Below are 43,774 nucleotides of genomic sequence, written 5' to 3' on the forward strand. Positions count from 1 at the left end.
GAAAACTCACGCACGAAGCCGACCCGCCAGATGCACCGCCACGTCCACCCCGCTGCGCTCCAGCGAAATGGTTTCCCCTTCCCACGCAGCCTGACGCGTCAGGCAGGTCCATATGCCGCCGGGCGGCATTTCAATCGCCAGCCGCGCTTCGCGTTCGTTAGCGGAAATCATCGCCTCCTGCCAGCGCACGGTTCGCGCCATGTTCATCGCCAGATCGTCGGCAATCTTTTCCGGCTGCCAGAGCACGCGGCCTGTACTGCCGCTCAGGTAGGCGCAGCGTGGACGAGCCAGCGTAACGGGCTCAAACGCCGACGCCAGCTTTTTCGCCGGTTCCGCCAACAGCGCGCAGTGCGACGGCACGCTAACCGCCAGCCGCCTGGCCTTGCTCGCCCCTTTTGCCAGCGCGCGTTCTGCCACCTGCGCCATCCCCTCATCGGTTCCGGCGATGACGATCTGCGTTTCGGCATTCAGGTTAGCAATATACGTTCCGGTACCCTCGATAAGCTGCTCCACCTGCGGCAGGGTCAGCCCCATAATCGCCGTCAGGCCGTAGCCGTGCGGGTACGCCTGCTCCATCAGGTCACCACGCAGCGCCACCAGCCTCAGCGCGTCCGAAAAATCCAGCGCGCCCGCGATAACCGCCGCCGGATAAGCGCCGATGGACAGCCCGCTGACGATATCCGGCGTCACGCCGCGACGCTCCAGCTCGCGCGCCCAGGCCACGCCTGAAATCAGGAGACACAGCTGAACCGCGCGGGTGTGAGTTAGCGAGGCTGCACTGTCCAGCGTATCGACTTCGCTGCCCAGCACCTCGCGTGCCTGTGCAAGCTCCGTTCCCGGCAGGTTTTGCAGCATGCCTTCGTGCTGCGTACCCTGCCCCGGAAAGGTAAACAGTATTTTCATCACTCCTCCCTGCGCCACGGATCCGCCACCAGGCGCGGTCCACATTGAGTTTTTAGCAGCGTTTTGCCGTCGCGCAGCCACTCCGCCAACGCAAAGCCCCCTTCGGGGGTATCGACCTGCGTATCCGCCCGACACAGTGCACGGCTCAGCTGCGACTGCCATGCGCTAAAAGCATCCGGGGAAATCGGCTCAGAGGCGCGGATCAGCAGATCAAGATCGCTGTCGGCATGGATCACCGGAATACCGGTCGCCAGCGCGTAGCCGGTGCTGCCGGCAATGCCCCACGTCCACGGCCACGCCTGCTGAGCCAGCTGCAGCGCCACCTGAACCGGCGGCTGGGTCACAAAGGGCGAGCGCAGCAGATCGGCGGTGGCGCACAGGTCTTCAGGTGTCACCACGCGCTGCACGTTTTCGGGCTTCACCCATCCGGCCGCCCGCTGGTCACGACGCAGGCCGCGCACGCCAACGGGAATACGGCCTTCATTATCAACATCACGCCGCACCACTGCCGGCAGGCCAATATGCCAGGCGGCCTCAACCCAGGATTCGGTGATGCCTTCCAGCGCGTCGCGCGCGGTAAGCCAGATGAGGTCGTGCGGGCGTAATGCTGTGGTCATGATTACATTCCTGAAGTCAGCGAGATAAACAGCGGAAGCGACAGGATACACAGTACGGAGCTTAACAGCAGCACGGCTTCAGCATCCGGCGACTGCACGCCAAAGCGGTTACCGAACACCACGCCGAAGAAGCCCGCGGAGAGCGCAATCATCAGGATAGCGGTAATCGCCACCGAGCCGTGCAGACCGAAGATCAGCACGATACCCCAGGCAATCGCGGGCTGAATCAGCAGCTTGGCGATGGTTGATGTAATCACCATGGTGTTGATCTGCAGCTTGCGGGCAGAGAGGATCACCCCGGTCAGGAACAGCGCCGCAGCGGTGGCGGACAGCCCCAGCGGTTTAATCGCCGCAAGCACCAGTTCCGGCATTTTGATGCCGATGGCGGAGAGAATCACGCCCAGCAGCGGACCCATCACGATCGGTTTTTTAATGGAACGCCACATCAGCACCGGCAGCATGGAGAGCGTCGAGCCGGAATTATTCCCCTCGGCGCGCGCTTTCTCGCGCTCCAGGATCAGCAGGCAGAACGGGGTCATCAGCACCGAACCGCAGGCAATAGAGACCGCAACGGAAAGCGACGTGGAAGATCCTTCACCCAGCACGCTGCCCAGAATCGGCAGGCCAAGCGCCGCGTAGTTCGGCAGGGCAACGGTAAGCGTCAGCACCGCCGCGTCCTGCGGGGATTTCTTAAAGATTTTGGTGGCAAGGAAGTAGATGACCGCATAGGTGATCCACATCGCCAGGGTCAGCACCAGGATCAGCGGCGACTGCGCCACGATGCCGGTCCACGGCGTTTGCACGGTGGCGCTAAACAGCGCGGCAGGCAGTGCAAAATCCATCACGAAGATATTGAGCAGGGAAACGTTTTTGTTATCGACCATCTTTGCCTTACCGGCCCAGAATCCCAGCAGCATGATGACGAAAATCGGTGCAAGAGCATGAACAATTACGTAAGTCATAAATCACCTGTAGTAAAAAAAGTTTTAGCACTGGTGCGATGTTTATTATTTTTCAGGATGCAGGCTCCCACGCGGGCGCAGCGGGCGCGCCCACGGGGGGTTGCATCTCTGGCAGGTCTCTTTTTTACTTACCAGCTGGCTCGCATACGTTCGCGTACGAGCGCCGAGCTGCGGCGGTTGTCAGCACCCAGACGGTTTTTCAAGGTGATATCCTGACGTGCGTCACTGATGGCCTGCTGCAGGGTGGTTTTCACCTGTGCCAGATCGTTATCGGATGGGGCATCCGGGTTGCTGATGTCCAGCAGGTTAGAAAGCAGCCCCAGCGTGGCGTAGTTGCTGATGTCATACGCCATTGGTGGAATGGTTGCCGCCAGTTTTTCCAGCGCCTCCACGGTACGCAGCGTAATGCGCGCCGCAGACTCTTTGCCCATCGCGTGGATCAGCACACCTTTGTCGTTAAAGGCAATCAGGCGGTTGGCCTGGTAGCCGTGCGCCAGAAACGCGCCGGACATCGCCTTGCCGACGATAAGCCCAATCACCGGATGACCGGCCAGGCGCGCGTTCGCATACGCGGCAGCGGCTCCCGCCAGTGCCTGATGGATACCAAAAGCCTCTTCGCGACGGCCATAGGCCTGGCTTGGGACGTCAATCACCGCCACAATTGGGCGTTTGACGGCTTTATCGGCATCCGCCGCGACGGTTTCGCTGACCACTTTCGCCAGCGTCCAGCCTTCCAGCAGACCGACTTCACCCTTCGCGGCGCGCGGGAAGTGGTTATTGGCATCCGGAACCACGGCCACAAAGCGCACCGCTTCGCCGTTAAGCTCGCCGTCTACCGCCTGCACGGACGGGCATAACCCTTCCACACGTTTTGCATTCGGGGCAAGAATGTCCAGCCAGAGTTCGCCACGGCTCATTGAGTTAGTCATCATTTCACCTCCCGGGCAAAAAGCGCGTTAATCTGTTCGGCATCGGCCTGTTTGCGGGTGTCGAAATGGGTCAGACGGTTCAGGTAATCGTCGTAGTTATCGGTGCGGTGTTTCGCCGGTACGCCTTTCGCTATCGCCTCGTTCACCGCCGCTTTCACCGCGTTTACGCCGTCGCCTACCAGCGCATCCACCAGACCGCTTTGATAACGCACTTCGCCGCCGGTCATGCTCCAGATAAACGGACGGTCGCGGGAGTCGTACTCTTCAATCCCCGCCTCCTGCTCGATAACCTGCGGGCCGTTGAGGCCGAGACGCGCTTCACGGGTCACGATCAGGTAGCTGCACAGCGCCGCGGCGATGGACATCCCGCCGAAGCAGCCCACGGTCCCGGCAACAATCCCGACCACCGGGGTATACCGGCGCAGGTCAACAATCGCGGCGTGGATATCGGCAATCGCCGCCAGGCCGAGGTTAGCTTCCTGCAGACGCACGCCGCCGGTTTCGAGGCACAGCACCGCCTGCGTCGGAATGCCGTTGCGGTTATCTTCTGCCGCCAGCTCCAGCGCCGCCGCCATTTTGGCGCCGGACACTTCGCCCATGCTGCCGCCCTGGAACGCGCCTTCAATCGCGACGACGACCGCAGGCTGACCGTTGATGGTGCCTTTTGCGACGACCATGCCGTCATCGGCCTGCGGAACAATCCCCTGCGGCCCAAGCCACGGAGAGATAATGCCTTCAAACGGATCCAGCAGTTCGCGGTAGCTGCCGTCATCCAGCAGCGCCTGCGCGCGCTGGCGTGCTTTTAGTTCGATAAAGCTGCTGTCATTACGCATGGCTCACCCCCTCAAAGACCTGTTCGATGCGAATGCGCGCCACGCCCGGCGTCGCGCCGAAGTCGTGGATGGTCAGTTTGCCTGCGGGCAGGCTGCTGACGGTGTGCAGACGGTTGAACAGCGCCTCCCAACGACCACGGCTGTTGTCGACTGAAGTGGTGATATCAACGGTTAAGGTCTGGCCCGGTTCGGCGGCGAACAACACCTCCATATCCCCGGAACCGACGACGCCTGCCAGCGCCCTGCCGCTTACTTCGCGGCTGGCGGGCACGGTCAATGTAATTTTTTCCATAACATCCTCTTAATGCTTTGAATAAGGCGTTTCGACGCGGTCGAGAAACAGCGTGGCGGCAAGCAGGTCGGCAGCGCCGCCCGGTGAAGCGTTGAGCGAGAGCATCTGGCGGTCTAAGCTCGCCAGCGCCTGCTGCCCTGAAAGCGTTGCGCATCCTCCGGCGTTCAGTACCCCACGAGCACCGTTCTGCATGGCGTCCAGTCCCTCCATTCCGGCGCGCGACAGCACGCAGGTGTCGGTGAGTGACGTCATGATCGCCATCAGCGCGTCGAGCCTCGCATGCGTTTCACTGCTGCCGTTGAGACGGCTGAGGCGAAGCTGCGGCAGCGCGCGCTGCATAACGTGCGGGAACGCCTGCTGCGCCTCTTCGCGTGCGCCCGGCACGCGGTAGCGGTGCGTGGCGCGCAGCCCTTTGCTGAACACTTTCGGCGCCGCATCGTCCGGGAGTTTCGCCAGCTGAGCGGCGGTATTCGCGACGGCCTGCGCAGTCGCCTCACCGCCCAGCATCGCCACCGCGCTCACCAGCAATCCCAGCGCCCAGATCGCACCACGGTGGGTATTAACCCCGTCGGTGGCAGCCATCATCTGCTGCTCGCCTTCGCGGCCAAGACGGCCAACGGTTTGCCGAAGCGCAATGTCCGCCGGACGCTGCCAGCTCTGCTGCGCCAGCGCCTGAAACGTGGGGGTCAGGCTGTGCGCGGAGCGCTCCATCAGCGCAAGGGATAAATCGTGGTGCGCGCCGTTCCCCCGACTGTCCACCAGACCGGGTTTCGGGCTTAAACGTGCTTCGTCAATCAGACACTGCGTGGCGGTTCGCGCCAGCCATTCGGCACCGCCTTCAACCTGAATCTGGGGCAGAAGTTTCATTACCAGCTCCGGAATTTCGCAGGTGGGTTATACAGACCGCCGGACCACTCAACGAGGTCAGACACGCTCCCGGCTGCCAGAAGAGAGCGGGTGGCGTCGGTGCGACGAATCCCCATATCTTCCGGATACACCACTTTGCCGCTCTGGCGCAGTTCCGCCACGCGTTTGGCGTCAACGCCCAGGCCGATATCGGTGATCCCCGCGACGGCGGCAACCATGGCACGACGCTCTTCCAGATCTTTCGCCCGGTAGAGGTAGGCAATGCCCTCTTCCGTCAGCACGTGCGTCACGTCGTCGCCGTAAATCATCACCGGTGCCAGCGGCATGCCGGAGGCTTTCGCCACGTCGACGGCATCGAGTTTTTCCACGAAGGTCGGCTTCACGCCTGCCTGGAAGGTTTCCACCATCTGCACGACCAGCTTTTTACCGCGCTGCATCGGATCCGGCTCGGTGATCATGTTCAGCCAGGCCGGGGTCGCATGACGACGACCGTGCGGGTCATGGCCCATGTTTGGCGCACCGCCGAAGCCGGAAAGACGACCGCGGGTCACGGTTGAGGAGTTGGCGTAGCCGTCAACCTGCAGCGTAGAGCCGATGAACATATCCACCGCGTACTGGCCTGCCAGCTGGCAGAAGGCGCGGTTGGAACGCATGGAGCCATCGGCACCGGTAAAGAAGACATCAGGACGGGCGCGGATGTACTCTTCCATCCCCAGCTCGCCGCCGAAGCAGTGCACGCTTTCCACCCAGCCGCTTTCAATGGCGGGGATCAACGTCGGATGCGGGTTCAGCGTCCAGTGTTTACAGATTTTGCCCTTCAGGCCGAGCTGTTCGCCGTAGGTGGGCAGCAGCAGCTCAATCGCCGCGGTGTTAAAGCCGATACCGTGGTTCAGGGACTGCACCTGGTGTTCCGCATAGATGCCTTTGATCGCCATCATCGCCATCAGGATATGTTCCTGTTTGATCAGGCGCGGGTCGCGGGTGAACAGCGGTTCGATAAAGAACGGCTTGTCCGCAACGACCACGTAGTCGATCCAGGAGCCCGGAATATCGACGCGCGGCAGATCGCACTCGTCGTCCACCAGCTCGTTCACCTGCGCGATGACGATGCCATCGTGGAACGCGGCGGCTTCCACCAGCGCCGGGGTATCTTCGGTACTCGCCCCGGTGTAGAGGTTGCCTTTGCGGTCGGCTTTAAAACCGGCAATCAGCGCCACGTTGGGGGACAGGTCGACGTAGAGGCGCGAGTAGAGTTCGATGTAGGTGTGAATTGCACCGATTTCGAGCTGACCGTCTTCCAGCAGCTGCGAGATACGCAGGCTCTGTGTCCCGGAGAAGGAGAAGTCCAGCTTGCGGGCGATGCCTTTTTCAAAGATATCGAGATGCTCGCTGCGGCCAACGCTCGGCATGATCATATGCAGGTCGTGAACGATTTGCGGGTTCACTTCAGCCAGCGAGCGGGAAAGGAAATCCGCCTGCTTCTGGTTGTTGCCTTCCAGCACAACTTTGTCGCCCGGAGCGATCAGTTTTTCCAGCATGGCGACAAGATCGCCGGTTGGCAGTACTTTGCCCTGCACCGGTACGGACGCCAGACGACGCGCTTTCTCGCTGCGTCGTGTGTTCCATTGCCGGGTGGGTGTTTGCCCAGATAACATTATTAACCTCCTGATTCAGCACATCATTCTGATTTGCTTAACGTTGAGTAAAGTCTGCGCTCTGGCGAGAAAGGCATCAATTAAGCGTAGAGCCGAATCATTAGCCTGAGAGTAATAATCAAGGTAAAGATTTGTGATCGGGATCAGTTCATGGTTCGGAAATCCAGGCTAAACGGGGTACAATTCGGAAGGTATAGTAAATTTCTGACAAGAATCAGCATCGCCCTTATGACCCAAATCATTCCATCAGACTTCGACATTGCAGCCGAAGAGAGCGCAGAGTTCGTGCCCATGCGCGGCGTGGCTAACCCCCACCTGCAAACCATGCTGCCGCGCCTGATCCGCCGCAAGGTGCAGTTCACCCCGCACTGGCAGCGTCTGGATTTGCCGGACGGCGACTTTTTAGATCTCGCCTGGAGCGAAGCGCCGGAGCAAGCCCGACACAAACCTCGCCTGGTGGTGTTTCATGGTCTGGAAGGCAGCCTGCACAGTCCCTACGCCCACGGTTTAATCGAGGCGGCGAAAGCCCGCGGCTGGCTGGCGGTGGCGATGCATTTTCGCGGCTGCAGCGGCGAGCCGAATCGCCAGAAGCGCATTTACCATTCCGGCGAAACCGAAGACGGCACCTGGTTCTTACACTGGCTGAGAGATAATTTTGGCACGGTGCCAACGGCGGCGGTGGGCTATTCGCTGGGCGGCAATATGCTGGCCTGCCTGCTGGCGAAAGAAGGTGATGCCGTCCCGCTGGATGCCGCTGTTATTGTCTCCGCTCCCTTTATGCTCGAGCAGTGCAGCTACCATATGGAGAAAGGGTTTTCCCGCGTCTATCAGCGCTACCTGCTCAACCTGCTGAAGGCCAACGCCGCACGCAAGCTGAAGGCCTACCCTGATACCCTGCCGGTTAGCCTGCAGCAGCTCAAGCGCGTGAAGCGTCTGCGCGAGTTTGACGATCTGATTACCTCGAAGATCCACGGTTTTGCCGATGCGATTGACTATTACCGTCAGTGCAGCGCCATGCCGTTGTTGAATCAAATCACCACGCCGACGCTGATTATCCACGCCAAAGACGATCCGTTTATGGATCATCACTCCATTCCGGCGCCGGAGCATTTACCGGCTAACGTGCAGTATCAGCTCACCGAGTACGGCGGGCACGTCGGCTTTGTTGGCGGCACGCTACGCAGGCCGAAAATGTGGCTGGAAACCCGCATCCCTGACTGGCTCACCTCTTTTCTGGACGGTAAAAAATGATTATCCCCTGGCAGGATCTCGCTCCCGAAACGCTCGATAATCTGATTGAAAGCTTTGTATTACGTGAAGGCACCGATTATGGTGAACAAGAACGTTCGCTCGAACAAAAGGTCAGCGATGTTAAGCGCCAGCTGAAAAGTGGCGACGTGGTGCTGGTGTGGTCCGAACTGCATGAGACGGTCAATATCATGCACCGCAACGCGTTTCACGGCTGATCTGTAAACCTTTCCAGTCAGGGAGTTGCTATGTCTGCCAGACATCCGGTTATTGCCGTAACGGGCTCAAGTGGTGCGGGTACCACCACCACCAGCCTCGCCTTTCGCAAGATTTTCGCACAGCTGAATCTCCGGGCGGCAGAAGTGGAGGGCGATAGCTTTCACCGCTATACGCGCCCGGAAATGGACATGGCCATCCGCAAGGCGCGCGATCTGGGCAAACACATCAGCTATTTCGGGCCGGAAGCCAACGATTTCAGCCTGCTGGAACAAACCTTCCGCGAATACGGGCAGAGCGGGACCGGGCAGTCCCGCAAATACCTGCACACCTACGACGAAGCGGTTCCCTGGAATCAGGTGCCGGGGACGTTCACCCCGTGGCAGCCGCTGCCGGAGCCGACCGACGTGCTGTTTTACGAAGGGCTACACGGCGGCGTGGTCACGCCTCAACACGACGTCGCGCGTCACGTGGATCTGCTGGTCGGCGTGGTGCCGATTGTTAACCTTGAATGGATCCAGAAGCTGACGCGTGACATGAGCGAGCGCGGGCATTCTCGCGAAGCGGTGATGGATTCCGTCGTGCGCTCCATGGAGGATTACATCAACTTCCTGACGCCGCAGTTCTCCCGCACCCACATCAACTTCCAGCGCGTGCCGACGGTGGATACCTCCAACCCGTTTGCGGCGAAAACGATCCCTTCGCTGGATGAGAGCTTTGTCGTCATCCATTTCCGCAATCTCGAAGGCATTGATTACCCCTGGCTGCTGGCGATGCTGCAGGGCTCGTTTATTTCGCACATGAATACGTTGGTGGTGCCGGGCGGAAAAATGGGGCTGGCGATGGAGTTAATTATGACGCCGCTGGTCCAGCGACTGATGGAAGGGAAGCAGATCGCGTGAACATGTTCCCTCTCCCTGTGGGAGAGGGTTAGGGTGAGGGCATCAACACGCACGATGCCCCAATAATTAAGCCTCGATCACTTCATACGAATGCGTGATTTTTACCGCTTTCTCCAGCATTAACGCCACAGAGCAGTATTTCTCCGCAGAAAGGTCTACGGCGCGTGATACTGCGGCATCTTTCAGTTCTTTACCGGTCACGATAAAGTGCAGATTAATGTGCGTGAACAGGCGTGGCGCCTCTTCGCGACGTTCGGAAGTAAGCTTCACTTCGCAATCGGTCACATCATGACGACCTTTTTGCAAAATCGACACCACGTCAATTGCGCTGCATCCGCCCGCCGCCATCAGCACCATCTCCATCGGGCTTGGGGCTTTGTCGCCGGAGTTACCGTCCATCAAAATCTGATGTCCAGAAGCGGATTCGCCCAGGAACGTTAAACCTTCAACCCATTTCACACGCGCTTGCATATTCATTAACTCCAACGTTGCATTTTTGGTGACAGATTACGCGTGCATTACATTTCTCGCAACGGAAGGCGACCTGCATCATGCTGAAGCGAGACACCAGGAGACACGCGGCAAAAGCTATGCTAAAACACTCTGGATGCTACAGTAATACATTGACGTTACACATGTATGCAGAGGACATCAAACTTTACTGGCTGCGAAACGTTACGACAGCCGACTTCCCAGGGTATGGGTAAGAATTCGATTGCAACCCCAGAGTCCGGATGCATCTTATGACTCTGGTGACAGCTTATAACAGAGGATAACAGCGCATGGTGCTTGGCAAACCGCAAACAGACCCGACTCTCGAATGGTTCTTGTCTCATTGCCACATTCATAAGTACCCATCGAAGAGCACGCTGATTCACCAGGGTGAAAAAGCGGAAACGTTGTATTACATCGTTAAAGGCTCGGTGGCAGTGCTGATCAAAGATGAAGAAGGGAAAGAGATGATCCTTTCTTATCTGAACCAGGGCGATTTCATCGGTGAACTGGGCCTGTTTGAAGAGGGCCAGGAACGTAGCGCCTGGGTTCGTGCAAAGACAGCATGTGAAGTGGCTGAAATTTCTTACAAGAAATTCCGTCAGCTGATTCAGGTTAATCCTGACATCCTGATGCGTCTTTCTTCCCAGATGGCGCGCCGTCTGCAGGTGACGTCTGAGAAAGTGGGTAACCTCGCCTTCCTGGACGTAACCGGCCGTATCGCGCAGACCCTGCTGAACCTGGCAAAACAACCAGACGCCATGACCCACCCTGACGGCATGCAAATTAAAACTACCCGCCAGGAAATTGGTCAGATCGTCGGTTGCTCCCGTGCAACAGTGCGTCGTATCCTGAAAATGCTGGAAGACCAGAACCTGATCTCCGCCCACGGTAAAACCATCGTGGTTTACGGAACGCGTTAATTCCGCTCAAACGGCGTGCCATCGCAAGTTGTCACGCCGTTTTTGTCTCTACTCCTCATGTGGCGCAGGCTGATCTATCACCCGGAAGTTAACTACGCACTGCGACAAACGCTGGTGCTGTGCCTTCCTGTGGCCGTGGGCCTGATCCTCGGACACCTCCAGCAAGGTCTGCTGTTTTCCCTCGTGCCCGCCTGCTGCAACATTGCCGGTCTGGACACGCCGCATAAGCGCTTTTTCAAACGCCTGATTATCGGTGGCTGTCTGTTTGCTGGCTGTAGTCTCGCCGTACAGCTCCTGCTTGCCCGTGATATCCCTCTGCCCCTGATCCTGACCGTGCTGGCGATGACGCTTGGCGTGACGGCGGAAATCAGTTCGCTGCACGCTCGCCTGCTGCCCGCCTCGCTGATTGCGGCTATCTTCACCCTGAGCCTCGCCGGGAATATGCCGGTGTGGGAGCCGCTGCTGATCTACGCCCTTGGCACGCTCTGGTACGGGGTGTTTAACTGGTTCTGGTTTTGGCTCTGGCGGGAACAGCCGCTGCGTGAATCCCTGAGCCTGCTCTATGTGCAGCTTGCGGATTACTGTGAAGCCAAATACACCCTGCTCACCCAACATACCGCCCCGGAGAAATCCCTGCCGCCGCTGCTGACGCGCCAGCAAAAGGTTGTCGACCTGATTAGCCAGTGCTACCAGCAGCTGCACATGCTTGCCGCCAACAAGAACCACGAATACAAACGGCTGCTGCGCACTTTCCAGGTGGGGCTGGACCTGCAGGAGCATATCTCCGTTAGCCTTCACCACCCGCAGGAGGTACAAAAGCTGGTAGAGCGCAGCCATGCAGAAGCAGTGATCCGCTGGAACGCCCAGACCGTCGCCGCGCGGCTTAGGGTACTGGCTGACGATATTCTCTATCACCGCTACCCCACGCGTTTTAACATGGATAAACAGCTCGGCGCGCTGGAGAAAATCGCCCGTCAGCATCCGGATAACCCGGTAGGCCAGTTTGCCGCCTGGCACTTCAGCCGTATCGCCCGCGTGTTACGTACGCAGCGCCCGCTTTATCCCCGCGACCTGATGGCGGATAAGCAGAAACGTCTGCCGCTGCTGCCTGCGCTCAAAAGCTATCTGTCACTGAAATCCGCCGCTCTGCGCAACGCGGCGCGGATAAGCGTGATGCTGAGCATTGCCAGCCTGATGGGCATGGCGCTGCACCTGCCTAAACCCTACTGGATCTTAATGACCGTGCTGTTTGTCACGCAGAACGGCTACGGGGCCACGCGAGTGCGTATCTTCCACCGGGCTGGCGGAACGCTAGCCGGGCTGATTATTGCGGGCGTGACGCTTCACTTCCACGTGCCGGAAGGCTATACGCTGGTCGGGATGCTGGCGATCACCATGGTGAGCTATCTGATTATCCGTAAAAATTACGGCTGGGCGATGGCGGGCTTTACGGTCACGGCGGTGTACACCCTGCAGCTGCTCACGCTCAACGGCGAGCAGTTTATCGTGGCTCGACTGGTCGATACGCTGATTGGCTGCCTGATTGCCTTCGGCGGTATGGTCTGGCTGTGGCCGCAGTGGCAGAGCGGATTGCTCAGGCAGAACGCCCATGACGCGCTGGAAGCTGACCAGCAGGCCATTCGCCTGATCCTCAGCGACGATCCGCAGCCCTCTCCGCTGGCGTATCAGCGGATGAAGGTCAACCAGGCGCACAACGCGCTGTTTAACTCGCTCAATCAGGCGATGCAGGAGCCGGGGTTTAACTCGCACTATCTTGCAGACATGAAGCTGTGGGTGACACACAGCCAGTTTATCGTCGAGCACATTAACGCCATGACCACGCTGGCGCGCGAGCATACGATGCTGACGCCGGATCTGGCGCAGCGCTATTTGCAGTCGTGTGAAATTGCGTTGCAGAGGTGTCAGCAGCGTCTGGAGTATGACTCGCCGGGTGAATCGGGAGATTCGAATATTCTGGAAGCGCCTGAAACGCTGACCCACGGGCCGATGAGCACCCTTGAGCAGCATCTGCAGCGCGTTCTGGGGCATTTGAACACCATGCACACCATTTCATCGGTGGCATGGCGTCAGCGCCCGCATCACGGGATTTGGTTAACGCGCCGGTTAAAGCGAACCGAGTATTAGCCTTTAACGATCTTCGCGACCGCCGCGGCAAAGCGGGTTAATCCATCTTCAATATCTTTATCTTCCACCACCAGCGACGGCGCAAAGCGCATCACGTCAGGTCCGGCATTGAGCACCATCACCCCTTCGTGCGCGGCGGCGTGCAGGAAATCACGCGCGCGGCCTTTGAACTGCGGCTTCAGCTCGGCGCCAATCAGCAGCCCCATGCCGCGGATCTCGCTGAAAACATCATATTCATCGTTAATCTGCTGGAGATGCTTCACGAACAGCTCACGCTTCGCGCTAACGCCGTTCAGCACCTCAGGCGTATTGATAATATCAAACGCGGCACCCGCCACGGCGCTCGCCAGCGGGTTGCCGCCGTAGGTAGAGCCGTGAGAGCCGACGTGGAACGCAGAGGCAATATCCTGCGTCGTCAGTACCGCACTCACCGGGAAACCGCCGCCGAGCGCTTTGGCGCTGGTCAGGATGTCCGGCGTCACGCCGTAGTGCATGTAGGCAAACAGATCCCCGGTGCGCCCCATGCCGCACTGCACTTCATCAAAGACCAGCAGCGCCTGATGCTCGTCACACAGTTCGCGCAGCCCTTTCAGGAATTCCGGCGTCGCTGCGGTCACGCCGCCTTCGCCCTGAATAGGCTCGACCACCACCGCGCAGGTGTGGTCGTCCATTACCGCTTTCACGGCATGCAGATCGTTAAACGGCACGTGGACAATGTCTGCCGGTTTCGGGCCAAAGCCGTCTGAATACTTCGGCTGGCCGCCAACGGAGACGGTAAAGAAGGAGCGTCCGTGGAAGGCATTGTGGAAGGCGATGATTTTGGTTTTGTACGGGCTGTGGCGCGTGGTGGCGTAGTAGCGCGCCAGCTTAAAGGCGGTTTCGTTGGCTTCGGTGCCGGAGTTCATAAACAGCACGCGTTCCGCGAAGGTCGCATCGATGATCTTACGCCCCAGACGCAGCGCCGGTTCGTTGGTGAACACGTTGCTGGTGTGCCACAGGGTTTCGCCCTGGGTTTTCAGCGCCTCCACCAGCGCGGGATGGCAATGGCCCAGCGCCGTCACCGCAATCCCGCCCGCGAAATCAACATACTCTTTGCCCTGCTGATCCCAGACGCGGCTGCCTTTCCCCTTCACAGGGATAAACTCAGCCGGTGCATAAATCGGCAGGATCACTTCATCAAATGTTGCACGGGTAATTGCTGGTTGTTCAGTTGCCATGTCATGACCATCCATTTTTATGTCACAGTGATTGTGAAAATATAATCACAAAATATGCATAAAAAATCACAGCAAGGCAACAGATATTCAGCGATTGAGGAAATTTGCCAGCAGCGCGTGTCCCTGCTCGCTGAGGATGCTTTCCGGATGGAATTGCCCGCCTTCGAGATCCCACTCACGGTGACGGATACCCATGATCTCCTGCGTCTCGCTCCAGGCGGTGACCTCAAAGCAGGCGGGTAGCGTCGGCGGGTCAATGACCAGAGAATGGTAGCGCGTCACGGTTAACGGATTATTTAACCCTGCGAATACGCCCGTGCCGGTGTGGGTGACCGGAGAGGTTTTCCCGTGCATCACTTTCGCAGCGCGCACGATGGTGGCACCAAACGCCTGGGCAATAGCCTGATGGCCCAGGCAGACGCCCAGAATCGGCAGTTTACCTGCATAGTGGCGGATAACATCCAGAGAAATGCCTGATTCCGAGGGCGTACACGGCCCCGGCGAAATCACGATTTTCTGCGGGGCCAGCGTGTCGATATCGGCCAGGGTGAGGTCATCATTACGGCGGCCAACCACCTCTGCACCCAGCTCACAAAAATACTGGTAAAGGTTCCAGGTGAAGGAATCGTAGTTATCAATCAGCAGAATCATGGCGGCTCCCGAAAAAAATGCCGCCCTATTCTACTCAGATTCCCGTGCTTCGCTCACTACTTTGGCAAAGATAGCACTCAGCGCGGTCAAATCGCCCATCGCGCCGCTTCGGTTAGCCGCCACCCACTGCTCGGGATCGATATCCCGCCAGTCCAGCGCGTAACCCGCGTGGAGCGCCAGCTGCTCGAAGAAGACGCGTTGGGCAATGCCGTTGCCGCGCATAAAAGGATGCAGCATATTGATTTCACAGTAGTAATGACTAACTTTGTCAACAAAAGCCGCCTTCTCAAGACCCACAAGATACTTTTCACTTTCAAGCGCCGCCATCAGCTCGTTGCCCATCTTCTCGATGTACTCGAAATGGCAGAAGGGAATGTCACCCTTAAAAATATCGTCGGTACGGAATTCGCCTGCCCGTTTCATCTCGCTGTGATACAGATGGCGGTGAATCAGGCACAGATGGGGCAACCCGGGCGCGGATGGCCCAAGCTCCAGCGTTTCGATGTGGGGCGCTGAAGGACCATGACCTTTTTCAAGGAGACAACTGGCCTGCAAATTGACGCTACGCTGCTGTTCCCAGAGACGGGATTTTTGCTTGTCGGTGAGTTTTTTCACTTAACGCCTCCCTGAATAGTCCGTTTGCCACAAGTATAAGCAGCAAAACGCGCTTTCGCAGGGAGGGCTACATAACGCGGGCAGAAGAAACCCGCGTTCAGAAGCGTTACGGCAGAACTTTTGCGGAAAGGATAACGATCGGTTTTGACGGGACATTCTGATACGGGCCGACGTCGTGAGTAGGCACCTGAGAAATCTTGTCGGCCACGTCCATCCCTTTCACGATTTTACCGAAGACGGCATAGCCAAAGTCGCGCTGGCCGTGGTCAAGGAAGGCGTTATCCGCCACGTTGAGGAAGAACTGGCTGGTCGCGCTGTCTTTATCTGCGGTACGCGCCATGGAGATAGTGCCGCGCTTGTTCAGCAGGCCGTTGTCCGCTTCGTTTTTAATCGGCGGGTTGGGCTGCTTCTGCTGCATCTGCTCGTTGAAACCGCCGCCCTGCACCATAAAGCCCGGGATCACGCGGTGGAAAGTGGTGTTGTTGTAGAACCCACTGTTCACGTAGTCGAGGAAGTTTTTCACAGAAACAGGGGCTTTCTGGCTGTTCAGTTCCAGCTCAATATTCCCGGCAGAGGTGGTCAGCAGGACGTGAGGGTCACCCTTGGCTGCCAGCGCAGCAGGGGAAACGGCAGAAAGAGCAAACACAGCTGCAACAGCCGCCAGTGTTGATTTGAGCATGAGAATTCCTTAACAAAGCGCAGTATAAAAAGCGAATGGCTTGATTCTAAAGAGCAGTATGAACGGAGACCAGCCTTTTACCTAATTTTACGAAATTGAAACAGTTGTTACCGCGCAAACGATTGGTAATGGCGCCATTTTACGTGATCTGCATCACACAAAAATATGCAAATGTGATCAATATTTTCTGAAAAGATTTAATTAGATCACTTTCGAGTCTAAAATCTGCCCGCTCTCAGCGCCTTCCCGGCGCTTTTCTTTTTCTGAACAGGCCAGACATGACTAACAGCAATCGCATCAAGCTCACATGGATCAGCTTCTTCTCCTACGCCCTGACCGGCGCGTTGGTGATCGTCACCGGGATGGTGATGGGAAATATCGCAGACTACTTCCAGCTGCCCGTTTCCAGCATGAGTAACACCTTTACCTTCCTCAACGCGGGGATCCTGATCTCTATCTTCCTGAATGCCTGGCTGATGGAAATTGTGCCACTGAAAACCCAGCTGCGCTTTGGTTTTGTGCTGATGGTCGCCGCCGTGGCGGGCCTGATGCTGAGCCACAGCATCGCGCTGTTCTCCGCCGCCATGTTCGTGCTCGGTCTGGTCAGCGGGATCACCATGTCGATCGGTACGTTCCTGATTACCCATATGTATGAAGGCCGCCAGCGCGGCGCGCGCCTGCTGTTTACCGACTCCTTCTTCAGCATGGCCGGTATGATCTTCCCGATGGTGGCTGCCGTTCTGCTGGCACGCAGCATCGAGTGGTACTGGGTTTATGCCTGCATCGGTCTGGTCTACGTGGCGATCTTTATCCTGACCTTCGGCTGTGAGTTCCCGGTACTGGGCAAGAAAGCGCAAACTACCGCAGAGCCCGTTGTGAAAGAAAAGTGGGGCATCGGCGTGCTGTTCCTCTCCGTTGCCGCCCTGTGCTACATCCTGGGCCAGTTGGGCTTTATCTCCTGGGTACCGGAATACGCAAAAGGGCTGGGCATGAGCCTGAACGACGCGGGTAAACTGGTGAGCGATTTCTGGATGTCTTACATGTTCGGCATGTGGGCGTTTAGCTTCATCCTGCGCTTCTTCGACCTGCAGCGTATTCTGACCGTGCTGGCGGGCATGGCGACCGTGCTGATGTATCTGTTCATCAATGGTTCGCCGGAACATATGCCGTGGTTCATTCTGACCCTGGGCTTCTTCTCCAGCGCCATTTATACCTCGATCATCACCCTGGGTTCCCTGCAGACCAAAGTGGCCTCGCCGAAGCTGGTTAACTTCGTCCTGACCTGCGGCACCATCGGCACCATGCTGACCTTCGTGGTGACGGGTCCGATTGTCGCCCACAGCGGTCCGCTGGCGGCGCTGCACACCGCGAACGGTCTGTATGCCGTGGTGTTCATCATGTGCTTCATCCTGGGCTTCGTGACCCGCCACCGCCAGCACAACGTCGCAGCGGCGTCTCACTAACGTCTACGCCCCTTTGCGCTCGGCAGAGGGGCTGTTTCTGGCAAAGCTCACCTCTTCTCCCCCGACATCCATCTGGATCCACGTCTGCGCCAGCTGCGTCGTGGCAATCACGCGTCCCTGACGAATCGACCAGCGCACCGGCACCTGACAGCGTACCGCTTCAAACCCGCTCTCCGCAGGCAGAATAATCAGATTCGCCGGGTTTCCTGTTTCAATGCCGTAATCGCTCAGGCCAAAGGTCCGGGCGCTGTTATGGGTAATCAGGTTCAGGCCGTTGTCGATTTGCGGATAGCCCATCACCTGACAGACGTGCAGTCCCATATGCAGTACCTGCAGCATATTGCCAGTCCCGAGCGGATACCACGGGTCAAACACATCATCGTGACCAAAGCAGACGTTAACGCCCGCGTCCTGCAGCTCTTTCACTCGGGTGATGCCGCGGCGTTTCGGGTAGTCATCAAAGCGCCCCTGCAGGTGGATGTTCACCAGCGGGTTAGCGACGAAGTTAATCCCTGACATTTTCAGCAGGCGGAACAGCCGCGAGGTGTACGCGCCGTTGTAGGAGTGCATGGCGGTAGTATGGCTGGCCGTCACGCGCGGACCGATGCCTGCTTCATATGCCAGCGTCGCCACCGTCTCGACAAACCGCGACTGTTCGTCGTCAATTTCGTCGCAGTGAATATCCAGCGGGCGGTCATATTTCTTCGCCAGATCAAAAGCGATATGCAGCGACTGGACGCCATACTCACGGGTGAACTCGAAGTGCGGGATCGCCCCCACCACGTCGGCCCCCAGCGTTAACGCCTCTTCCAGCAGCGCCGCGCCGTTCGGATAGGAGAGGATCCCCTCCTGCGGGAATGCGACGATTTGCAGCGTCACCCACGGCGCGACCTCCTGCTTCACCTCCAGCATCGCCTTCAGGGCGGTGAGCGTCGGATCAGAGACATCCACATGGGTGCGGACAAACTGGATGCCGTTGGCGATTTGCCACTTCAGCGTTTTCCAGGCGCGCGCTTTCACATCCTCATGGCTGAGCAGCGCCTTGCGCTCGGCCCAGCGCTCGATACCTTCGAACAGAGTGCCGGACTGGTTCCAGTTTGGCTCCCCCGCCGTCTGGGTGGTATCGAGATGAATATGCGGCTCGATAAACGGCGGGATCGCAAGCCCGCCGCGCGCATTCAGGATTTCGTAACTTTCGGCATGGGTATCATCCATTGGTGTGATATCACCAAAACGACCGTTCTCGATGGCGATTTGCCACAGCCCTTCCCGACCCGGTAAGCGAACATTCTGGACAAGCCAAAGCGGTGTTGTAGACATACCTTTCTCCCGAAAAACACGGCTGATATTTAGGAGTACGCATTTTCAAAAAACGCACTCTATTTTGTACACAAAATAAACGAATACGAAAAGCCAGCAAATTCCATAACTTATAAAAATCCTGACAAATCAGTCATATACCACCTTGTGGGTAGGTGAAGGCGTATTTGATTTGCATCAATAAGTGCCCCTGCTGAATCGTTAAGGTAGGCAGTAATAGAAAAGAAATCGAGGCAAAAATGAGCAAAGTCAGACTCGCTATCATCGGTAACGGCATGGTCGGCCACCGCTTTATTGAGGATCTTCTCGATAAAGCCGACGCCGACCGTTTCGATATTACCGTGTTCTGTGAAGAACCCCGCAAGGCGTACGACCGCGTGCACTTGTCTTCCTACTTCTCCCATCATACCGCCGAAGAGCTCTCTCTGGTGCGTGAAGGTTTCTACGAGAAGCATGGCGTAAAAGTGCTGGTGGGCGAACGCGCTATCACCATCAACCGTCAGGAAAAAGTGATCCACTCCAGCGCCGGGCGTCCGGTTTTTTACGACAAGCTGATCATGGCGACGGGCTCCTATCCGTGGATCCCGCCTATCAAAGGCTCGGAAACGCAGGATTGCTTCGTTTATCGTACCATTGAAGACCTCAACGCCATTGAATCCTGCGCCCGTCGAAGCAAGCGCGGCGCGGTGGTCGGCGGCGGACTGCTGGGTCTGGAAGCGGCTGGCGCGCTCAAAAACCTCGGCGTTGAAACCCACGTTATCGAATTTGCCCCGATGCTGATGGCCGAACAGCTGGACCACATGGGTGGTGACCAGTTGCGCCGTAAAATCGAAAGCATGGGCGTGAAGGTTCACACCAGCAAGAACACCAAAGAGATCGTGCAGGAAGGCACAGAAGCGCGCAAAACCATGCGCTTTGCCGACGGCAGCGAGCTGGAAGTGGACTTTATCGTCTTTTCCACCGGTATTCGTCCGCGCGACAAGCTGGCGACCCAGTGCGGCCTTGCCGTGGCGCAGCGCGGCGGGATCATGATTAACGATGCCTGCCAAACCTCCGATCCGGATATCTACGCCATCGGCGAATGCGCCAGCTGGAACAACCGCGTTTACGGTCTGGTCGCGCCGGGTTACAAAATGGCGCAGGTCGCCGTTGACCACATTCTCGGCACCGAAAACGCGTTTACCGGCGCAGACATGAGCGCCAAGCTGAAGCTGCTGGGTGTGGACGTAGGCGGTATTGGCGATGCGCACGGTCGTACCCCGAATTCCCGCAGCTACGTCTACCTCGACGAAAGCAAAGAAGTCTACAAACGCCTCATCGTCAGCCAGGACAACAAAACCCTGCTCGGTGCGGTACTGGTGGGCGATACCAGCGACTTCGGCAACCTGCTCCAGCTGGTGCTGAACGCCATCGAGCTGCCGGAGAACCCGGACGCGCTGATCCTCCCGGCGCATGCCTCCAGCGGCAAGCCGTCTATCGGGGTGGATAAACTGCCCGACAGCGCGCAGATTTGCTCCTGCTTCGACGTCACCAAAGGCATGCTGATTTCCGCCATCAACAAGGGCTGCCACACCGTGGCGGCGCTGAAAGCGGAAACCAAAGCCGGTACCGGCTGCGGCGGCTGTATTCCGCTGGTCACTCAGGTGCTGAACGCCGAGCTGGCGAAACAGGGAATCGAAGTGAACAACAACCTGTGCGAGCACTTCGCGTATTCTCGCCAGGAGCTGTACCACCTGATCCGCGTGGAAGGCATCAAGTCCTTCGACGAACTGCTGGCGAAGCATGGCCAGGGCTACGGCTGTGAAGTGTGTAAACCGACCGTCGGCTCCCTGCTGGCCTCCTGCTGGAACGAATACGTGCTCAAGCCGGAACACACGCCGCTGCAGGACACTAACGACAACTTCCTGGCGAACATTCAGAAAGACGGGACCTATTCCGTTATCCCACGTTCCGCCGGTGGCGAAATCACGCCAGAAGGGCTGGTGGCCGTGGGCCGTATCGCCCGTGAATTTAACCTGTACACCAAAATCACCGGCTCCCAGCGTATCGGCCTGTTTGGCGCTCAGAAGGACGACCTGCCGGAAATCTGGCGTCAGCTGATTGAAGCGGGCTTTGAAACTGGCCACGCGTATGCCAAAGCGCTGCGTATGGCGAAAACCTGCGTGGGCACCACCTGGTGCCGCTACGGCGTGGGCGACAGCGTGGGCTTCGGCGTGGAGCTGGAGAACCGCTACAAAGGCATACGCACCCCGCACAAAATGAAGTTTGGCGTCTCCGGCTGTACCCGTGAATGTGCGGAAGCGCAGGGTAAAGACGTGGGGATCATCGCCACCGAGAAAGGCTGGAACCTGTACGTCTGCGGCAACGGCGGGATGAAGCCACGCCACGCAGACCTGCTGGCCGCGGATCTTGACCGCGACACGCTGATTCAGTATCTCGACCGCTTCATGATGTTCTACATCCGCACCGCCGATAAGCTGACCCGTACCGCTTCCTGGCTGGATAACCTGGAAGGCGGCATCGACTACCTGAAGTCCGTCATCATCGACGATAAGCTGGGCCTGAACGAACAGCTGGAAGCCGAAATGGCTCGCCTGCGAGAGGCGGTGATCTGCGAGTGGACTGAAACCGTGAACACGCCTGCGGCACAGACGCGCTTCAAACACTTTATCAACAGCACCCAGCGCGACCCGAACGTGCAGGTAGTGCCGGAGCGTGAACAGCATCGCCCGGCAACGCCGTATGAACGCATCCCAGTGACGCTGGTGGAGGAAAACGCATGAGCCAGTGGATAAACATTTGCGATATTAACGACATTATCCCCGCCACCGGCGTATGTGCGCTTATGGGCAGCGAGCAGGTCGCGATTTTCCGCCCTCGCCACGATGAACAGGTTTATGCCATCAGCAATATTGACCCTTTCTTCGAGGCCAGCGTGCTCTCCCGCGGATTGATTGCCGAGCATCAGGGTGAACTGTGGGTTGCCAGCCCGCTGAAAAAGCAGCGCTTCAGCTTAACTGACGGACGCTGCATGGAAGATGAAAATGTCTCCGTGAAGCACTACGACGCCCGCGTGAAGGACGGTAAGGTGCAGTTGAAAGGCTAATCCCCCGCCTTTTCAATACGAAAAGCTTATGACCCCTTATGGGTAACGGCAGGAAAAACCGTATGTTCTGTGCGATTCCTGCTGTTATCCTGACGTCAATTATTACCCCCTCCATGAATGCTGCGAGGTAACGTCGTGGATCACCTGCCGATTTTTTGTCAATTACGCAACCGCGACTGCCTGCTCGTGGGCGGCGGCGACGTGGCTGAACGCAAAGCGCGCCTGCTGTTAGAGGCTGGCGCCCGACTCACCGTCAACGCCCTCGACTTCGCCCCACAGTTTGAGGTCTGGGCTCAGGAAGGGATGCTCACGCTGGAACAGGGTGAGTTTAATGAATCCCTGCTGGATACCTGCTGGCTGACCATCGCTGCGACGGATAACGATGAAGTGAACCAGCGCGTCAGTGACGCCTGCGAAGCGCGCCGTATCTTCTGTAACGTGGTGGATGCGCCGAACGAGGCCAGTTTCATCATGCCGTCGATTATCGACCGTTCGCCGCTGATGATCGCAGTGTCGTCCGGCGGTCGCTCGCCGGTTCTCGCCCGCCTGCTGCGGGAAAAGCTGGAGGCCGTGCTGCCCCAGCATCTTGGTCAGATAGCCCATTACGCCGGGCAGCTTCGTACCCGCGTGAAGCAAACTTTCTCCACCGTGGGCGAGCGTCGCCGCTTCTGGGAGAAATTCTTTGTTAACGACAGGCTGGCACAGTCTCTGGCGAATCAGGACGCGAAAGCCGTTGAAGAGACGACCGAACAGCTGCTAAGCGAACCGCTGGATCACCGCGGTGAAGTGGTGCTGGTGGGCGCAGGTCCCGGCGATGCAGGTTTGCTGACGCTGAAAGGGCTGCAGCAGATCCAGCAGGCCGATATCGTGGTTTACGATCGCCTGGTCTCCGATGACATTATGAATCTGGTGCGCCGCGACGCCGACCGCGTGTTCGTCGGCAAACGCGCGGGCTACCACTGCGTGCCCCAGGAGGAGATCAACCAGATCCTGCTGCGTGAAGCGCAAAAAGGTAAGCGTGTGGTGCGCCTTAAGGGCGGCGATCCGTTTATCTTTGGCCGGGGCGGCGAAGAGCTGGAAACCCTGTGCAACGCGGGCATTCCGTTCTCTGTCGTGCCGGGCATTACGGCGGCGTCCGGGTGTTCAGCCTACTCTGGCATTCCGCTGACCCACCGTGATTACGCCCAGAGCGTGCGTCTGGTGACGGGGCACCTGAAAACCGGCAGCGAGCTGGACTGGCACAACCTGGCTGCCGAAAAGCAGACGCTGGTGTTCTATATGGGGCTTAACCAGGCCGCGACTATTCAGGCGAAACTGCTGGAACACGGCATGGAGGCAGATATACCCGTCGCGCTGGTGGAAAACGGTACCGCCATTACGCAGCGCGTGGTGGATGGTGTGTTGACGCAGCTTGGTGAACTGGCGCAGCAGGTAGAGAGTCCGGCGCTGATTATTGTTGGCCGTGTGGTTGAACTGCGCGAAAAACTCAACTGGTTCTCTAATCACTAACGCATATCCGCCCTTCTTCGAGTAGTCCTTAACCGGACTACTCCCCTGTTACCGCTGTCGATAACATACCGCCCTGAAATGGAACTTTTCCATTTATTCCCTCGTGTTACATCCAATTTAAGTTTCAAGACAAGGAATGCGTATGTTCAAACTGGCAAAAGCCGCCGTTCTGGTTGGCCTGTTATCGACTCTGACCGCCTGCACCGGTCACGTGCAAAACACCAAAAATAACTGCAGCTATGATTACCTGCTGCACCCGGCGATCTCCATTTCGAAGATCATCGGTGGCTGCGGCCCGGCGGCGCAGCAGTAAGCGATTTTCAGGCGTAAAAAAACCGGGGATTTCCCGGTTTTTTAGTTTTGGTGGTGCGGCCTGATGCCCTCACCCTGGCCCTCTCCAACAGGGAGAGGGAATAAACCCTAAAAACGGTAACGTGGTTACCGTTTTGCTTTTACCTAAGGTTTCGCGACAAATCCAATTGCTTCGTACACCGCTTTCAGGGTTTCGGACGCGCGCGCGCTGGCTTTTTCCGCGCCGTCTTTCATAACCTTCTGCAGGAAGGCTTCGTCGTTGCGATAGCGGTTATAGCGCTCCTGAAGCTCGGTCAGCATGCCGGAAACGGCGTCTGCCACTTCACCTTTCAGGTGACCGTACATTTTGCCTTCGAAGTGCTGCTCCAGCTCAGGAATGCTCTGGCCGGTGACACCGGAGAGGATATCCAGCAGGTTGGAGACGCCCGCTTTGTTCTGCACGTCGTAGCGCACAACAGGCGGCTCGTCGGAATCGGTCACCGCACGCTTGAGCTTTTTAACCACCGATTTCGGGTCTTCCAGCAGGCCGATAACGTTGTTGCGGTTATCATCTGACTTGGACATCTTCTTGGTCGGCTCCAGCAGCGACATTACGCGCGCACCGGATTTTGGAATGAACGGCTCTGGCACTTTAAACACATCGCCGTAAATCGCGTTGAAGCGCTGGGCGATATCACGGCTCAGCTCAAGGTGCTGCTTCTGGTCTTCACCCACCGGCACCTGGTTGGTTTGATACAGCAGGATGTCAGCCGCCATCAGCACCGGATAGTCAAACAGACCGGCGTTGATGTTTTCAGAGTAGCGCGCGGATTTATCCTTGAACTGGGTCATGCGGCTCAGCTCGCCGAAATAGGTGTAGCAGTTCAGCGCCCAGCCCAGCTGTGCGTGCTCTGGCACATGAGACTGAACGAAGATGGTGCTCTTCTCTGGATCGATACCGCAGGCCAGATATAAAGCCAGGGTATCCAGCGTGGCTTTGCGCAGCTTCTCAGGATCCTGACGCGCGGTAATCGCATGCAGATCGACGATGCAGTAAATGCAATGGTAGTCATCCTGCATGCTGACCCACTGACGTAACGCACCCATGTAGTTACCAATGGTCAATTCACCTGACGGCTGTGCGCCACTAAAAACGATGGGCTTAGTCATTATTCAATTCCTGATGTTCACTGTGCGAAAGCCCGAGTGCGGGCAACAAATCTTTGAAGTGGTCGAACACGACATCCGGCTCACTCAGCGTGATGGCCTCACCGTAGTTGTAGCCATAGGTTAATCCCACGGAAGGACAGCCTGCCGCTCTGGCAGCCAGAATATCATTACGGGAATCACCGACAAAGAGCAGCTCCGCAGGCGTTAAGGATAATTTTCCTGCCACCAGCAGAAGCGGTTCCGGGTGCGGCTTTTTGTTCTGCACGTCGTCGCCGCCCACAATCACGGAGAAATACTTCGCGATATCCAGCGCTTCCAGAAGCGGTTCGACAAACGGCGTCGGCTTGTTCGTCACCAGACCCAGCGGGATGCCTTTGGCGTGAAGTGCGCTCAGCGTTTGTTCAACATCCGGGAACAGGAAGCTGCCCTCTTCAACGGTCTCTTCGTAGAAACGATCGAACAGTTTACGCAGAATACGCAGCTGCTCATCTTTAGGAATGTCGGCGTGATCGACGCTCGGTTTACCCTGCGCAGCACGCTGCGATGCGCGTTCCTGACGAGCCCAGGTCAGGGCGCGATCCATCAGCACATCTGCGCCGTTGCCAATCCACGTTACCACGCGCTCTTCGCCCGCAACGGGTAATTCGAGAGCATACAGCGCCTGATCGACGGCGCTCGTTAAGCCAGGCGCGCTGTCGACCAGCGTGCCGTCGAGGTCAAATGCTATACCCCGGGTTGCCTGCAATTTATCCATGACTTACCTTCGCCAGTTCACGGCGCATTTCATCAATGACTTTTTTGTAATCCGGTTGGTCGAAAATCGCAGAGCCTGCAACGAACATATCCGCGCCCGCAGCCGCAATTTCACCAATGTTATTTACTTTCACGCCGCCATCCACTTCCAGACGAATATCGTAACCTGACTCGTCAATACGACGGCGCACTTCACGCAGTTTATCGAGCGTCTGAGGAATGAACGACTGGCCGCCAAAGCCCGGGTTAACGGACATCAGCAGGATCACGTCCAGCTTATCCATCACGTAGTCGAGATAGCTCAGCGGCGTAGCCGGGTTAAAGACCAGGCCCGCTTTACAGCCGTTCTCTTTGATCAGCTGCAGCGTGCGGTCAACGTGTTCGGAGGCTTCCGGGTGGAAAGTGATGATACTGGCGCCCGCCGCGGCGAAATCAGGCACGATGCGATCAACCGGTTTTACCATCAGGTGCACGTCAATCGGTGCGGTAATGCCGTAGCTACGCAGCGCCTTGAGCACCATAGGACCGATGGTCAGATTGGGAACGTAGTGGTTATCCATAACGTCAAAATGGACGACATCCGCGCCAGCCGCCAGTGCGTTGGCGGTGTCTTCACCCAGGCGGGCAAAATCGGCCGACAGAATTGAGGGAGCAATCAAAAACTGTTTCATCCGCATCTCCTTGAAATGTATTTACCGGCGGGCAAAACGGCTCAGGGGCGATAAAGAGCCAGGAGTTCGTCCACCTTTTTACGTGTGCCGCCGTTGCTGCTAATGCTACGCCGCACCTTGACCTGAAAATGCTTCGCGGCTTTGTACCATTCGCGCGTATCAGGGGTATCGTGATTCGAAATTAACACCGGAATTCTTTTGCTGACCAGCTTTTCCGCCATCTCCGCCAGACGCGCCTGCTCGGCAGGGCTGAAGCTGTTGGTGTGATAAGCGGTAAAATTCGCCGTCGCAGAGAGCGGGGCGTAAGGCGGGTCGCAGTAGACGACCGAGTTTACGCCAGCCAGCTCCATGCACTCCTCATAGGAGAGACAGTGGAATTCTGCATTCTGCGCTTTTTCAGCAAAGTGGTACAACTCATCCTGCGGGAAGTAAGGACGCTTGTAGCGACCAAACGGCACGTTAAATTCACCGCGCAGATTATACCGGCACAGGCCGTTGTAGCCATGGCGGTTGAGGTAGAGGAACAACAGTGCGCGACGGAACGGCTCCTGGCTCTGATTAAACTCAGTGCGGAACTGATAGTAAACGTCAGGATGGTTGTTCTCAGGGGTAAACAGCTTCCGCGCCTCTTCCACATACTCATCGGTACGCAGCTTAACAATGTTATAGAGGCTGATAAGGTCGCTGTTGATATCCGCCAGGATATAACGAGAAAAATCGGTATTCAGGAATACCGATCCAGCGCCCACGAAGGGCTCGATAAGACACTCGCCTTTCGGCAGGTGCTTTTTAATATCGTCGAGCAGGGGGTATTTCCCCCCTGCCCATTTCAGAAAAGCGCGATTTTTTTTCATGCTGACTAACTGATTACACCTTCTCCGGCTGTGGAGAAAGCTCCGACAGCATCCTGCGCTTTAAACATTACTTCAGATCGGCCTGCACCTGATGAATCGGCTTCGCCCACGGGTTCTTCGCCTGGACATCAGCGGGCAGCGTTGCAACGGCGCGTTTCGCTTCATCTTTAGAAGCATAAACACCGCTCACCAGCACATACCACGGCTGCCCGTTGCGGGTCGTCTGATAAACAACGTAGTTTTTCAGATTTGATTTCTTCGCCCAACCGTTGAGGTTGTCATAGTTAGACGAACTGCTCAGCTGCAGGGTGTAATTGCTGGATGGCGCAGATTTCAGAGAACCCACGTTGCCTGCCGTTTTACCTGCTGCTGCGCTGGAAGTGGTTGCCGTTGCAGTTGGTGCTGCCGTCGCTGCAGGTACCGTCGTGGTTGCTGTCGCTTTTGGCGCTGCTGTTGCCGCTGGCGCTTTCACCGGCTCGCTCACTGCAGGTTTGGTCTGCGCTGGCGCTTTCACTTCAGGCGCTTTAGCCACAGTCTGCGGCTTGCTTTCACGCTTCGGCTCAATCACGGCCTGTTTGCGTTCCTGACGCGGTGCAGTCTGCGTCTGGCGCGGTTTGGTTTCCGTTGTCGACGCGGTTGCCGTTGCTTGCGGTTGTGCATTGCTACCGCGAATCGGCGCGACGGTTGCAGGTTCAGTTGGCAGGGTAGAGTTGACCACCACGTTGTTCATCTGATCCTGGTTCTGAGGCTGCGTCAGTGCGTTGTTCAGATCGCCCTGAACCTCTACACGCTGCTGGCCCTCTGGCGTAGCAGTTGCCTGCCCTTCGGTCGGGGTAGAAGAGACTGGCGGCAAAGACACATCCTGCGGAGTCGTTGTATTACCCGCAGTCTGCTCTGCAGACGTGGTACCCGGTGCAGGCTGCGCACCGTTTGCCTGGTCGGTCGCATCGTTACCTGACAGGTTGATGCTCTTCTCGGTAGAAGCCGTCTGATCGGCTGAATTCGTTGAGGGTGCTTTCAGCGCGGAACCAATGCCGACAATCAGCAGCAGCAGTACCAGAACGCCCAGCCCCATCATGATGTACTGGCGGGAAGCCGGTTTCGCCGCTACCGCTTTTTTACGTTTACGCGGGCGACGCTCTACAGGCTCTTCGTCCATTGAATCTTCTTCGGACTCATAATCCTCTTCTTCTCGCTCATCACGCGCGTTACGGCTGCGTGAAGGGCGACGATCGTCTGCATCCAGATCAACATCGTCAAAGTTGATCTGCGGCTCGTTATCACGTTCTGAAGATTGACGAGAACGACCAGTACGACGATCGCTGGGATCGGGTTTCAGCTCGTCTTCTGGTTTGAATTCATCCATTTAACACCCCACTCAAAGGCTTATGCCAACGACTTTGCATTTCACCTGAAGCTAAACGACCACCGGTAACAGTGGCCTGACCTTTCTAGTTGTTACGCCTGCTGACAATCAGCGATAGCGCCAAGAACGACATCGTGCGGCACTCCGCCGCGCATTTCACTCTTCCCTATTGCAAGCGGGAGTACCAAACGCATCTCACCTGCCAATACTTTTTTATCGCGCATCATGTGGGGTAGATACGCCTGCGCAGACATCTCCTGCGGCCCTGTCACTGGTAACCCGGCACGTTCAAGCAGCGCAATAATGCGCGCTGTCTCTTCCGGTTTGAACTGACCCAGGCGCTCAGACGCACGCGCAGCCATGACCATACCGGCCGCGACCGCTTCGCCATGAAGCCAGTTGCCGTAGCCCATTTCCGCTTCGATCGCGTGACCAAACGTATGCCCCAGATTCAGTAAAGCACGTAAGCCCGTTTCGCGCTCGTCTGCTGCAACGACTTCTGCTTTCAGCTCACAACAACGACGAATACAGTACGCCAACGCTGGCCCGTCAAGGCGCAGCAGGGCATCCATATTCTCTTCCAGCCAGGTGAAGAACTCACCGTCAAGAATAATGCCGTATTTGATCACTTCTGCAAGACCAGACGCCAGCTCACGCTCAGGTAAGGTTTTCAGACAGTCGAGATCCACCACCACCGATGCCGGCTGGTAGAATGCGCCAATCATGTTTTTACCGAGCGGATGGTTGACGGCGGTTTTGCCACCAACAGAAGAGTCGACCTGTGACAGCAAGGTCGTTGGGATCTGAATAAAGCGCACGCCACGTTGATAGCTGGCGGCAGCAAAGCCTGTAAGATCGCCTACAACACCGCCGCCGAGGGCGAGCAGTGTCGTATCGCGACCGTGCGGTTTTTGCAGAAGTGCGGTAAAGACGGTATCAAGCACCGTCAGGCTTTTATACTGCTCGCCATCGGGCAGAATCACACTGTCGACCTTCACGCCCGCCTGCTCAAGCAGGTGGCGCACGCGGTCAAGATAAAGCGGAGCCAGTGTCTCATTGGTGACCAGCATCGTCTGATCACCCGCTTTCAGTGGTAAGAAGGAAGCTGGGTCGTTAAACAAACCAGCCGCGATGGTGATAGGGTAACTACGTTCCCCGAGAGTAACTGTAATCCTCTCCATGACGCGACATCCACCTTAAATGCTTTTACCCGCAGGCGAGTGTATATAAAGCCAGAATCAGTTGCTTTCCAGCATATGAATAATCTGGTTTGCAACCACTTTAGCGCTCTGATCGTCAGTACGAATGGTCACATCAGCAATCTCTTCGTACAGAGGATTGCGTTCGCCTGCCAGGGCTTCCAGAACTTCACGTGGTGGCGTTTCAACCTGCAGCAGCGGGCGCTTTTTATCGCGCTGCGTACGTGCCAGTTGTTTTTCGATAGTTGTCTCAAGATAGACCACTACACCACGGGCGGAGAGACGGTTGCGGGTTTCGCGAGATTTAACAGAGCCGCCGCCAGTTGCCAGCACAATGCCCTGTTTTTCCGTGAGTTCGTTGATCACTTTTTCTTCTCGGTCACGGAAACCTTCTTCGCCTTCTACATCGAAGACCCAGCCCACATCCGCTCCGGTTCGTTTCTCAATCTCTTGATCAGAATCGTAAAATTCCATATTGAGTTGTTGAGCTAACTGACGCCCAATAGTGCTTTTGCCGGCACCCATAGGCCCAACCAGAAAGATATTGCGTTTCTCTGCCATTTTTTCGGTACTACTAAGACTATTCGTTAATGGTAATCCCCGCTTCGCAGACACCCAGCGTAGCAGGACATGAACTGAAACCTCATATGCAATAGAGCGAGAGTCAGACTAAAAATTATCTCAATACTCCGGCTTGTTTGGCAACTGATTAAATCACCGCACCAGACGCATAAGGTAATAAGACGTAAGTCCAACTCAAATCGGTACTCCTTGTATGCTAATTCATGCCCCACGTCAAACATCTGCAACAAACTGAATGCAAAATCATTGCGGGGATCGTTACCCGTTAATGAATATCGACCAGGCGTGGCGTAATAAACACCACCAGCTCGCGCCGCTCGTTATCTTTACCGTCGTGACGGAACAGTTGCCCAATCCAGGGGATTTTCCCCAGCCCCGGCACGCTATCACTCCCGGTTTTATTCTTTTGCGAGAAAATGCCGCCCAGCGCCAGCGTTTCTCCGCTTTTTACCTCCACCTGCGTTTCTATCTCTTGCTTATCAATTGCCAGCGTTTCGCCATCGGCCTGCTGAAGCACCTGGCCCGGCATGTTTTCGCTGATGTGAAGCTTCAGACGCACGCGCCCTCCCGGCAGCACCACCGGCGTGACCTCCATCCCAAGCACGGCCTCTTTAAATTCCACGGAGGTCGCGCCGCTCTCGCCGCTGGAGACCTGATACGGAATTTCGCTGCCCTGCTTGATGCTGGCCGGTTGCATATGGGACCCCAACAGCCGTGGACTGGCGATAATATCCACCTGCTGTTTTTGCTCCAGAGCCGACAGTTCCAGATCCAGCAGCCTGCCGTTGATGCGCCCAATGTTAAACCCGACGTGCGTGGTCGCACTGGCGACCGACAGATCTGCCCCGAGCGTCGTGACCTGCCCCACTTTACCGGCCTCTGTCGCCTCTGCGAGATTCCATTTCACCCCCAGTTCACGCAGGCTTTTTTCGTTAATGGTGACGATATGGGCCGAAAGCTCCACTTGCTCAACGGGCAGGTCCATCTGCTCCGCCCAACGCTTTAGCACGTCCACGACGCTCTGATTATCCCGCACCCACAGTCGATTTGTGCGCTTATCGACGGATAAACTGCCCTTCGGGCTCAGGAGCCTTTCGGCGTTTTTTTGCACGTCTCCGGCATCCGCCCAGGTGAACGGAATGCTATGTGAGACGAGCGGTGCCTCAAGCAACCGCCGTGCCTGCTGCTCGCGCTGCCAGGCGGCAGTATGGACATAAAAGATGCCGCCATCTTCCTGAAGGACCAGCCCGGCACTGGTCACCACCGTCTGCAGCGCCTGTCGCCAGGGCACGCGCGTTAAATTCAACGAAAGCGAGCCCGTCACATCCGGCGATACCACCAGATTACGGTTCTCCTGCGCCACCAGCGCCTGCAGCACCTGTACGACAGGGACATCATCCACCACGAGGGTGACGGGTTTTGGCGCGGCGGCCCACAGGGGCTGGCTGATCGCCAGCAGTAACAGCAGTATCCTTAACGTCACTTTTATGCGTTCCTTCTCGTTGCCATGTCCATTGCGTCGGTTCACACAGGTCCCCGACATCCACGGTCAGCTGTTGTTGATCCATCTTGCTCACCCGCCAGCCAGGCGGTAAACGTTCATCCCTTTTCACGCGGTGCCAGCGCTGTTGCCCGTCGCGCAAAATGCCGGTTTCCATGCTGCCACCCACCATTCCCTGATATCGCCACTGGGCGAGCTGCCCAACCGCACAGCTATCCTCCGGAGGCTGGAAGGGATCGCGCATTCCAGTCAGAAACAGCAGCGAAAAGAGAATCAGGTAGCGCACCTTACTGCGCATGATCGCTCTCCAGCTGCAGGCTCAGGCGTAGCGTTGTGCCTTCAGGGGCAAGGTTAAATGCGCTGATGCTCACCGCCTGCTGCGCCAGACGGGAAAACAGCGCAGGGACATCTGACCATAGAGCATCCAGCACCAGTTCCCCGCCGTTCTGCTGCGGTTTCCAGTGCACCAGTGCGGTTCTCTTGTCCTGAAAATCCAGCGGCGAGAAGGGCTGAACGGGCGGCATCTCGCGCCGGGCTGGCGCTACGGGTTGCCGTCCGGCCCCAGGCCACAACGCGGCATTCAATTGCCTGGCGCGAATGGATAACGCCTCGAGTTCTGCACACTTCACCCCAACGGGCCGGACCAGAAGCCCCCATACGGCCATGGCAATAACCCCGGACACCACGCACCAGCAGATCACCCGCACAGAAGAGCGGATTTCTACCCAGCGTTGCAGACGTTGTTCCACGGCCTACCCCCGGCGCTTAAGCTGAAAAGTGAACACCCAGCGCCCCTGGCTATCCTGCTGCAGTTCACCAGCAGACCCGAAGCTAAACCCTGCCACCTGTTTCAGCGCATCCGTCATGGCCGCAAGCGCCGGGAGGGCGGAGGCATACCCGCTCACCGTAAGCACAGGCGGTTGATAACGTAACGCTGAAAGCCAGGCTTGCGCTGGCATCACGGCAGAGAGTGACTCCAGTGCCGGTTGCCATGCGACGGGACGAGATTCCACCCCAGTCGTCGCAGGGAGTGCAGAGGGGCGCTGACGTGTTTTCAGTATTTGCTGCACCGCGTTGATTCCCGCCAGTTCACTCTGTAGCCCACGCAGCTTCACGTCATGATTCATCCGCAGGCCAAGCCCGAGGGTCAGCGTCACCAGCAATGAAGCGATAAACAGCACGCCCCAGAAGCGCAGGCAGCGCATCCGGCGCTGCTGTCGCCACGGTAAAAAATTCGCCGTGCTCATTCAGGCACCTCACTCATGGCCAACGCCAGCGCGACGGTAAAATCAGCACCGCGCTCGGGTAAGGGAGGCTGGCAACTGACCAGCAGTTTCCAGGGGTCACGTGTGGCATCGAACTGAACGATGTCATCAGAAGAGAGCGCAAGCAGGGCCGCCAGCTCGGTGACATCTTTCGCTTCTGTGGCGTAGCGCCGTCCCCACTGGTGGCGCATCGCCCACAGCCACTGGTGCCGATCCCGCCAGGCGACGCACTGAGCAGGGGCAACGGCATGGAGGAGATTCCCTAACGCGCCTGCATCCGGCGTGATAGCCGCTAACCGCAAGCGCAGCGTTTTTGCCAACAACAAAAGGGCATCGACTTCGTTGTTTTGCGCCGCCGTAACATGAAATGTGTTGCTGAACGTGTCCTCCACATAGTCAAAGCACAGCCCGTCTGTGGACATCTCCAGCTCCCGGGACAGCGTGGAACCCACCCAGGAAACCTGCTCGCTGTCACGAAGGGCCATGGACGGGCGCGGCAGCGAGCGTTGTAACGTGCGCGCAGCGGGAAATGAGAGGAATACCCGGTGGTAATGGGGCAACGCCCGCCGCCAGTCGCGTAACGCGGCAACCAGATGTTCTGGCTTGAGAATTTTCCCGTCGCGGATAATCCCGTCTGCCAGGGAAACAGCCCACCAGCGCCGTAAACGCCACCCAGGCTTCTCTTTGGTCAGCGCTACAATGAGCACCCTATCTTGTTGAATATGAATGCCCGTTTGCCAGGTTTTGAAAGCCATACTTCACGATCTCCTTATCGCCCGTCAGAGTGACGGCTATATCAATGAATCAGGCTTGCCTTTATACTACCGCGCGATTGTTTAGAAACTGCCCAAGTGAAACCAGATGGGAAATCTCCGGTGAAGTTCGTAAAGTATTTATTGATCCTTGCAGTCTGTTGCATTCTGCTGGGAGCAGGCTCGATTTATGGTTTGTACAAATATATTGAGCCGCAGCTACCTGATGTCGCCACGCTTCGTGATGTGCGACTCCAGATCCCAATGCAGGTCTATAGCGCCGATGGCGAGCTCATGGCGCAATATGGCGAAAAACGCCGTATCCCGCTGACCTTAAAGCAAATTCCTCCCGTGATGGTGAACGCTTTTATCGCCACCGAGGACAGCCGTTTTTACGAGCACCACGGCGTCGATCCGGTGGGGATTTTCCGCGCCGCCAGCATTGCGTTGTTCTCCGGTCATGCCTCTCAGGGGGCCAGTACCATTACGCAGCAGCTGGCGCGTAACTTCTTCCTCAGCCCTGAAAAGACGCTGACGCGTAAGATCAAAGAGGTGTTCCTCGCGATCCGCATCGAGCAGCTGCTGAGTAAAGACGAGATCCTTGAGCTTTACCTCAACAAAATCTATCTCGGTTACCGCGCCTATGGCGTTGGCGCTGCGGCGCAGGTGTACTTCGGTAAGCCAGTAGAACAACTCACGCTGAGCGAAATGGCGACCATCGCCGGTCTGCCGAAAGCGCCATCCACGTTCAACCCGCTCTACTCCATGGACCGTGCGACTGCGCGTCGTAACGTGGTGCTGTCGCGTATGCTGAGCGAAGGCTACATCAGCCAGACCGAGTACGACCAGGCACGCAGCGATGTTATCGACGCCAACTACCATGCGCCGGAAATCGCCTTCTCCTCACCGTATCTCACCGAGATGGTTCGTCAGGAGATGGTGAGCCGTTATGGCGAGAAGGCCTATGAAGACGGCTATCGCGTATACACCACAGTAACCCGCAAAGTTCAGCAGGCGGCACAGCAGGCCGTGCGTAACAACGTGATGGATTACGACATGCGCCACGGCTACCGCGGCCCGTCGAACGTGTTGTGGAAAGTGGGCGAAAGCGCATGGGACAGCAAGAAAATCCCCGACTCGCTGAAAACACTTCCAACCTATGGCCCGCTGCTGCCAGCCGTTGTCACACCGGCCGATCCGCAGGAGGCCGTCGCACTGCTGGCAGACGGCACCTCCGTCTCGCTGCGAATGGACGGGATCCGCTGGGCCCGTCCGTACCGCTCTGACACGCTGCAAGGCCCAACGCCGCGCAAAGTGACGGACGCGGTGCAGACGGGTCAGCAAATCTGGGTTCGCCAGGTGGGCGATGCGTGGTGGCTGGCACAGGTGCCAGACGTGAACTCCGCGCTCGTCTCCATTAATCCGCAAAACGGTGCGGTGATGGCGCTGGTCGGCGGGTTTGATTTCAACCAGAGCAAATTTAACCGTGCCACTCAGGCGCTGCGTCAGGTTGGCTCTAACATCAAGCCGTTCCTCTACACCGCCGCGATGGATAAAGGGCTGACGCTCGCCAGTATTCTCAACGACGTACCGATTTCCCGCTGGGATGCCGGTGCGGGTTCTGACTGGCAGCCGAAAAACTCTCCACCGCAATATGCGGGCCCAATCCGTCTTCGTCAGGGTCTGGGGCAGTCGAAAAACGTGGTGATGGTTCGCGCCATGCGCGCCATGGGCGTTGACTATGCGGCAGAGTATCTGCAGCGCTTCGGCTTCCCGGCGCAGAATATCGTCCATACCGAATCGCTGGCGCTGGGCTCCGCGTCCTTTACGCCGCTTCAGGTCGCGCGCGGTTATGCGGTAATGACGAACGGCGGGTTCCTGATCGATCCGTACTTCATCAGTAAAATTGAGAACGACCAGGGCGGCGTGCTGTTCGAGGCGAAACCAAAAATCGCCTGTGCAGAGTGCGATATTCCGGTCATTTACGGCGATACTCAGAAGTCTAACGTACTTGAAAACAAAGACATGGAAGATGTCGCCATTTCTCAGGAACAGCAGAACTCAGCGGTACCACAGCCTCAGCTGGAGCAGGCTAACCAGGCCCTGGTTGCCCAGACCGGTGCGCAGGAGTATGCCCCGCACGTGATCAACACACCGCTGTCGTTCCTGATTAAGAGCGCGCTGAATACCAATATCTTTGGTGAACCGGGCTGGCAAGGCACCGGCTGGCGTGCCGGACGTGATCTGCAGCGCCGCGACATCGGCGGGAAAACGGGAACCACCAACAGCTCGAAAGATGCGTGGTTCTCCGGTTACGGGCCGGGTGTGGTCACTTCTGTCTGGATCGGCTTTGACGATCACCGCCGCGATTTGGGTCGTACCACCGCCTCCGGCGCGATTAAAGATCAGATCTCTGGTTACGAAGGCGGCGCGAAGAGTGCGCAACCGGCGTGGGATGCGTACATGAAATCCGTTCTGGAAGGCGTGCCTGAGCAGCCGCTAACGCCTCCGCCGGGCATTGTGACGGTCAACATTGACCGCAACACCGGGCAGCTCGCCAATGGCGGAAATAGCCGTGAAGAGTATTTCATCGAAGGCACGCAGCCAACCAGGCAGGCGGTGCATGAGGTGGGAACAGAAATTATCGATAACGGCGAAACGCACGAGTTGTTTTAAGCATAAAAATGCCCGGTAAAAACCGGGCAAATAATAGTAGGCCGGGTAAGGCGAAGCTGCCACCCGGCTTTTTTATGGCCTACAGTCGCCCCTGGCCTTTCAACCACTCGCGTACCAGGAACAGGGCGCTCACGTTACGCGCTTCGTTAAAGTCCGGATCTTCCAGTAAATCCATCAGATGCGCCAGCGGCCAGCGAACCTGCGGCAGCGGCTCCGGCTCGTCTCCTTCCAGCGATTCTGGATAGAGATCTTCCGCCACCACGATATTCATTTTGCTGGAAAAATAGGACGGTGCCATGCTCAGTTTTTTCAGGAACGACAGCTCATTCGCGCCAAAACCGACCTCTTCTTTCAGTTCACGATTGGCGGCTTCGAAAACCGTCTCGCCAGGATCGATCAGTCCCTTGGAGAATCCAAGTTCGTAAGATTCAGTTCCTACCGCGTATTCACGGATCAAGATTAGGTGATCGTCAACGATGGGGACAATCATCACTGCTTCACGCGAAGAGGGGCGCATACGTTCGTAAACGCGACGCACACCGTTGCTGAACTCCAGGTCCACACTTTCCACATTAAACAGGCGCGATTTAGCGACGGTTTCAACGCTCAGAATGGTGGGTTTTTGTAGTGGTTTGCTCATCTTGACGGGTCTTTGGTGTGTGAACTGGCGTTATTGTGCGATATGCCGCACGGTTTGGGCAATGTCAATTGTACTTTATTTACATTTGTGCAACGTAACTGGAATCAATCCTTAATTCAAAACAAATGTCAAGAGGTTGAAATGTTTCCAGGAATTTGCTGATATCGCGCCATCACAGGCTTTGCTATTATCATCGGTCACTGGGATGCGCTTCAGAATGCTCAAGTTCGACTCCATACTTGCCGATAGCCAACCACAGACTCTCATTCATGTTAAAGGTGCTACTGACTACACCTGTAAGATAAGTAAGATGGGGAAAGCATGAGCACCATTTTGATTGTTCTCACTGCTATGCTGGCCGCCGCGCTGGTTGCAGGGTGGGCGTACAGGCGTCGCGTACAGCGTCGATATCGACTGCCCTTTTTAAACGCTTTTGCGGGTGCGACGACACGTAAGCTCGCGCCTGAAGAACGCAGCGCCATTGAACACTACCTCGATAATCTGAACCGCGCTCAGCAGTCGCCTGGGCCAACGGGTGCCAGTACTGCGCCGGTCTCCCTCAATCTTAACGCACAAAGCGACACCGTGCTCTGCGTGACGCGCTCGATCACCCGTTACGGCATTACGACTGACGACCCTAACAAATGGCGTTATTACCTGGATTCTGTCGAGGTCCATCTCCCGCCATTCTGGGAACAGTACATTAATGATGAAAACAGCGTAGAGCTGATTCATACCGACTCCCTGCCGCTGGTTATCTCGCTAAACGGTCATCACCTCAATGAGTACGTGCATGAAGCGCCGCGCTTCGCGCTGGAACGGGCAAGTTCAACGCAGGCCAGCATTCGCGGTGAAGAGACAGAGCAGATTGAACTGCTGAACATTCGTCAGGAGACGCATGAAGAGTACGCCTTAAGCCGCCCGGATGGTATTCGTGAAGCGGTGCTGATTGTTGCGGCATTTCTGCTCTTTTTCTTCTGTCTGCTCACGCCAGATGTTTTCGTTCCCTGGCTTGCGGGCGGCGCAGTTCTGCTCCTGGCGGCCGGATTGTGGGGTCTGTTTGCCCCTCCGACGAAAACGTCGCTGCGTGAAATTCACTGCCTGCGTGGAACGCCAAAGCGCTGGGGTCTCTTCGGCGAGAACGATCAGGAGCATCTCAATAATATCTCGCTCGGTATTATCGACCTTATCTATCCGCGCCACTGGCAGCCGTGGATCGCCCAGGATTTAGGGCATAAAACCGATATCGATATCTACCTCGACCGCCACGTGGTGCGTCAGGGGCGTTATCTGTCCCTGCACGATGAAGTGAAAAACTTCCCGCTTCAGCACTGGCTTCGCAGCACGGTCATTGCTGGCGGTGCAGCGCTGGTCTTTTTGATGCTGCTACTTTTCGTGCCGCTGGATATGCCCATTAAGTTCACCCTGTCATGGATTAAAGGGGCGCAGACGGTGGAAGCCACCAGCGTGAAGCAACTGGAAGACGCCGGCATACGCGTGGGTGATACGCTGCGTCTGCAAGGGACCGGAATGTGTAACATCCATGCGCCTGGCGCATGGAACACACGTCAGAATTCGCCGTTTATGCCGTTTGATTGTTCGCAAATTATCTGGAACGATGCGCCTCCGCTGCCGCTGCCTGAATCCGATGTCGTGAATAAAGCTACGGCGCTCACCGAAACGGTCAGCCGCCAGTTGCATCCGAAACCGGATGACGATTCCCGCGTTAGCCCTGCCCTGCGTTCGGCAATTCAGAAATCGGGCATGGTACTGCTGGATGACTTTGGTGAAATCGTCCTGAAAACAGAGGATCTCTGTTCTGCCCAGGACGAGTGCGTGCGGCTTAAAAATGCACTGGTGAATCTCGGGAACAGCAAGGACTGGGATGCACTGGTGAAACGCGCGGAAGCAGGACGCCTGGACGGCGTCAACGTGCTGCTGCGTCCGGTCAGCGCTGAATCTCTGGATAACCTGGTCGCCACCTCCACCGCGCCGTTTGTGATGCGCGAAACCACCCGAGCAGCCCAGGCGTTAAACAGCCCGGCTCCGGGCGGCTTTGTGATTGTCAGCGATGAGGGGAGCGATCTGGTTGATCAGCCTTATCCGCAAGTTGCGTTATATGACTACCCGGCTCAGGAGCAGTGGGGAGAGTTCCAGCGGCTTGCTCAAATGCTGATGCAAACGCCGTTCAGCGCGGAAGGGATCGTCACACGTATCTTCACAGACGCCAATGGCACGCGCCATGTCGACCTGCACCGAATGCCGGATAGCGCAGGATTGTGGCGTTATATCGGCACATCCCTGCTGATGATCGCGATGCTGGCATGCATTTTCTGGAACGGCTTTATGGCCTTGCGCCGCTATCAGCGTTCGCGCACCCGGCTTGCTGAGATTCAGCAGTATTACGAAAATTGCCTCAATCCTAAACTCATCTCATCCTCTGAGAGCCTGATCGGATAACGTCACTGCGCGGCAAGTTGTGCTACCCTGTCGCGCACGTTTCTTCTGGCTGGAGTTCCCCTAAATGCATCTTGATATTGCCTGGCAGGAGGTCGATACCGTCCTGCTGGATATGGACGGCACGCTGCTTGATCTCGCCTCTGATAACTTTTTCTGGCAACAACTGGTGCCCGAAACATACGGTAAACAGCAGGGTATCTCTCCGGCAGAAGCGCAGGAATTCATTCGTTCGCAATATAGCGCCGTGCAGCATACGCTAAACTGGTACTGTCTGGACTACTGGAGCGAGCGCCTCGGTTTGGATATTTGTGCCATGACCACCGCCCAAGGGCCACGCGCGGTACTGCGCGACGATACGGTGCCGTTCCTGGATGCCCTGCAAGCCAGCGGTAAGCGCCGCATTTTGCTGACTAACGCGCATCCTCATAATCTGGCCGTGAAGCTGGAACATACGGGTCTGGCGTCACACCTTGATTTATTACTTTCCACCCACACATTTGGTTATCCGAAAGAGGATCAGCGGTTGTGGCATGCGGTGGCGGAAGAGACCGGTTTGCAGCCGGAACGTACGCTGTTTATTGACGACAGCGAGCCGATTCTGGATGCCGCCGCGACGTTTGGCATTCGCTATTGTCTGGGCGTGACCAATCCTGATTCCGGACTGGCTGAAAAAAGCTACCTGCGGCATCCGGGGCTGAACGACTATCGCCGGATGATCCCCTCACTCACCGTGAAGGAGACGCCATGAAAGAAAAAGCCTCTGATGGGGTAAGACTGGATAAATGGCTATGGGCGGCCCGGTTTTATAAAACGCGCGCCCTTGCCCGCGAAATGGTTGATGGTGGCAAAGTGCATTACAACGGTCAGCGCAGCAAGCCGAGCAAGATGGTTGAGCTGAATGCCACCTTAACGCTGCGCCAGGGTAATGATGAAAAAACGGTAGTGATTAAAGCCATTACCGAACAGCGACGTCCCGCAACCGAAGCCACACAGCTTTATGAAGAGACAGCTGAAAGCATTGAAAAGCGTGAGAAAACCGCGCTGGCGCGCAAAATGAACGCGCTGACGATGCCTCACCCGGACCGGCGACCGGATAAAAAAGAGCGCCGCGATCTGATGAAATTTAAACACGGTGAGACCGAGTAACCCTCACCTGCACGAGAGATGAAAATGGCCCAACACGACCAATTACACCGCTATCTGTTTGAACAATTCGCCGTGCGCGGCGAGCTGGTCACCGTATCCGAAACCTGGAAACAGATTCTGGAAAACCACAACTACCCGCTGCCGGTGAAAACCCTGTTGGGCGAACTGCTGGTTGCCACCAGCCTGCTGACCGCCACGCTAAAATTCGCTGGTGATATCACCGTGCAGCTGCAGGGTGACGGCCCGATGACGCTGGCGGTGATCAACGGCAACAACCAGCAGCAGATGCGCGGCGTTGCACGCGTTCAGGGCGAAGTCCCTGAAAATGCGGATCTGAAAACGCTGGTTGGCAATGGCTATCTGGTGATCACCATCTCTCCGGAGGAAGGCGAGCGCTATCAGGGCGTGGTCGGGCTGGAAGGCGATACCCTGGCAGCCTGCCTGGAAGACTACTTCATGCGGTCTGAACAGTTGCCAACCCGTCTGTTCATCCGCACCGGTGAAGTTGACGGTCAGCCTGCTGCTGGCGGTATGCTGCTGCAGGTTCTGCCTGCACAGGATGCGCAGACTAATGATTTTGAGCACCTGGCGACGCTGACCGAAACCGTCAAAGCAGAAGAGCTCTTCAACCTGTCGGCGACCGACGTGCTGTGGCGTCTGTACCACGAAGAAGAAGTGACGGTATACGACCCGCAGGCGGTGGAGTTTAAGTGCACCTGCTCCCGCGAGCGCTGCGCGGGCGCCCTGAAAACGCTGCCTGACGAAGAGATCGACAGCATCATGGCGGAAGACGGTGAAATCGACATGCACTGTGACTACTGCGGTACGCACTACGTGTTCAATTCGATGGATATCGCCGAGATCCGCAATAACGCCTCCCCGGCGGATCCGCAGGTCCACTAAACCTCTTTCCCCTCACCCTACCCCTCTCCCCTTTGGGGAGAGGGGTAAAAAAACGCCCCCCAAGCTGAATCGTTTTCCCTATGTAACTCTTACGTAATTTTCTTACGTGTATGCGATTACATTCACATTCCTTCGGTTAAATTCACCAGCCCTTAACCTTTTAGGAACATTTTCCACAACCAAAAAGCGATTCCTGCGATAATCCGCCTGCGCTGTGACTGGAGTCGCAGCGTTTTCCGTTAGTAAGGGTTTTGTCCAGATACGTAAATCTATGAGCCCCGTCGCGGTTAACAACCTCAGAAAAACCCTACAATTTCAGGCAGTACATATTGGCTAAGGAGCAGTGATATGCGTGTTACTGGTTTAACCCCGCAAGATCTCATGGCTTATGGTATTCACGACGTCCAGGAAATCGTCTACAACCCCGATTACGATACGCTGTATCAGGAAGAGCTCAATCCAGCACTGGAAGGATACGAGCGAGGTGCGTTGACAAACCTTGGTGCTATCGCCGTCGATACCGGTATTTTTACCGGTCGTTCGCCGAAAGATAAGTATATCGTCCGAGACGAAACCACCCGCGATACGCTGTGGTGGGCTGATAAGGGCAAAGGGAAGAACGACAACAAACCGCTCTCCCCGGAGACCTGGCAGCATCTGAAAGGGCTCGTCACTCACCAACTCTCCGGCAAGCGCCTGTTCATTATCGACGCTTTCTGCGGCGCTAACGCCGACACCCGACTTTCCGTGCGTTTCATTACCGAAGTGGCCTGGCAGGCGCATTTCGTGAAAAATATGTTTATTCGTCCTACCGACGAAGAGCTACAGGACTTCACCCCAGATTTCATCGTGATGAACGGTGCAAAATGCACGAATCCACAGTGGAAAGAGCAGGGTCTGAACTCCGAGAACTTTGTTGCCTTCAACCTGACCGAGCGTATCCAGCTGATTGGCGGTACCTGGTACGGCGGCGAGATGAAGAAAGGGATGTTCTCGGTCATGAACTACCTGCTGCCGCTGCGCGGTATCGCCTCCATGCACTGCTCGGCGAACGTCGGCGAGAAAGGCGACGTGGCGGTATTCTTCGGCCTGTCCGGCACTGGGAAAACAACCCTCTCTACCGACCCGAAACGCCGCCTGATTGGCGATGACGAACATGGCTGGGACGACGACGGCGTGTTTAACTTCGAAGGCGGCTGCTACGCGAAGACCATTCGCCTGTCTGAAGAGGCCGAACCGGATATCTTCCACGCGATCCGCCGCGACGCGCTGCTCGAAAACGTCACCGTGCGTGCCGACGGCTCCATTGACTTCGACGATGCGTCGAAAACCGAAAACACCCGTGTTTCGTATCCGATTTACCACATCGACAATATCGTGAAGCCGGTGTCAAAAGCGGGTCATGCTACGAAGGCGATTTTCCTGACGGCGGATGCGTTCGGCGTACTGCCTCCGGTATCTCGCCTGACCGCCAGCCAGACGCAGTACCACTTCCTCTCGGGCTTTACCGCCAAGCTGGCGGGTACCGAGCGCGGTGTGACGGAGCCAACTCCGACCTTCTCCGCCTGCTTCGGCGCGGCCTTCCTGTCGCTGCATCCGACGCAGTACGCTGAAGTGCTGGTAAAACGCATGCAGGCATCCGGCGCGCAGGCTTACCTGGTGAACACCGGCTGGAACGGCACCGGCAAGCGTATCTCCATCAAGGATACCCGCGCGATTATCGACGCCATTCTGGATGGTTCTCTGGACGACGCTGAAACCTTCACGCTGCCAATGTTTGACCTGGCGATCCCAACGTCTCTGCCGGGTGTGGATACGCATATCCTCGACCCGCGCAATACGTACGGTTCACCGGAGCAGTGGCGCGAGAAGGCGGAATCGCTGGCGAAGCTGTTTATTGAGAACTTCGAGAAGTATACCGATACCCCGGCAGGCGAAGCGCTGGTGAGCGCGGGTCCGAAGCTGTAATGCCTTCCCCCTCTCCCTGTGGGAGAGGGCCGG

At 57.0% G+C, this 43,774-nt stretch carries 43 protein-coding genes; 16 read left to right on the forward strand and 27 right to left on the reverse strand.

Features of this window, described 5'->3' with window-relative positions:
- Window positions 1-6: 6 nt before the first annotated feature.
- From mdcH to mdcA, 8 genes are all read right to left on the reverse strand, one after another.
- Window positions 7-903: a malonate decarboxylase subunit epsilon gene (gene mdcH / locus ENTMO_RS0122030; protein ID WP_010436316.1), complete on the reverse strand. Its 897-nt coding sequence runs from the start codon at window positions 901-903 to the stop codon at window positions 7-9.
- The gene (locus tag ENTMO_RS0122035) at window positions 903-1,520 is read right to left on the reverse strand and encodes a malonate decarboxylase holo-ACP synthase (RefSeq protein WP_010436317.1); all 618 of its coding nucleotides are present in this window, start codon (window positions 1,518-1,520) and stop codon (window positions 903-905) included. Before ENTMO_RS0122035 ends, mdcH begins: the two co-directional genes overlap by 1 nt.
- Window positions 1,521-1,522: 2 nt before the next feature.
- Window positions 1,523-2,482: an AEC family transporter gene (locus tag ENTMO_RS0122040; protein WP_010436318.1), complete on the reverse strand. Its 960-nt coding sequence runs from the start codon at window positions 2,480-2,482 to the stop codon at window positions 1,523-1,525.
- A 128-nt stretch (window positions 2,483-2,610) separates the two neighbouring features.
- Complete coding sequence (mdcE, locus tag ENTMO_RS0122045; RefSeq protein ID WP_010436319.1) at window positions 2,611-3,411, reverse strand: biotin-independent malonate decarboxylase subunit gamma; 801 nt, start codon at window positions 3,409-3,411, stop codon at window positions 2,611-2,613.
- Window positions 3,411-4,244 (reverse strand): biotin-independent malonate decarboxylase subunit beta, encoded by an 834-nt coding sequence (locus tag ENTMO_RS0122050; protein ID WP_010436320.1) that lies wholly within the window; start codon window positions 4,242-4,244, stop codon window positions 3,411-3,413. Before ENTMO_RS0122050 ends, mdcE begins: the two co-directional genes overlap by 1 nt.
- A complete protein-coding gene (gene mdcC / locus ENTMO_RS0122055; RefSeq protein ID WP_010436321.1) occupies window positions 4,237-4,536 on the reverse strand; it encodes a malonate decarboxylase acyl carrier protein in 300 nt (99 codons plus the stop codon). Before mdcC ends, ENTMO_RS0122050 begins: the two co-directional genes overlap by 8 nt.
- Before the next feature lie 9 nt (window positions 4,537-4,545).
- A complete protein-coding gene (locus ENTMO_RS0122060) occupies window positions 4,546-5,403 on the reverse strand; it encodes a triphosphoribosyl-dephospho-CoA synthase (RefSeq protein WP_010436322.1) in 858 nt (285 codons plus the stop codon).
- Window positions 5,403-7,058 (reverse strand): malonate decarboxylase subunit alpha, encoded by a 1,656-nt coding sequence (mdcA, locus tag ENTMO_RS0122065; RefSeq protein WP_010436323.1) that lies wholly within the window; start codon window positions 7,056-7,058, stop codon window positions 5,403-5,405. The genes ENTMO_RS0122060 and mdcA overlap by 1 nt, the downstream gene beginning before the upstream one ends.
- Before the next feature lie 228 nt (window positions 7,059-7,286).
- On the opposite strand from mdcA, the gene ENTMO_RS0122070 reads away from it, so the two are divergent.
- Genes ENTMO_RS0122070 through ENTMO_RS0122080 form a run of 3 tightly spaced genes read left to right on the forward strand, consistent with a single transcriptional unit; the run spans window position 7,287 to window position 9,424 of the window.
- The gene (locus ENTMO_RS0122070) at window positions 7,287-8,309 is read left to right on the forward strand and encodes a hydrolase (protein ID WP_010436325.1); all 1,023 of its coding nucleotides are present in this window, start codon (window positions 7,287-7,289) and stop codon (window positions 8,307-8,309) included.
- Complete coding sequence (locus ENTMO_RS0122075; RefSeq protein WP_010436326.1) at window positions 8,306-8,524, forward strand: YheU family protein; 219 nt, start codon at window positions 8,306-8,308, stop codon at window positions 8,522-8,524. The genes ENTMO_RS0122070 and ENTMO_RS0122075 overlap by 4 nt, the downstream gene beginning before the upstream one ends.
- A 30-nt stretch (window positions 8,525-8,554) precedes the next feature.
- Window positions 8,555-9,424, forward strand: a complete 870-nt coding sequence (locus ENTMO_RS0122080) for a phosphoribulokinase (protein WP_010436329.1) — start codon at window positions 8,555-8,557, stop codon at window positions 9,422-9,424.
- A gap of 66 nt (window positions 9,425-9,490) precedes the next feature.
- On the opposite strand, the gene ENTMO_RS0122085 is transcribed toward ENTMO_RS0122080, so the two are convergent.
- Window positions 9,491-9,895: an OsmC family protein gene (locus ENTMO_RS0122085; protein WP_010436331.1), complete on the reverse strand. Its 405-nt coding sequence runs from the start codon at window positions 9,893-9,895 to the stop codon at window positions 9,491-9,493.
- 311 nt (window positions 9,896-10,206) lie between these two features.
- Between ENTMO_RS0122085 and crp the strand changes: the two genes are divergently transcribed.
- Both crp and ENTMO_RS0122095 read left to right on the forward strand, forming a co-directional pair.
- Window positions 10,207-10,839, forward strand: a complete 633-nt coding sequence (crp, locus tag ENTMO_RS0122090; RefSeq protein ID WP_010436334.1) for a cAMP-activated global transcriptional regulator CRP — start codon at window positions 10,207-10,209, stop codon at window positions 10,837-10,839.
- Between the two features lie 57 nt (window positions 10,840-10,896).
- Window positions 10,897-12,984 carry a YccS/YhfK family putative transporter gene (locus ENTMO_RS0122095; protein ID WP_010436336.1) on the forward strand — a complete coding sequence of 696 codons (2,088 nt, stop codon included), beginning with the start codon at window positions 10,897-10,899 and terminating at the stop codon, window positions 12,982-12,984.
- On the opposite strand, the gene argD is transcribed toward ENTMO_RS0122095, so the two are convergent.
- From argD to ppiA, 4 genes are all read right to left on the reverse strand, one after another.
- The gene (gene argD, locus ENTMO_RS0122100) at window positions 12,981-14,201 is read right to left on the reverse strand and encodes a bifunctional acetylornithine/succinyldiaminopimelate transaminase (RefSeq protein ID WP_010436339.1); all 1,221 of its coding nucleotides are present in this window, start codon (window positions 14,199-14,201) and stop codon (window positions 12,981-12,983) included. The two genes, ENTMO_RS0122095 and argD, sit on opposite strands and share 4 nt — an antisense overlap.
- Window positions 14,202-14,288: 87 nt before the next feature.
- Window positions 14,289-14,852: an aminodeoxychorismate synthase component 2 gene (gene pabA / locus ENTMO_RS0122105; RefSeq protein ID WP_010436342.1), complete on the reverse strand. Its 564-nt coding sequence runs from the start codon at window positions 14,850-14,852 to the stop codon at window positions 14,289-14,291.
- Between the two features lie 30 nt (window positions 14,853-14,882).
- A complete protein-coding gene (locus tag ENTMO_RS0122110) occupies window positions 14,883-15,467 on the reverse strand; it encodes a putative adenosine monophosphate-protein transferase Fic (protein ID WP_010436345.1) in 585 nt (194 codons plus the stop codon).
- A gap of 106 nt (window positions 15,468-15,573) precedes the next feature.
- A complete protein-coding gene (gene ppiA, locus ENTMO_RS0122115; protein ID WP_010436347.1) occupies window positions 15,574-16,146 on the reverse strand; it encodes a peptidylprolyl isomerase A in 573 nt (190 codons plus the stop codon).
- Window positions 16,147-16,424: 278 nt separating this feature from the next.
- Between ppiA and tsgA the strand changes: the two genes are divergently transcribed.
- Window positions 16,425-17,609, forward strand: a complete 1,185-nt coding sequence (gene tsgA, locus ENTMO_RS0122120) for an MFS transporter TsgA (RefSeq protein WP_010436348.1) — start codon at window positions 16,425-16,427, stop codon at window positions 17,607-17,609.
- Window positions 17,610-17,612: 3 nt separating this feature from the next.
- Here the strand turns inward: tsgA and ENTMO_RS0122125 are convergent, their stop codons facing one another.
- On the reverse strand, window positions 17,613-18,929 hold the full coding sequence (locus tag ENTMO_RS0122125) for a cytosine deaminase (RefSeq protein ID WP_010436350.1): 1,317 nt from the start codon (window positions 18,927-18,929) through the stop codon (window positions 17,613-17,615).
- Window positions 18,930-19,168: 239 nt separating this feature from the next.
- Here ENTMO_RS0122125 and nirB point away from each other — a divergent pair, with 239 nt between their 5' ends.
- From nirB to ENTMO_RS0122145, 4 genes are all read left to right on the forward strand, one after another.
- Window positions 19,169-21,712 (forward strand): nitrite reductase large subunit NirB, encoded by a 2,544-nt coding sequence (nirB, locus tag ENTMO_RS0122130; protein ID WP_010436352.1) that lies wholly within the window; start codon window positions 19,169-19,171, stop codon window positions 21,710-21,712.
- On the forward strand, window positions 21,709-22,035 hold the full coding sequence (gene nirD / locus ENTMO_RS0122135; RefSeq protein ID WP_010436354.1) for a nitrite reductase small subunit NirD: 327 nt from the start codon (window positions 21,709-21,711) through the stop codon (window positions 22,033-22,035). Before nirB ends, nirD begins: the two co-directional genes overlap by 4 nt.
- Window positions 22,036-22,170: 135 nt before the next feature.
- The gene (gene cysG, locus ENTMO_RS0122140) at window positions 22,171-23,544 is read left to right on the forward strand and encodes a siroheme synthase CysG (protein WP_010436355.1); all 1,374 of its coding nucleotides are present in this window, start codon (window positions 22,171-22,173) and stop codon (window positions 23,542-23,544) included.
- A 142-nt stretch (window positions 23,545-23,686) separates the two neighbouring features.
- A complete protein-coding gene (locus tag ENTMO_RS0122145) occupies window positions 23,687-23,857 on the forward strand; it encodes a YhfL family protein (RefSeq protein ID WP_008503029.1) in 171 nt (56 codons plus the stop codon).
- Between the two features lie 143 nt (window positions 23,858-24,000).
- Here ENTMO_RS0122145 and trpS read toward each other — a convergent pair whose 3' ends face one another.
- The 12 genes from trpS to ENTMO_RS0122205 form a co-directional block, all read right to left on the reverse strand.
- Window positions 24,001-25,005, reverse strand: coding sequence for a tryptophan--tRNA ligase (gene trpS / locus ENTMO_RS0122150; protein WP_010436358.1), 1,005 nt, complete (start codon window positions 25,003-25,005; stop codon window positions 24,001-24,003).
- On the reverse strand, window positions 24,998-25,759 hold the full coding sequence (gph, locus tag ENTMO_RS0122155) for a phosphoglycolate phosphatase (protein ID WP_010436360.1): 762 nt from the start codon (window positions 25,757-25,759) through the stop codon (window positions 24,998-25,000). Before gph ends, trpS begins: the two co-directional genes overlap by 8 nt.
- A complete protein-coding gene (gene rpe, locus ENTMO_RS0122160) occupies window positions 25,752-26,429 on the reverse strand; it encodes a ribulose-phosphate 3-epimerase (RefSeq protein WP_010436362.1) in 678 nt (225 codons plus the stop codon). Before rpe ends, gph begins: the two co-directional genes overlap by 8 nt.
- 41 nt (window positions 26,430-26,470) lie before the next feature.
- Entirely contained in the window at window positions 26,471-27,283 is an 813-nt protein-coding gene (gene dam, locus ENTMO_RS0122165; protein WP_010436364.1) for an adenine-specific DNA-methyltransferase, read from the reverse strand.
- 67 nt (window positions 27,284-27,350) lie between these two features.
- Entirely contained in the window at window positions 27,351-28,649 is a 1,299-nt protein-coding gene (gene damX / locus ENTMO_RS0122170; protein ID WP_010436367.1) for a cell division protein DamX, read from the reverse strand.
- A 92-nt stretch (window positions 28,650-28,741) separates the two neighbouring features.
- Window positions 28,742-29,830, reverse strand: a complete 1,089-nt coding sequence (gene aroB / locus ENTMO_RS0122175; RefSeq protein WP_010436371.1) for a 3-dehydroquinate synthase — start codon at window positions 29,828-29,830, stop codon at window positions 28,742-28,744.
- 57 nt (window positions 29,831-29,887) lie between these two features.
- Window positions 29,888-30,409, reverse strand: coding sequence for a shikimate kinase AroK (aroK, locus tag ENTMO_RS0122180; protein WP_010436374.1), 522 nt, complete (start codon window positions 30,407-30,409; stop codon window positions 29,888-29,890).
- Between the two features lie 286 nt (window positions 30,410-30,695).
- Window positions 30,696-31,913: a DNA uptake porin HofQ gene (gene hofQ / locus ENTMO_RS0122185; RefSeq protein ID WP_010436377.1), complete on the reverse strand. Its 1,218-nt coding sequence runs from the start codon at window positions 31,911-31,913 to the stop codon at window positions 30,696-30,698.
- The gene (locus ENTMO_RS0122190; RefSeq protein ID WP_010436380.1) at window positions 31,825-32,229 is read right to left on the reverse strand and encodes a HofP DNA utilization family protein; all 405 of its coding nucleotides are present in this window, start codon (window positions 32,227-32,229) and stop codon (window positions 31,825-31,827) included. Before ENTMO_RS0122190 ends, hofQ begins: the two co-directional genes overlap by 89 nt.
- Window positions 32,219-32,680 (reverse strand): HofO family protein, encoded by a 462-nt coding sequence (locus ENTMO_RS26215; protein ID WP_029485213.1) that lies wholly within the window; start codon window positions 32,678-32,680, stop codon window positions 32,219-32,221. Before ENTMO_RS26215 ends, ENTMO_RS0122190 begins: the two co-directional genes overlap by 11 nt.
- Window positions 32,681-32,683: 3 nt before the next feature.
- Window positions 32,684-33,178, reverse strand: coding sequence for a PilN domain-containing protein (locus ENTMO_RS0122200; protein WP_010436384.1), 495 nt, complete (start codon window positions 33,176-33,178; stop codon window positions 32,684-32,686).
- On the reverse strand, window positions 33,175-33,951 hold the full coding sequence (locus tag ENTMO_RS0122205; RefSeq protein WP_010436386.1) for a type IV pilus biogenesis protein PilM: 777 nt from the start codon (window positions 33,949-33,951) through the stop codon (window positions 33,175-33,177). Before ENTMO_RS0122205 ends, ENTMO_RS0122200 begins: the two co-directional genes overlap by 4 nt.
- A gap of 120 nt (window positions 33,952-34,071) precedes the next feature.
- Here ENTMO_RS0122205 and mrcA point away from each other — a divergent pair, with 120 nt between their 5' ends.
- A complete protein-coding gene (gene mrcA / locus ENTMO_RS0122210; protein ID WP_010436388.1) occupies window positions 34,072-36,624 on the forward strand; it encodes a peptidoglycan glycosyltransferase/peptidoglycan DD-transpeptidase MrcA in 2,553 nt (850 codons plus the stop codon).
- Between the two features lie 79 nt (window positions 36,625-36,703).
- Here mrcA and nudE read toward each other — a convergent pair whose 3' ends face one another.
- On the reverse strand, window positions 36,704-37,264 hold the full coding sequence (nudE, locus tag ENTMO_RS0122215; RefSeq protein ID WP_010436390.1) for an ADP compounds hydrolase NudE: 561 nt from the start codon (window positions 37,262-37,264) through the stop codon (window positions 36,704-36,706).
- Between the two features lie 321 nt (window positions 37,265-37,585).
- Between nudE and ENTMO_RS0122225 the strand changes: the two genes are divergently transcribed.
- The 5 genes from ENTMO_RS0122225 (at window position 37,586) to pckA (ending at window position 43,741) form a co-directional block, all read left to right on the forward strand.
- On the forward strand, window positions 37,586-39,724 hold the full coding sequence (locus tag ENTMO_RS0122225) for an intracellular growth attenuator family protein (protein WP_010436392.1): 2,139 nt from the start codon (window positions 37,586-37,588) through the stop codon (window positions 39,722-39,724).
- A gap of 64 nt (window positions 39,725-39,788) precedes the next feature.
- Complete coding sequence (gene yrfG / locus ENTMO_RS0122230; RefSeq protein ID WP_010436395.1) at window positions 39,789-40,472, forward strand: GMP/IMP nucleotidase; 684 nt, start codon at window positions 39,789-39,791, stop codon at window positions 40,470-40,472.
- A complete protein-coding gene (hslR, locus tag ENTMO_RS0122235; protein WP_010436398.1) occupies window positions 40,469-40,870 on the forward strand; it encodes a ribosome-associated heat shock protein Hsp15 in 402 nt (133 codons plus the stop codon). Before yrfG ends, hslR begins: the two co-directional genes overlap by 4 nt.
- Window positions 40,871-40,894: 24 nt before the next feature.
- A complete protein-coding gene (gene hslO, locus ENTMO_RS0122240; RefSeq protein ID WP_010436401.1) occupies window positions 40,895-41,773 on the forward strand; it encodes an Hsp33 family molecular chaperone HslO in 879 nt (292 codons plus the stop codon).
- Window positions 41,774-42,121: 348 nt separating this feature from the next.
- Window positions 42,122-43,741, forward strand: coding sequence for a phosphoenolpyruvate carboxykinase (ATP) (gene pckA / locus ENTMO_RS0122245; RefSeq protein ID WP_010436405.1), 1,620 nt, complete (start codon window positions 42,122-42,124; stop codon window positions 43,739-43,741).
- Window positions 43,742-43,774 lie beyond the last annotated feature (33 nt).

The organism is Enterobacter mori LMG 25706, from assembly GCF_000211415.1.
Lineage (GTDB): Bacteria > Pseudomonadota > Gammaproteobacteria > Enterobacterales > Enterobacteriaceae > Enterobacter > Enterobacter mori.

Coding starts and splice junctions, on each gene's coding strand:
- mdcH (WP_010436316.1), bottom strand. CDS start 903: ATGAAAATACTGTTTACCTTTCCGGGGCAGGGTACGCAGCACGAAGGC.
- ENTMO_RS0122035 (WP_010436317.1), bottom strand. CDS start 1,520: ATGACCACAGCATTACGCCCGCACGACCTCATCTGGCTTACCGCGCGC.
- ENTMO_RS0122040 (WP_010436318.1), bottom strand. CDS start 2,482: ATGACTTACGTAATTGTTCATGCTCTTGCACCGATTTTCGTCATCATG.
- mdcE (WP_010436319.1), bottom strand. CDS start 3,411: ATGACTAACTCAATGAGCCGTGGCGAACTCTGGCTGGACATTCTTGCC.
- ENTMO_RS0122050 (WP_010436320.1), bottom strand. CDS start 4,244: ATGCGTAATGACAGCAGCTTTATCGAACTAAAAGCACGCCAGCGCGCG.
- mdcC (WP_010436321.1), bottom strand. CDS start 4,536: ATGGAAAAAATTACATTGACCGTGCCCGCCAGCCGCGAAGTAAGCGGC.
- ENTMO_RS0122060 (WP_010436322.1), bottom strand. CDS start 5,403: ATGAAACTTCTGCCCCAGATTCAGGTTGAAGGCGGTGCCGAATGGCTG.
- mdcA (WP_010436323.1), bottom strand. CDS start 7,058: ATGTTATCTGGGCAAACACCCACCCGGCAATGGAACACACGACGCAGC.
- ENTMO_RS0122070 (WP_010436325.1), top strand. CDS start 7,287: ATGACCCAAATCATTCCATCAGACTTCGACATTGCAGCCGAAGAGAGC.
- ENTMO_RS0122075 (WP_010436326.1), top strand. CDS start 8,306: ATGATTATCCCCTGGCAGGATCTCGCTCCCGAAACGCTCGATAATCTG.
- ENTMO_RS0122080 (WP_010436329.1), top strand. CDS start 8,555: ATGTCTGCCAGACATCCGGTTATTGCCGTAACGGGCTCAAGTGGTGCG.
- ENTMO_RS0122085 (WP_010436331.1), bottom strand. CDS start 9,895: ATGCAAGCGCGTGTGAAATGGGTTGAAGGTTTAACGTTCCTGGGCGAA.
- crp (WP_010436334.1), top strand. CDS start 10,207: ATGGTGCTTGGCAAACCGCAAACAGACCCGACTCTCGAATGGTTCTTG.
- ENTMO_RS0122095 (WP_010436336.1), top strand. CDS start 10,897: ATGTGGCGCAGGCTGATCTATCACCCGGAAGTTAACTACGCACTGCGA.
- argD (WP_010436339.1), bottom strand. CDS start 14,201: ATGGCAACTGAACAACCAGCAATTACCCGTGCAACATTTGATGAAGTG.
- pabA (WP_010436342.1), bottom strand. CDS start 14,852: ATGATTCTGCTGATTGATAACTACGATTCCTTCACCTGGAACCTTTAC.
- ppiA (WP_010436347.1), bottom strand. CDS start 16,146: ATGCTCAAATCAACACTGGCGGCTGTTGCAGCTGTGTTTGCTCTTTCT.
- tsgA (WP_010436348.1), top strand. CDS start 16,425: ATGACTAACAGCAATCGCATCAAGCTCACATGGATCAGCTTCTTCTCC.
- ENTMO_RS0122125 (WP_010436350.1), bottom strand. CDS start 18,929: ATGTCTACAACACCGCTTTGGCTTGTCCAGAATGTTCGCTTACCGGGT.
- nirB (WP_010436352.1), top strand. CDS start 19,169: ATGAGCAAAGTCAGACTCGCTATCATCGGTAACGGCATGGTCGGCCAC.
- nirD (WP_010436354.1), top strand. CDS start 21,709: ATGAGCCAGTGGATAAACATTTGCGATATTAACGACATTATCCCCGCC.
- ENTMO_RS0122145 (WP_008503029.1), top strand. CDS start 23,687: ATGTTCAAACTGGCAAAAGCCGCCGTTCTGGTTGGCCTGTTATCGACT.
- trpS (WP_010436358.1), bottom strand. CDS start 25,005: ATGACTAAGCCCATCGTTTTTAGTGGCGCACAGCCGTCAGGTGAATTG.
- gph (WP_010436360.1), bottom strand. CDS start 25,759: ATGGATAAATTGCAGGCAACCCGGGGTATAGCATTTGACCTCGACGGC.
- rpe (WP_010436362.1), bottom strand. CDS start 26,429: ATGAAACAGTTTTTGATTGCTCCCTCAATTCTGTCGGCCGATTTTGCC.
- dam (WP_010436364.1), bottom strand. CDS start 27,283: ATGAAAAAAAATCGCGCTTTTCTGAAATGGGCAGGGGGGAAATACCCC.
- damX (WP_010436367.1), bottom strand. CDS start 28,649: ATGGATGAATTCAAACCAGAAGACGAGCTGAAACCCGATCCCAGCGAT.
- aroB (WP_010436371.1), bottom strand. CDS start 29,830: ATGGAGAGGATTACAGTTACTCTCGGGGAACGTAGTTACCCTATCACC.
- aroK (WP_010436374.1), bottom strand. CDS start 30,409: ATGGCAGAGAAACGCAATATCTTTCTGGTTGGGCCTATGGGTGCCGGC.
- ENTMO_RS0122190 (WP_010436380.1), bottom strand. CDS start 32,229: ATGCGCAGTAAGGTGCGCTACCTGATTCTCTTTTCGCTGCTGTTTCTG.
- ENTMO_RS0122200 (WP_010436384.1), bottom strand. CDS start 33,178: ATGAGCACGGCGAATTTTTTACCGTGGCGACAGCAGCGCCGGATGCGC.
- ENTMO_RS0122205 (WP_010436386.1), bottom strand. CDS start 33,951: ATGGCTTTCAAAACCTGGCAAACGGGCATTCATATTCAACAAGATAGG.
- nudE (WP_010436390.1), bottom strand. CDS start 37,264: ATGAGCAAACCACTACAAAAACCCACCATTCTGAGCGTTGAAACCGTC.
- ENTMO_RS0122225 (WP_010436392.1), top strand. CDS start 37,586: ATGAGCACCATTTTGATTGTTCTCACTGCTATGCTGGCCGCCGCGCTG.
- yrfG (WP_010436395.1), top strand. CDS start 39,789: ATGCATCTTGATATTGCCTGGCAGGAGGTCGATACCGTCCTGCTGGAT.
- hslR (WP_010436398.1), top strand. CDS start 40,469: ATGAAAGAAAAAGCCTCTGATGGGGTAAGACTGGATAAATGGCTATGG.
- hslO (WP_010436401.1), top strand. CDS start 40,895: ATGGCCCAACACGACCAATTACACCGCTATCTGTTTGAACAATTCGCC.
- pckA (WP_010436405.1), top strand. CDS start 42,122: ATGCGTGTTACTGGTTTAACCCCGCAAGATCTCATGGCTTATGGTATT.